This is a genomic window from Winogradskyella pacifica (assembly GCF_003386275.1).
GTDB classification, from domain to species: domain Bacteria; phylum Bacteroidota; class Bacteroidia; order Flavobacteriales; family Flavobacteriaceae; genus Winogradskyella; species Winogradskyella pacifica.
Map to the genome: position 1 here is coordinate 288,358 of NZ_QREI01000005.1, position 48,808 is coordinate 337,165.

Annotated in this window: 45 protein-coding genes (1 of these 45 cut by a window edge); 33 read left to right on the forward strand and 12 right to left on the reverse strand. The window is 34.3% G+C overall.

Translation table 11 applies throughout. The annotated features are described in order from the left end of the window. The 6 genes from DFQ09_RS12410 to DFQ09_RS12440 all read left to right on the forward strand — a co-directional run. Positions 1 to 211 carry the end of a TonB-dependent receptor plug domain-containing protein gene (locus DFQ09_RS12410; protein WP_115810788.1) on the forward strand. Its footprint begins 1,622 nt before the window's first position, so the window shows 211 of its 1,833 coding nt (coding positions 1,623–1,833); its start codon lies off the left edge, out of view; it ends in the stop codon at positions 209 to 211. A 586-nt stretch (positions 212 to 797) separates the two neighbouring features. Continuing rightward, complete coding sequence (locus DFQ09_RS12415; protein WP_115810790.1) at positions 798 to 1,418, forward strand: hypothetical protein; 621 nt, start codon at positions 798 to 800, stop codon at positions 1,416 to 1,418. Between the two features lie 49 nt (positions 1,419 to 1,467). Further along, positions 1,468 to 2,892 (forward strand): flotillin family protein, encoded by a 1,425-nt coding sequence (locus tag DFQ09_RS12420; protein ID WP_371312275.1) that lies wholly within the window; start codon positions 1,468 to 1,470, stop codon positions 2,890 to 2,892. Positions 2,893 to 2,910: 18 nt separating this feature from the next. Further along, positions 2,911 to 3,381: a hypothetical protein gene (locus DFQ09_RS12425; protein WP_115810792.1), complete on the forward strand. Its 471-nt coding sequence runs from the start codon at positions 2,911 to 2,913 to the stop codon at positions 3,379 to 3,381. Between the two features lie 504 nt (positions 3,382 to 3,885). Continuing rightward, positions 3,886 to 4,746 carry a cupin-like domain-containing protein gene (locus tag DFQ09_RS12435; protein WP_115810794.1) on the forward strand — a complete coding sequence of 287 codons (861 nt, stop codon included), beginning with the start codon at positions 3,886 to 3,888 and terminating at the stop codon, positions 4,744 to 4,746. Between the two features lie 60 nt (positions 4,747 to 4,806). Next, positions 4,807 to 5,292 (forward strand): DUF6646 family protein, encoded by a 486-nt coding sequence (locus DFQ09_RS12440; protein WP_115810796.1) that lies wholly within the window; start codon positions 4,807 to 4,809, stop codon positions 5,290 to 5,292. A gap of 245 nt (positions 5,293 to 5,537) precedes the next feature. On the opposite strand, the gene DFQ09_RS12445 is transcribed toward DFQ09_RS12440, so the two are convergent. After that, on the reverse strand, positions 5,538 to 6,011 hold the full coding sequence (locus DFQ09_RS12445) for a regulatory protein RecX (RefSeq protein WP_115810798.1): 474 nt from the start codon (positions 6,009 to 6,011) through the stop codon (positions 5,538 to 5,540). Positions 6,012 to 6,280: 269 nt separating this feature from the next. Between DFQ09_RS12445 and DFQ09_RS12450 the strand changes: the two genes are divergently transcribed. Beyond that, positions 6,281 to 12,133, forward strand: coding sequence for a GEVED domain-containing protein (locus DFQ09_RS12450; protein WP_115810800.1), 5,853 nt, complete (start codon positions 6,281 to 6,283; stop codon positions 12,131 to 12,133). A gap of 262 nt (positions 12,134 to 12,395) precedes the next feature. On the opposite strand, the gene DFQ09_RS12455 is transcribed toward DFQ09_RS12450, so the two are convergent. The 4 genes from DFQ09_RS12455 to gdhA all read right to left on the reverse strand — a co-directional run bounded on the left by DFQ09_RS12455 (position 12,396) and on the right by gdhA (position 19,431). After that, positions 12,396 to 14,831 (reverse strand): TonB-dependent receptor plug domain-containing protein, encoded by a 2,436-nt coding sequence (locus tag DFQ09_RS12455; protein WP_115810817.1) that lies wholly within the window; start codon positions 14,829 to 14,831, stop codon positions 12,396 to 12,398. Positions 14,832 to 14,857: 26 nt separating this feature from the next. Next, a complete protein-coding gene (recO, locus tag DFQ09_RS12460; protein WP_115810820.1) occupies positions 14,858 to 15,577 on the reverse strand; it encodes a DNA repair protein RecO in 720 nt (239 codons plus the stop codon). A gap of 3 nt (positions 15,578 to 15,580) precedes the next feature. After that, positions 15,581 to 17,965 carry a type IX secretion system anionic LPS delivery protein PorZ gene (porZ, locus tag DFQ09_RS12465; protein WP_115810823.1) on the reverse strand — a complete coding sequence of 795 codons (2,385 nt, stop codon included), beginning with the start codon at positions 17,963 to 17,965 and terminating at the stop codon, positions 15,581 to 15,583. Positions 17,966 to 18,087: 122 nt separating this feature from the next. Next, positions 18,088 to 19,431, reverse strand: coding sequence for an NADP-specific glutamate dehydrogenase (gene gdhA / locus DFQ09_RS12470; protein ID WP_115810827.1), 1,344 nt, complete (start codon positions 19,429 to 19,431; stop codon positions 18,088 to 18,090). A 315-nt stretch (positions 19,432 to 19,746) separates the two neighbouring features. Here gdhA and DFQ09_RS12475 point away from each other — a divergent pair, with 315 nt between their 5' ends. After that, a complete protein-coding gene (locus tag DFQ09_RS12475; RefSeq protein WP_115810830.1) occupies positions 19,747 to 20,532 on the forward strand; it encodes a THC0290_0291 family protein in 786 nt (261 codons plus the stop codon). 75 nt (positions 20,533 to 20,607) lie between these two features. On the opposite strand, the gene DFQ09_RS12480 is transcribed toward DFQ09_RS12475, so the two are convergent. Next, the gene (locus tag DFQ09_RS12480; protein ID WP_115810834.1) at positions 20,608 to 21,747 is read right to left on the reverse strand and encodes a cystathionine gamma-synthase; all 1,140 of its coding nucleotides are present in this window, start codon (positions 21,745 to 21,747) and stop codon (positions 20,608 to 20,610) included. Positions 21,748 to 21,885: 138 nt separating this feature from the next. On the opposite strand from DFQ09_RS12480, the gene DFQ09_RS12485 reads away from it, so the two are divergent. Beyond that, entirely contained in the window at positions 21,886 to 22,605 is a 720-nt protein-coding gene (locus tag DFQ09_RS12485) for a DUF3298 and DUF4163 domain-containing protein (RefSeq protein ID WP_115810837.1), read from the forward strand. Here the strand turns inward: DFQ09_RS12485 and DFQ09_RS12490 are convergent. Together DFQ09_RS12490 and DFQ09_RS12495 are read right to left on the reverse strand one after the other, a co-directional pair. Continuing rightward, the gene (locus tag DFQ09_RS12490) at positions 22,602 to 23,849 is read right to left on the reverse strand and encodes a cation:proton antiporter (protein WP_115810839.1); all 1,248 of its coding nucleotides are present in this window, start codon (positions 23,847 to 23,849) and stop codon (positions 22,602 to 22,604) included. The genes DFQ09_RS12485 and DFQ09_RS12490 overlap by 4 nt on opposite strands. A 2-nt stretch (positions 23,850 to 23,851) precedes the next feature. Beyond that, positions 23,852 to 24,307, reverse strand: coding sequence for a DinB family protein (locus DFQ09_RS12495; RefSeq protein WP_115810841.1), 456 nt, complete (start codon positions 24,305 to 24,307; stop codon positions 23,852 to 23,854). 80 nt (positions 24,308 to 24,387) lie between these two features. Between DFQ09_RS12495 and DFQ09_RS12500 the strand changes: the two genes are divergently transcribed. The 3 genes from DFQ09_RS12500 to DFQ09_RS12510 are packed head-to-tail and all read left to right on the forward strand — an operon-like array spanning position 24,388 to position 26,762. Further along, a complete protein-coding gene (locus tag DFQ09_RS12500) occupies positions 24,388 to 24,741 on the forward strand; it encodes an arsenate reductase family protein (RefSeq protein ID WP_115810843.1) in 354 nt (117 codons plus the stop codon). After that, the gene (locus tag DFQ09_RS12505; protein ID WP_115810845.1) at positions 24,734 to 25,627 is read left to right on the forward strand and encodes a DMT family transporter; all 894 of its coding nucleotides are present in this window, start codon (positions 24,734 to 24,736) and stop codon (positions 25,625 to 25,627) included. Before DFQ09_RS12500 ends, DFQ09_RS12505 begins: the two co-directional genes overlap by 8 nt. Position 25,628: 1 nt before the next feature. After that, complete coding sequence (locus tag DFQ09_RS12510; protein WP_115810914.1) at positions 25,629 to 26,762, forward strand: peptidogalycan biosysnthesis protein; 1,134 nt, start codon at positions 25,629 to 25,631, stop codon at positions 26,760 to 26,762. Positions 26,763 to 26,764: 2 nt separating this feature from the next. Here the strand turns inward: DFQ09_RS12510 and DFQ09_RS12515 are convergent, their stop codons facing one another. Beyond that, positions 26,765 to 27,244, reverse strand: coding sequence for an acyl-CoA thioesterase (locus DFQ09_RS12515; protein WP_115810847.1), 480 nt, complete (start codon positions 27,242 to 27,244; stop codon positions 26,765 to 26,767). Between the two features lie 285 nt (positions 27,245 to 27,529). On the opposite strand from DFQ09_RS12515, the gene DFQ09_RS12520 reads away from it, so the two are divergent. Genes DFQ09_RS12520 through nadD form a run of 3 tightly spaced genes read left to right on the forward strand, consistent with a single transcriptional unit; the run spans position 27,530 to position 29,610 of the window. Continuing rightward, positions 27,530 to 28,387, forward strand: a complete 858-nt coding sequence (locus tag DFQ09_RS12520; protein ID WP_179348954.1) for a YicC/YloC family endoribonuclease — start codon at positions 27,530 to 27,532, stop codon at positions 28,385 to 28,387. Positions 28,388 to 28,439: 52 nt separating this feature from the next. Further along, entirely contained in the window at positions 28,440 to 29,030 is a 591-nt protein-coding gene (gmk, locus tag DFQ09_RS12525) for a guanylate kinase (protein WP_115810849.1), read from the forward strand. Between the two features lies 1 nt (position 29,031). Continuing rightward, complete coding sequence (gene nadD, locus DFQ09_RS12530; RefSeq protein WP_115810851.1) at positions 29,032 to 29,610, forward strand: nicotinate (nicotinamide) nucleotide adenylyltransferase; 579 nt, start codon at positions 29,032 to 29,034, stop codon at positions 29,608 to 29,610. 93 nt (positions 29,611 to 29,703) lie between these two features. On the opposite strand, the gene DFQ09_RS12535 is transcribed toward nadD, so the two are convergent. Continuing rightward, positions 29,704 to 30,063, reverse strand: coding sequence for a YraN family protein (locus DFQ09_RS12535; protein WP_115810853.1), 360 nt, complete (start codon positions 30,061 to 30,063; stop codon positions 29,704 to 29,706). 197 nt (positions 30,064 to 30,260) lie between these two features. On the opposite strand from DFQ09_RS12535, the gene DFQ09_RS12540 reads away from it, so the two are divergent. Beyond that, the gene (locus DFQ09_RS12540; protein WP_115810855.1) at positions 30,261 to 30,563 is read left to right on the forward strand and encodes a hypothetical protein; all 303 of its coding nucleotides are present in this window, start codon (positions 30,261 to 30,263) and stop codon (positions 30,561 to 30,563) included. Then, positions 30,560 to 30,913 (forward strand): hypothetical protein, encoded by a 354-nt coding sequence (locus DFQ09_RS12545; RefSeq protein WP_115810857.1) that lies wholly within the window; start codon positions 30,560 to 30,562, stop codon positions 30,911 to 30,913. The genes DFQ09_RS12540 and DFQ09_RS12545 overlap by 4 nt, the downstream gene beginning before the upstream one ends. Here DFQ09_RS12545 and DFQ09_RS12550 read toward each other — a convergent pair. Further along, on the reverse strand, positions 30,905 to 31,909 hold the full coding sequence (locus DFQ09_RS12550; protein WP_115810859.1) for a S66 peptidase family protein: 1,005 nt from the start codon (positions 31,907 to 31,909) through the stop codon (positions 30,905 to 30,907). The two genes, DFQ09_RS12545 and DFQ09_RS12550, sit on opposite strands and share 9 nt — an antisense overlap. Positions 31,910 to 32,014: 105 nt before the next feature. Here DFQ09_RS12550 and metG point away from each other — a divergent pair, with 105 nt between their 5' ends. The 14 genes from metG to DFQ09_RS12610 all read left to right on the forward strand — a co-directional run bounded on the left by metG (position 32,015) and on the right by DFQ09_RS12610 (position 45,694). Next, complete coding sequence (gene metG / locus DFQ09_RS12555; RefSeq protein ID WP_245940357.1) at positions 32,015 to 34,087, forward strand: methionine--tRNA ligase; 2,073 nt, start codon at positions 32,015 to 32,017, stop codon at positions 34,085 to 34,087. Between the two features lies 1 nt (position 34,088). Beyond that, positions 34,089 to 35,522: a hypothetical protein gene (locus tag DFQ09_RS12560; RefSeq protein WP_115810863.1), complete on the forward strand. Its 1,434-nt coding sequence runs from the start codon at positions 34,089 to 34,091 to the stop codon at positions 35,520 to 35,522. Between the two features lie 94 nt (positions 35,523 to 35,616). Then, positions 35,617 to 36,087 (forward strand): lipocalin, encoded by a 471-nt coding sequence (locus DFQ09_RS12565; RefSeq protein WP_115810865.1) that lies wholly within the window; start codon positions 35,617 to 35,619, stop codon positions 36,085 to 36,087. 93 nt (positions 36,088 to 36,180) lie between these two features. Continuing rightward, positions 36,181 to 36,888 carry an OmpA family protein gene (locus tag DFQ09_RS12570; protein WP_115810867.1) on the forward strand — a complete coding sequence of 236 codons (708 nt, stop codon included), beginning with the start codon at positions 36,181 to 36,183 and terminating at the stop codon, positions 36,886 to 36,888. Between the two features lie 89 nt (positions 36,889 to 36,977). After that, positions 36,978 to 39,095 carry a Tex family protein gene (locus tag DFQ09_RS12575; protein WP_115810869.1) on the forward strand — a complete coding sequence of 706 codons (2,118 nt, stop codon included), beginning with the start codon at positions 36,978 to 36,980 and terminating at the stop codon, positions 39,093 to 39,095. Then, entirely contained in the window at positions 39,096 to 39,998 is a 903-nt protein-coding gene (locus DFQ09_RS12580) for a histone deacetylase family protein (RefSeq protein ID WP_115810871.1), read from the forward strand. A 75-nt stretch (positions 39,999 to 40,073) separates the two neighbouring features. Further along, positions 40,074 to 40,592 carry a ferritin gene (locus DFQ09_RS12585; RefSeq protein WP_115810873.1) on the forward strand — a complete coding sequence of 173 codons (519 nt, stop codon included), beginning with the start codon at positions 40,074 to 40,076 and terminating at the stop codon, positions 40,590 to 40,592. A 310-nt stretch (positions 40,593 to 40,902) separates the two neighbouring features. Continuing rightward, positions 40,903 to 41,601 carry a cupin domain-containing protein gene (locus tag DFQ09_RS12590; protein WP_115810875.1) on the forward strand — a complete coding sequence of 233 codons (699 nt, stop codon included), beginning with the start codon at positions 40,903 to 40,905 and terminating at the stop codon, positions 41,599 to 41,601. 146 nt (positions 41,602 to 41,747) lie between these two features. After that, complete coding sequence (locus DFQ09_RS18940; protein ID WP_181897177.1) at positions 41,748 to 41,924, forward strand: hypothetical protein; 177 nt, start codon at positions 41,748 to 41,750, stop codon at positions 41,922 to 41,924. 130 nt (positions 41,925 to 42,054) lie between these two features. After that, a complete protein-coding gene (locus tag DFQ09_RS12595; protein ID WP_115810877.1) occupies positions 42,055 to 43,359 on the forward strand; it encodes a T9SS type A sorting domain-containing protein in 1,305 nt (434 codons plus the stop codon). Between the two features lie 137 nt (positions 43,360 to 43,496). Continuing rightward, complete coding sequence (locus DFQ09_RS12600; RefSeq protein ID WP_115810879.1) at positions 43,497 to 44,339, forward strand: helix-turn-helix domain-containing protein; 843 nt, start codon at positions 43,497 to 43,499, stop codon at positions 44,337 to 44,339. A gap of 90 nt (positions 44,340 to 44,429) precedes the next feature. Next, the gene (locus DFQ09_RS18945) at positions 44,430 to 44,582 is read left to right on the forward strand and encodes a hypothetical protein (RefSeq protein WP_179348970.1); all 153 of its coding nucleotides are present in this window, start codon (positions 44,430 to 44,432) and stop codon (positions 44,580 to 44,582) included. A 147-nt stretch (positions 44,583 to 44,729) separates the two neighbouring features. Then, positions 44,730 to 45,278 carry a carboxymuconolactone decarboxylase family protein gene (locus DFQ09_RS12605; RefSeq protein ID WP_115810881.1) on the forward strand — a complete coding sequence of 183 codons (549 nt, stop codon included), beginning with the start codon at positions 44,730 to 44,732 and terminating at the stop codon, positions 45,276 to 45,278. Positions 45,279 to 45,310: 32 nt separating this feature from the next. After that, positions 45,311 to 45,694: a cupredoxin domain-containing protein gene (locus DFQ09_RS12610; RefSeq protein ID WP_115810883.1), complete on the forward strand. Its 384-nt coding sequence runs from the start codon at positions 45,311 to 45,313 to the stop codon at positions 45,692 to 45,694. Between the two features lie 77 nt (positions 45,695 to 45,771). On the opposite strand, the gene DFQ09_RS12615 is transcribed toward DFQ09_RS12610, so the two are convergent. Next, entirely contained in the window at positions 45,772 to 46,104 is a 333-nt protein-coding gene (locus DFQ09_RS12615; protein WP_115810885.1) for a single-stranded DNA-binding protein, read from the reverse strand. A 221-nt stretch (positions 46,105 to 46,325) separates the two neighbouring features. Here DFQ09_RS12615 and DFQ09_RS12620 point away from each other — a divergent pair, with 221 nt between their 5' ends. Both DFQ09_RS12620 and DFQ09_RS12625 read left to right on the forward strand, forming a co-directional pair. Continuing rightward, entirely contained in the window at positions 46,326 to 47,123 is a 798-nt protein-coding gene (locus tag DFQ09_RS12620) for a DUF5677 domain-containing protein (RefSeq protein WP_115810887.1), read from the forward strand. 161 nt (positions 47,124 to 47,284) lie between these two features. Further along, positions 47,285 to 48,583, forward strand: a complete 1,299-nt coding sequence (locus DFQ09_RS12625) for a WG repeat-containing protein (RefSeq protein ID WP_115810889.1) — start codon at positions 47,285 to 47,287, stop codon at positions 48,581 to 48,583. Positions 48,584 to 48,808: the final 225 nt, after the last annotated feature.

Genomic DNA, 48,808 nt, shown 5'->3' on the forward strand with positions numbered 1-48,808 from the left:
AAATGTGAGCCAAAGCATTGTTTACAAATATGCTGAACGCACCACAGGACAAACTTACAACGTTTGGGATGCATCAATTATGCTACAATTAAAACAAGTAGAATTATCCATAACAGCAAGCAACATTTTTGATGCCGACTATATCGAATCAGGTTTTACACCAATGCCACCAAGCAACATATTATTTGGTATGCGTTACAAATTCCTTTGAAAAAAGGAATCTCATAAATTGAAACTAAATGCCCATCACAACTATCCTGCAAGGTCTTTTTTCGACCTTGTAGGTATAAAATACATTGGTACTCCTTTTTTAAAATAACTTAAGAAACCAATATGCAATACCTAAAGGCTTTATAAGTAAAAAACAATCACAACGTTTTAAAAGTGCCTTTAGATACTTTATATATAACCCCGAAAATGATCCTCTTAAAAACAATGCTTTAAAACCTAAAAGGTTTATAAAATCTAGCAGCATTTAGAACACATAAAATAAAGTCAGTTAATTATTTTCCAAAATTTCTGTAACAATTCTCCCACAATAGCTACCTATATATTGAAAGTGGTCCAAATCTCAAAACTTTTTTGAGGCTCCAAATAGTATAAAAACGACCGTACTTCAATAACCATCAAAATACAATTAGTATTCCAAGCTTGAATTAGTATAATTCAAACGCGGCAAAAAACTGAGACTTCAAACGTCTGTTTGCTGGTTAAATTTGGTTCGACTAACTTTCACAAAAAATTGCATACTATTACAATGGTCGTATATTTAGTAACTCAAATTTAAACGGCATCTTATGGCAGAATGGTTTTCAAATCTAGAATTTCTATCCCAACTCTATTGGCTAGTCGCTATTATTGGTTCTCTTATTTTTTCTGTAGTCATGGTTATGGCTTTTGCAGGTGGAGAAGCTGATGATATTGATGGCGATATTGAAGCCGGATTTCAATTTATATCCTTTAAAAACCTCGTAGGCTTCTTTACCATTTTCGGCTGGAGTGGTATTGCGTGTATCGATGCCGGACTCTCTGCAGCACTGACCATATTTATATCTGTAATTTGTGGTTTGTTAATGATGGTGATTATGGCAGCACTCTATTTCTTTATTAGTAAACTTTCGGATAGTGGCACTTTAAATTACAAAAATGCGCTCGATGCTGTTGGTGAAGTCTATTTACCTATCGGAGCAGACCGTTCAAAAATGGGAAAAGTAAATGTAAGTGTGCAAGGCACAATGCGAGAACTCGATGCACTTACCGATTCATTAACACCCTTAAAAACCGGGACAATAATCAAAGTCGTCGATGTCACCTCTAACGGCATTCTCATTGTAGATCAAACACGTAAACCGATAGAACCTTCAAAATTACATATGGAAGAATTACATGAAGGAAAAGACCGATATCTCAAAAATTAAGTCACACTAATATTAAGCTTTATAACCAACCAATCAAATCTAAATGACTATGAAATTACTAACCATTCAAAACAACTTTAATTTGGAAAGCATAGGCGGTCCCATGCTACTCATTTTTGTAGCCTTATTTGTAGTACTTACCTTAATTATTTTAATAAAACGCTACAAACGTTGTCCATCAGATAGAATTTTAGTCGTCTACGGAAAAGTTGGAGGCGGACAATCGGCTAAATGTATTCATGGTGGAGCGGCTTTTATAATTCCTGTTATTCAAGATTATGAATTCTTAGAATTAACGCCAATTTCTATCGAAGTAAATTTGGTTAATGCCTTATCTAAACAAAACATTCGTGTTAATGTACCATCGCGTTTCACCATTGGTGTCTCTACAGAGCCAGGTATTATGCAAAATGCAGCAGAGCGTTTATTAGGATTAGGTCAAAATGAAATTCAAGATTTAGCACAAGAAATTATTTTCGGACAATTACGTTTAGTAGTGGCTTCAATGGATATTGAGGAAATTAACAACGATAGAGATAAATTCTTAACCAACATTTCAGAATCTGTTGAAACCGAATTAAAGAAAGTAGGTTTAAAGTTAATCAACGTAAACATTACAGATATCGTTGATGAATCGGGCTATATTGAAGCACTTGGTAAAGAAGCTGCAGCACACGCTATTAACGCAGCTCGTAAATCGGTTGCAGAAAAAACGAGAGATGGATCTATTGGTGAAGCTAATGCTGTACAAGATGAAAGAACGCAAGTAGCAGCAGCCAACGCCCAAGCTGTAGAAGGTGAAAACACAGCAAAAATTGCCGTTGCAAATTCAGATTCGTTACGTCGTCAGCGTGAAGCAGAAGCAGAACGTGTGGCAAATGCGTCTGAAAAAGTACAGTCAGCAAACGCCTTAGCAGAATCTTATGCTGCAGAGCAAATCGCAGAAACAGCAAGAGCGGAACGTGAGCGTTCGTCTCAAATGGCAGATGTTATTATACCAGCTGAAATTGATAAACGTAAAGTTGAAATTGATGCTGAAGCAGATGCAGAACGTATTAGAAGACGTGCAAAAGGGGAAGCAGATGCGATATTATTTAAAGCACAAGCCGAAGCACAAGGACAATATGAAATCTTAACCAAGCAAGCTGCGGGTATGGAGCAAATTGTAAAAGCGGCTGGCAACAATAGTAGAGATGCGGTATTATTATTAATTGCAGACAAATTACCAGAATTAGTAAGAATTCAATCGGAAGCGATTAAGAATATCAAAATCGATAAAGTAACTGTTTGGGATAATGGTAGCGGCGGAGAAGACGGAAAATCGTCAACCGCTAATTTCTTATCTGGCATGTACAAATCAGTACCACCATTACAAGAAATGTTTAATATGGCTGGTATGGATTTACCAGAATATCTAAAAGGAAAAGACAAAAAAGAAATCGCAGCAGACGACGCGACTATAGATAAGTTGTAAAAACAAAATCATCTTTTCTTGACTATAATTAGCTACAAAAGACCAATACCTAAATTAAAATTCATTTATGGTATTGGTCTTTTTTTTATCGGAATACTAAGTATCGACACCTATTTTGGTGTGCTATTCTTGGGAGCAGGTGTCTTCTTTTTCTATACCGATGGTATCGAAATTGACCTCACAACAAAAAAATACCGGAATACCATTAACCTATTTGGCTTCACTTTTGGAAAATGGAAAGACTTTCCTGAAATAGAATACGTCTCAGTGTTTAAAACCACGCAAACCACACGCGTTTGGGTCTCAACAGCTAGCACAAACGTAACGACAACTGTGGTCAAAATCAATTTGTTTTATAATACCAATCAGAAAATTGAAGCTTATGAAACAGATAATACAGATACCGCTTTTGATATCGCCAACCAAATTGCAACAGCCTTACAGATTGATGTTTTAGACGCCACATCGCGAGACACCAAATGGCTATAATTTAACACCAACTGTCATTCCTGCGCAGGCAGGAATCTATTCCATCTAAAACCTTTCAGTTCATTCAATTTTTAGAGAGTCCGAGCCTAGTTAGCGCAAAATCTCAATAATAAAAAAATGAATAATGAAGTGGATTCCTGCCTACGCAGGAATGACAAACCATAACGAAGTTTTAAAAATCATATCCAGAACCAATAAAAAAACAACCTACAATCAAACCCTAAAAGCTTAATCCGTAAATTGTCCCCTTGAGGATTAGTGAAAAACAAAATATATTTTGTTTTGAAGCTACCGAGCGAAGCTCATTAGGGGTGTTATTTATTTTTGAATCTACCGAGCAAAACCCTTAGGGGTGTTACAAAAATCAATGTCAGTTCGAGTGATTTTCAAGGCACGAGAAAATCGTATCGAGAACCATCCACCACCCCATTCATTAAACCTAAAACAGAATACATAAATTTTACTAACCTTTTCTTAACTTTGCAACCTAAACGCTACTAACATTTGAAACTCAATCTTCAAGATATTCCACGTGTTAAAACCATCACTAAGGAAGATTTTATAAAACGCTACTTCAAACCACAAAAACCTGTAGTGATAGAGCATTTTATAGAAGATTGGCCTGCCTATACCAAATGGAATTTAGACTATATTAAAGCGACTGCTGGCGACAAAACAGTTCCACTTTACGACGATAGACCTGTAGATTATAAAGATGGTTTTAATCAGGCGCATGCCAAAATGAAAATGAGCGATTATGTCGATTTACTGCAACGCGAACCCACACGATATCGCATTTTCTTATGGAACATATTAAAGGAAGTTCCGCAACTACAAAAGGATTTCAAATTCCCTGATTTCGGATTGCGTCTCATGAAAAAGCTACCGATGTTATTCTTTGGCGGACGCGACTCATACACCTTTATGCATTACGATATAGATTTCGCTAATATTTTTCATTTTCATTTTGAAGGCAAAAAGCAATGCATCTTATTCGATCAAAACCAAAACAAGTACTTATATAAAGTACCGCATGCCTTAATTACCAGAGAAGATATTGATTTTTCTAATCCAGATTTTGAAAAATGGCCAGCTCTAAAAAAAGCAAAAGGTTGGATTTGTGAATTAAACCACGGAGAAGTACTCTATATGCCCGAAGGCTATTGGCATTACATGCGTTACATTACTCCTGGGTTTTCTATGAGCTTAAGAGCCATTGCCCGAAATCCTAAAAACCTCAGCAAAGCCATTTACAATATCTTCATAATGAGAAACTACGATAATCTCATGCGACGTCTAAAAGGGCAAAAATGGATTGACTGGAAAAACAAAAAGGCTATTTCCAATACCAATCGTTATATTTAATTTTCTGACATTAATAAAATACTATTTGTATATTTGACCCCTATTTTTAAAATTAAAAACATGAAAAACATTGTATTAGTAGTCGCTTTATTAGCTTTTAGTTTTGGTAACGCCCAAGCCTTTGAAGGTAAAGGAGATCAAAAATTTCAAGTCGGAGCTAATATTCAAGATTACGCTACAGGAATTAACGTAAGTTTCGATCACGGTTTAGGAGAAAACATCTCTGTTGGTGTATCCTCTTCTTACGCTTTAGGCGGTGCAGATGGTATCGAAAATCTTGATTTTGGTGATCGTTTCGATTTAAAAGCACGTTTTAACGCTAACTTAGGTAACGTAATTAATATTGATGAAAACTTTGATTTTTATCCAGGTTTAAACCTTAGCCTTAAAAACTTTGGTGGCCATGTGGGAGCTCGTTATTTCTTTACAGAAGGTTTTGGTGTTTTTACAGAAGCCAACTTCCCTTTAGCTAAATATGACAATGATGACTTAGTAGATATACATAACCAATTTGTTTTAAATATTGGTATGACATTTAATTTGTAAACAGTTACTTACTTTATATTCTAAAGCCTTTTCATTGACGTGTAAAGGCTTTTTTTTATATGGCACTAAATACTACCAAAACCAAGACGATCATAGTTTACAATACCAATATCAAATCTTAATCCTCAAATCTTAAATCTTGACTCTTGGTTCTAAACTCTTGACTCTCTTCTCTCTTCTCTATATTCTCAACCCATCACCAATCACCAATCACCAATCACCAATCACCAATCACCAACAACCAATCACCCAAAATACGCATTCAACCTCTCATAAACCAAAGCCGATTCCCAACCCCGATACAACAAGTAATCGGCCACCTTTTTCTTTTTCTTATACACATTAGGTTCTTTAACTTGGGCGATGCGTTTTTGCACCAAATCATCTAAGGTTTTATAATAATCATCCAGATCAATTTCCTTTAAAGCCGAATCAATACTGTATTTAGAAATATCTCTAAACTTTAACTCGCGTAGCAAACGGTTTTTACCCCATTTCTTAATCCTAAATTTCCCACTAACAAACGCTTTAGCAAAACGCTCTTCGTTGAGGTAATTATCCTGAATTAAATGCACCATAATCACATCAATAGCTTCAGGAATCATACGCATATCCCGTAGCTTTTGCCGCACCTCTTTATGGCAGCGCTCTTGGTAGGCACAATAGTGTTCTAATTTTTTTTGTGCTTCGTTTACCGTGTATGTTTTATTGCTATCCATCCATTTCAAAAATACAATAGATTAAGAAAAAATAGCGATTTAAAACCTATTAATAAAGTCGTATATAAGTTTAAAAATGGCTAATAATACAAATTCATCGTTCTAACTCCAATTACACTTTATCGTCATTTTTATACACTTAATAGATAACCTGTAAGAAATCTTAACAATTTGTTAATAAATACCTACTTTACAAGGCACTGACTAGCAGTGTATTTAATATATCTTTGGTCATTGTTAATTGAATCTATTTTATCCCTATTATCCCTATGGTAAAAAATTACTTCCTCGTTTTTATAGCATTTTTATGTTTTAGCTTGTCTGGTTATGGGCAAACGTATACTAAGATTACAAATATCGGCGACCTTACCGATGGGTATTATGTAATCGCGGAAGAAAATGACGCCTACGCAATGAGCAATAGTCATACTGGTAGCGTTTTAGAAGAAACAAGTATAGCTCCAGTAGCTTCGGTTATTACAAATCCACCAGCTACAATTATTTGGAAAATAGAAACTAATGGTTCGGGTAGAACGATATACAGTGAAGACAGTTCGAAATATGTATCTTATACTGGTAGCAGTAATAACGTTCAAATTGTAAATGCCGTAAGTACTAATAACCAACGCTGGAATATCACATATAGCGGAGGAGATTTCATTTTTTCGAACCTTGCTGTAACAGCTAGAGATTTAAAATATAATCCTAGCGCACCACGTTTTGCTTGTTATACAGGTGGTCAAAGAGACATAGCCTTATATAAACTAGATGCTCCTGCTGGCCCAACCATAACAGCAGCACCAACAACACTTACAGGTTTAGATTACTTTTATAATATGCCTCCATCTTCTGAAGATACATTTACAGTAGAAGGAAGCCTTTTAACCAACAACATTGTAGTCACAGCACCAACCGATTTTGAAATTTCGTTAACCACTGGTACAGGATTCACAAACTCAATTACGCTAAACGAAAGTAGCGGTACAGTAGCTTCTACTACAATTTACGTAAGATTAATATCAGGAAAAGCTATTGGTACTTATACAGATAATGTAGAAATTACAAGCACAGGGGCAACAACTAAAACCGTTTCTGTAAGTGGAGATGTTGTAGACATATATTGTAATGCAGGTCCTACAAGCAGTTCTGACTCCGAAATTGAAAATGTAACCTTAACAGGAGTAAGTCTTAATATCAACAATGATACTAGCGGGACTTGTACAGGTGGTACAGGAGGTGTTATTAATGATTTTACAGCACAGAGTGCGGATGTTTATCCAGGAGGGAGCTATACGCTAAGTGTAGAATTCGGTGATTGCAACAATGGCACTCAATATGATGGATCTGGCGGCGTATGGATAGATTGGAATAATGATGGTGATTTTGATGATACTGATGAAGAAATAACAACATTAAACGTAGCCGTTTCTGGTGGTAATATTACAGAAAACATAACAATCAATGTTCCTGCAGCTCAAGCATTAGGGGATTACAGAATGCGAATTGTTCAAGATGAAGGAGGCACAGCAGGTACAATTTCTCCATGCGGAACATTTAGTTGGGGTTCTGTTGAAGATTATACCGTTACTGTAGTAGCAGCAACCGGAAACTTAATTACAGTTACACAAGCCACAGGAGGAGCAATTTCTCCGGGTTCAACAATTGTAGCAGATAATGCTAACCAGAGTTTTACAGCGACACCAGACACATGTTACACCTTTACCAATTGGGTTGTAGATGGTACCAATGCAGGAAGCACAAATCCGTACACCTTTACTAATGTAACAGCAAACCATACAATTACTGCCGTTTACACCCAAGACACTTATAATATTACAGCAACCGCTGGTGCAAATGGTACTATTAGCCCAACTGGTGTTACTAGTGTGGGTTGTGGTAATGATCAAACCTACACCATAACAGCAGATAGTGGTTATATAGTAGATGATGTTTTAGTTGATGGAGTCTCAGTTGGAGCTGTTACGTCTTACGATTTTCCTAATGTCACAACAACGCATACAATAAGCGTGAGTTTTGCGGTTTACGTAGCACCTCAAATTGTAATTACTGAATTTGCAGGTAAAGGATATGACGCAAATTTTAATGACGAATATATTGAAATAGCTAATTTTGGAACAACAAGTGTTGACTTAACAGGATGGTTTTTAAAATACTATGAAAGCTCTCTAGAAGAAACCGTTAATTTATCAGGTATATTAGCACCTAATACTGCCTATGTAATTGCAGCAAGAAGTTTACATACAGCCGCAATTTCACCAGACATAGTAGCATCCTTTAGCATGAATAATCAAGCTTATGCAGTTCTTTTAGAGGGAACAACCGTAAGAGATGAAGCCGGTTCTAGCTCTAATAAATTTAATGATGATTATAATTATGAATTTACAGATTGCTCTAATGACAATAAACCAACATCAAATTGGGATAATTTAGGAACAGGAAATGGAACACCAGGTGTTGTTAATTGTAACGCACCAAAACCAGAACTACAATTAGTAGATAATACAGCAACTAACCAAGACTGCGGTTTCACCTTAGATTACGGTGATGTAGCCATTGGCTCAACCTCAGACCTAACCTTTGACATTGAAAATATAGGAACTTTAGACCTTAGCATTAGTGGTTTGGCCATTACTGGAGATTATACAATTATATCTCCTGCGACAGTGCCGTTTATAATTACACCAGGAAACGCACAAACAGTGACCATACGATTAACACCACTATCAGATGATCCTATATTTGGGGAACTTACCATTACAAGTAATGATGACGATGAAGCTAGTTGTATTGTTAATCTAGCAGGTACTGGCTTTACTCCTGGTCCCAATATTAACGTTAGAGGGGTTGTGGGTAGTAACCCTACAATTGCAAATGGAAGTACAACAACAGCTGGCTTTAACAACACTTTATTTGCGGCACAAACCATTAATACAACACAACAAACAAAAAACTTTAGAATTGGTAACGAAGCAGGTTCTGCTCCCTTAACAGTATCTGATATCACGCTATCTGGAGATACGGCAGACTTCGTTGTAACCTCTAGTTTCTCTAATCCATTTGCTGTAGATACGCATCAAGATTTTACAATAACGTTTCAACCAACTACAGATTCTGGTTTAAGAAGTGCCACAGTAACCATTACAAATTCAGATTCCAATAAAAACCCTTATACATTTGTCGTAGAAGGAAATGCCAATTGTCCATTAGTAAGCGGAACAATAGCTCCTGCGGAAGGGCCTATTGGTACCATTGTTACTGTACTATCTCCTGGTAATAATCTAACAGGGGCAACAGCAACATTAAACGGAGTGGCATTGACCACCGTTTCATCAGATAACGCAGAACTTCTAGTAAGGTTACCTAACACAATTACAACCGGTGGCGCTTTAAGTGTAGAACTTACAACAGGCTGTATTTTTAGTAATCCCTTTACACTTATTAACGAAACGATTGCAGGTTGTGAAACAACGTCAAGTGGTAGCAGCTTAAGTGATTTATTTATTAGTGAAGTAACAGATTCTTCTAAAGGGAGTTTAACCTACATTGAGTTATATAACGCCACAGGTGCAACCATTAATTTTGCAACAACAAATTATACGATTAAAATATATAATAATGGAAGCGGATCAACCTCTCATAGTTTTGTAATCAATTCTGGTTCTATAGCTAATAATGGCACCTTTATTATTGCTACAGGCTTATCTACAGTTGCCTCGCAATGTACCGAAACAACAGGTGGCGACGGAAGCTTAGGAGATATGACCATCGCAAATTCTGGTGCTAGTGTTAATTTTCACAAAGATAATAACACCAGCACAGGCCATGATTTCATAGGGCTTTATAGCGGTTCTTCAACCTTAGTAGATGCATGGGGAGTGTTTGGTGACGCCACTTGGGCAACGGGATTAGGTCTTGGCGAGAGCGGCGCAAATTTTCAAAGAGACACCGCAGCAACACTACCAAATACAACATTTTCTATATCAGATTGGATAATCACAGACTGGACAGGTTCTGAATGTGATGACGTGGATTACTCAACTATAGGCTCTTACGATTTCTCAACTGGTGAAGCACCAACAATTACAATACAACCTATAGATTCAGACTTTAATTGTGAATTCGCTACTAGTTTTACTATCACAGGCACAGAAGGATCTAATGAACCTGGTGACACCCAAGAATTAACATACCAATGGTTTTATACCGCGCCAGGAGATACAGCTTGGACAGGAATTTTATCTGGTAATGCAGATTATACCGGTCAGCAATCGGCAACATTAAATATAGCTAACTCGTTTAATCTAAATGGCTATCAATATTATTGTCAATTACGAGAAGATGATGCGACATGTTACAAAGCATCTAATGCTGCAACCTTAGAAGTGTTGGTTTCTGAATGGAACGGTACAACTTGGTCAACACCACCTACTATCGATAGTGCTGTCATTCTTAACGGAGGCTACGACACAACAACAAACGGTAGTTTTAGCGCTTGTAGTTTAATCGTTAATGCTACTTATGTCTTAAATATTCAAAATGGAGATTATATTCAAATAGCAAACGACATCATTGCAGACGGTGACATTACTGTATTTTCTCAAGGTGCTGTAGTACAAATGGACGATTCTGCTACGGTAACGGCTAACGGAACTATTACCGTACAAAAAGAAACAACTATTTTAAACACTCCATACGACTACACGTATTGGAGTTCTCCTGTTGCAAGCGAAACTATTGAAAATGTATTCTCAACCGTATCTGCATCGAGACGCTTTAGCTTTAATGCGGCTAACTTTATTGATTTACTAATTGAAAACAATAATACAGGCACATTTACTGTCGGTCAAGACGATATAGACGATGATGGTGACGACTGGCAATTGGCCTCTGGAACAATGACACCAGGTATGGGTTATGCCGCGACACCTAGCACATTTGGCCCTGCTCTTCCTATTGCACAAATATTTCAATTTGTTGGTCCATTTAATAATGGCGTTATAACACCTACGATCGTTAACAATAGTTTAGGAGCTTATAAAGACTGGAACTTAATCGGCAACCCTTACCCTAGCGCTATTGATACTGATGTGTTTTTTGCCGCAAACAGTGCTACTGTTAATGCTATTCATTTATGGAACCAAGCCACAGCTGCCAATGCGAATGCTTCTGGTAGCCAAGGCATGAATTTCTCTAGCGCAGATTACGCCGTTATCTCAGCAAGTGGGGTTAATACAGCTGGTGGTGACTTAGCTTTAATTCCTAATAATTTTGTACCATCTGGTCAAGGCTTTTTTATTGAAGCACTGAGCAACACACCTATCGTATTTAATAATTCCATGAGAGTTACAGGAGATAATAATCAGTTCTTTAGAAATGCGAACACCATCAATCAAAGACATGTATTATGGTTAAATTTAACCTCCGATAATGGCGTTGCAAAACAAATGGCTGTAGCTCATTTAGAAGGAGCAACGGATACTAATGACGGATCATTTTATGATGTCAAGGAAAATCTTTCTGCAGGAACTTGGGCTACTTTATATTCTACTATTGCAGATAGTGAAGGAACTCAATTTGTTATTCAAGGTAAAGAGACTTCAAGCTTAGATATTAATGAGGTGATTACGCTCGGTTTTAAAACTAACATTACCGCTCCAACCCTTTATAACATTTCTATTGCTCAATTTGAAGGTGATTTTTATACAAGTAATATTATTTATATTAAAGATAACTTGTTAAACACAACTCACAACCTTAAAGATTCAGATTACACCTTCACCTCAGAAACAGGCGAATTTAACGACCGTTTCGAAATTGTATTTACACAATCGACGCTTTCAATAGACAATAATATAATTGATGCTAATACGGTAACGATTACTGAATTTCAAAATGGGGATGTTCAAATTAAGGTTGGAAAGACACATACCATAAAACACGTCGCTATTATAGACGTAACAGGTCGTATCATTTACAACTTACCAGGCAATGATTCTACTGAGGTTTACAACCTTTCTAAATTGAGTCAGGCCGCTTATATTGCTAAGATCACGTTGTCCAATGGACAGGTCATTAGCAAAAAAGCCATCAAAAAGCACTAAATAAACGCTCTCTATATTATGTAAAATAAGTCGCATCTCAAACATGCGGCTTATTTTGTTTTAAACCAGAGTTGGCAAGGCTTTGGCAAGAATCACAACTAAGTCTCAAATAGGGTTCACCCGTAGCTACTCCGTATCTCCTCCGTATGTACTCCGTATGTAAGCCGTATAGACCTTGAGTGACATTCAGGATAACCAAAAAACCAACGTTGATGAGGTAACACTTCCTAAACACCCTATGTTTAGGGCAAACTCACGCCTTTTAAAGCGTATATTTTAAGGCAAGAATAAAGTTCCGACCCGCTGCAGTTATTCCCGAAGAATACGGCCTATAACGCTGGTCCGTTATATTTTCTAAACTAGCCGTTAAACTAAATTGATCATTGTACTGGTATTGCGTTCTAAGATTAAAGGTATGCCAAGCGGGTGCATACGGATCTCCATTAGCATCTAAAGCATAGATATAAGCTTTCGACGCTTCCGAAGGTGATAATTGGTTAAAGGCTAATTCGTTATTATAAACCACAAAAGCATCCAATAACAATTTATTTTTCTTCCAACTCAAATGCGTACGACCAAAACTGGGCGCCACATGCCGTACGGGTTCTTCTACTCCATTATTATCCTCTGTACCACCAATAACATTGTACTGAGAACGCAGTTTTAATTGTTTGGTGAAGTTAATTTCCAGTCCTGCTTCAAAGCCATAAATCCAAGCTTTAGACGCATTCTGTATCGCCTGAATTGTACTTAATTCACCATTATAAACCATTTCGGTGTCACCATTAAGTTCATAATCGCGCCGAATTAAGGCATTGTCTAAAAACGTGTAATAGGTGGCTAAATCGATAATGACTTTGTTTTCAAAGTTCAACTTTAAGCCCAACTCACCACTATAAGCGTATTCCGCTTTTAGGTCTTTGTTGGGCACCACAACAGCACCAGGCTCGCTATCAAACACCTTACCGATATCATCTATATTTGGTGCTCTAAAGGCTGTAGAGGCATTTAGCTTCCATTGGATTAAATCGCTTGGAGACCATGTAATACCAGCCGTACCTGTTAAGGCACCAGTATTAACCTCAGCATCATCAAATGGTAAATTTAAAAATACATTATTCGCTCTAAAATCCGCTTTCGCAATCACCTGATTAAACCGAAGTCCAGACTGAAACACAAATTTAGAATTCGGTTTATACTTTAAACTGGCATAAGCCGCAATAGACTGCCACGTAGAACCATCTGGATAGCGCGTAATGCTCTCCACATTTTCACCAGTATCAATGTTTTTATCATACCCATTTGAATGTACCGTATTATGTAGATATTCTAGACCATAAAAAATACTAGTTTTAGTATTGACGCTTTTTTCTAAATCTAAATTAAACGACACGGCATCAACCGATTCTGCTCTTACAGCACGTATATCAGATTGAAAATCACGATCCTCCCGACTTTCTTTAAAGTTCTGATATGCTAACGTGGTTTGAATTTTATCATACAAATTAGAACTACTACTCAATTTAGTCAACTGAAAATTGCCCATAAACCATTGTTGTGGTCCATAGTTCCATTCCGCAGAGCGTAACTCATCTCCTCTATAGCGAATAAGCCTATCATATCTAGAAAAATCTGAGGTACTAGAATAATACAAGCCTAAATCGAAATCTAAATTATCCGATGATTTGTAACGCACCTTTTGCATTGCATTAATTTGATCATAACCTGTTGGGGTTTGTACCTTAGGGTTTGGATTGGTAACAATAACATCTTCACCATTTTGCTGCGATACATATTCTGGCCGCAAATAATCATCCGGACCATGGCTTCCCATTCTTAAATCATCAAAGTCCGTATAACTCACGCTCGTTAAAAATGCCCAGTTTTTATACCCTAAATTAAAATCCAGATGACCTGTCTTTTCTGTATTTGCAGAGGCGAATCGCGTTAACGCTGTCGCACTAAAATCTAAAGCATCAGTTTCAGAAAATTGAGGCTTCTTAGTATAAAAGCTCATCACTCCCCCAATCGCATCACTACCATAAACTACAGAGCCTGCACCAAGTGTGACCTCAGTATGCTGCACCGAGAAGGGATCTATGGCAATCACATTTTGAAGATTACCTCCTCTAAAAATAGCGTTATTCATACGCACTCCGTCTACCGAAATTAACAGCCTATTAGTAGAAAACCCTCTAATCATAGGACTTCCGCCACCTAATTGACTTTTTTGAATATAGATATTACCAGTATTCTCTAACAAATCGGCACTCGTTTGTGGATTAGACAGCGCAATGTCTTTAGCACTGATATTCACTATGGTTTGTGGAATATCGCGTTTATGTTGTTCAAACTTAGACGCCGAAATTAGAATTTGATCTAAACCTTCTACCTTAGGCGTGAGATAAACAATACCCTTATTTTTGGCTATTTGAGCTTTTGTTAAACGCCGTTCTTCATATAAGAAATCTTTAAAAAAGATGATTTCATAATCATTAAAGATCGACAAGGATACTTGCCCTTTTAAATCGGTAATAATAGTTTTGTTTTTTTTCTGATTAACTAGTGCCACGCCAGGAATAGGCATATGGCTATCTGCTTCTAAAACAGTAATCGTTTGCGCAGTGCTGAGCTGCAAAAAAAGAAATATAAAAATAATATGCGCACTAATGTGCTTCACGTATGAACTCACAATCATTATATTTTATTTTGGTAAAAAGTGATCTAACGAAACACGTCGTTAAGTACTTGTAATGATTTAGGTTTTTTAAAACTTCCCAAATGTAATTCAAAATAATACAAGAGCATATTTAAAAACTCTTGCCTTTGTTTTGCCTTAATTGTTATGGTGTTTAGTGCATCAAAACTTGTGCCTAACAAACGTTTTAGGAGTGTTAAATTTTTACCCGAAACGGAGTAAATCCCATGATTAGAAGCCTCAAAAATTCCAGACTCTAAATTAAAGAATGCGTAATCATTATCTAAGTTTTCTGGTAGAAATCCTAAATAGCGTGTCAGCTTCAACAAAAACAATAAATGAAAGTTTGAAAATTGATCTTCATTATCTAAATACTGAAGTGCTGCTGTTATAAAATGGAATAAATCTTCGTTCTTCTCTTCTTCCTTTAAGACATTTGAAAGAATTTCGGATAGAAATAACACGATGGCACTTTTATAGATATTGGTATGAAGACTTTTGTATATGTAATTAAATTTAGTCTCCTTTATAAAATGAAGCGACTGATTAGGTTTGTAGTTTTCTTCTATTTGAAGTTGCGATAACGCTTGAAAATAAACAGTTTTAGAGAGTCCTTTTTTAGATTTTAAAACACCTCTTAGCATATAACTAACCACTCCGCGTTGCTCTGTATAACATTTTACGATGAGGTCGTTATCTCTATACTTAAATTTAGATAGTACGATGCTATTATTTTTTGAAAGCATGCTTTATCGGACTATTAGTACTTTAAGAACTTTAGTTTCAAAAGAATCTAAATCGGAAATCAACACCAAATACACACCAGTTCTCACGACATTGTTGCCAAGGTTTTTTCCATTCCAAATAGCCGTTCCACCATCTATAGCAAAGTTATAATTGGCATTAGAGGATCTTAAATTAACGTTAGACTGTGCTTCTGCAACCAAATTACCTTCAATATCTGTAATTTTTATATTCACACGTTCTGTTAGCCCACTAATCTTTACCCCTTTATTAATATCGTTAAGATCGTTAAAACCGAGAATATTGTATTCTGGTCGTACAGGGTTAGGATATACAAAGGCATCTTCTAGGGTGGTTTCTGTTTTTGAACCTCCGGCTTTAAATGCTAACAATCCCTTAATTGTTGCGATATAAACAATACCATTATTACCATCTATTGAAATGTCATTAATTCGGTCTGATGGTAATGGTGAATTATCCTTAGTAAAATGATAAATAGTAGTTTGACCATCTGGAGACAGATAAAAAACACCAGAATCCACCGTACCAATCCATTTATTATTTGAGCCATCTACTGTAATATCGGTAATAGTCTGCCCTTCTAAAAGCTCTTTCGGAATACCATTTTCTAAAATAATTATAGAACTTAAAGTGGGGTTTAAATCGTCATAAAATCCCGCAGTGTTATAAAGTACCCTTAGTCCTGTAAAAGTCCCTACCCAAAGCTGATTTCTGTTATCTACTGCAAGAGCATTCACTCTCGGGAATGGCAAACCTTGTTCTTCAGTTTTAATATTCCGAAGTGGATTATCGCTTACTGTTTCATTATAAGCATAAATTCCGTTTTTATAAGCGCCAATCCATTTGGTACCAGTATCGTCAATGGCAAGGTCAAAATAACCAAACTCATCTCTAATAGCATCTTGTATAATACTCGAAAAATCATAACTTCTCCAGTTGCCAGTATTGGGATCGTACGATTTTAGAGGTTCAAATAAAAGCGATGACATAGACCATAAGAGTCCGGTTCTATCAAAAGCTGTAGCAGAAACTCTTAAACTTCTAAAGTTTGGTGAACCTGGTAATACTAATGACTCTAACCCACTATTGCTGTCATCATATAGTACAGTAGGTTCCAAATTATTTATTTCTAAAAGACCATCTTGAAAAGAACTCACAAATACTTGACTAGGATTGAAGGGATTAATCGCAATTTGCGACAGATTTCTTGCTCCTAACACATCTTCAAAAGGAATAGTCTCCCATGCTTCATTTATATAATAACTTATACCTCTACTTCGTATTGGGTCAGGAACCAAATCCTCGGTGTACCCGCCAAAACTAGACCAGACGATACCAGACTCGGCATTTAGCCTAAACGTTTCGTTTAATAACGGACCATTGGGTTTTATTTCAACGTAATCTCCTGTTGCTACAATTGAATTACGCAACACACCAAAAGCCTCTGTACCTATATAAATAGAATCATCTAAGGTAATTGCGGATGTAAAATTAGAATCATAATCAGCTGAGGGCTGAAAACTTTTTACCAATTGTATATTTTCATCATATACATATACGGTATTTCTGGTTGAATAAATAAGATTTGACGCAGACATATCAGAATCTAAAGGCAATAAAGGAAAAGTTAATAACGAACTTAAAGACGTACCGTTTATTTCGTAGAGCACTCTATTAATTCCCACAGAATACAATTTATTATTAATCGTATTCATCGTATAAAAGTTCCCTGTTGAAAGGCTTTGCCATTGCTGATAATCTATTAAGTTAGGATTGTTTAAATCCGCTTTCTTTATACCGTTATTATCCATGCAGGCCACATAGATTTCATTATTTAAAACAGACACTTGTTTCACTGTAATCTGTGCACCACCATTCCCAATAAAATAAGTATCACCAAATTCTAAGCGCTCTAAATCGTATACCGAAATTCCATAATCTGTTGAGATATAAATTTGCCCCTCATGTTCAAAGAAGTGATTAATACGCTTATTAACTGGAGTAATATTTACCTTATCTAAAATATCTACCACAGATAATACAGAATTCTCCGTTTCAGAATAGACCTCAATTAATCCAGTTTCATATCCAATAAGCAAATATTGATAAAGCTCACTGTAATATATGGTCGTAATTTCCTCACCCGAAAGTCCTTCTACCGAAGTAATTGTAGTGAGTTCATTAGTCTGTGTATCATATCTAAAAACAGCATTTTGTGCTGCTGCATAAATTTTATTCTCACCACTAACTACATCCACAATGTCGTTATAAGAATAATGACCTTGCCACAAGGATGAAAAATCTTGACTATAGCCCGACGCCGTAAGTCCAAATACTAAAATGAGGATTTTAAAAACAGTAGTATTCATTGATAAAATAAGGTTTGCTCAAATATATTTAATACTAACGATAATTATGTGCTTATCATATATAATGTCATAAAAAAAGCTCCTGTAACAAACAGAAGCTAAAATTAGTTTTATAAGCTTAATTATACGACTCCTTGCGCCAACATAGCATCTGCAATTTTCACAAAGCCTGCAATATTAGCTCCTTTAATATAATCAATAGAGCCATCTTCGTTTTTACCGTATCTAACACAAGAGTCATGAATGGCTTCCATGATATCTTTTAAACGTGTATCCACCTCTTCTCTCGACCAACTTAGACGAAGCGAATTCTGACTCATCTCTAATCCTGAAGTTGCTACACCACCTGCATTTGAAGCTTTCCCTGGCGCAAACAATAACTTTGCCTTTTGAAATTCACTTATCGCTTCTGGAGTTGAAGGCATATTTGCACCTTCGACCACACAAATACAGCCATTTTTAACTAATTGCCTTGCTTCCTCTCCATTTAGTTCATTTTGAGTAGCACAAGGTAAAGCGATATCACATTTTACTGACCAAGGTCTTTCACCCGAAAAATATTCTGCATTAGGATATTCATCTACATATTCGCTTATACGACCACGCTTTACGTTTTTAAGATGCATTATAAAATTTAACTTCTCAGTATCAATACCGTCTTCATCGATAATATACCCTCCAGAATCAGACAATGTTAATACCTTTGCTCCAAACTCTATTGCCTTTTCGGTAGCATACTGCGCAACGTTTCCGGAGCCAGAAATCACAATATGTTTCCCTTCTAATGTTTCATTTTTTAATTTCAACATATTCTGAGCAAAATATACAGTACCATAACCTGTAGACTCTGGTCTAATTAAAGAGCCACCCCAAGTAGGTCCTTTACCAGTTAGAACACCTGTAAATTCATTTTTCAACTTTTTATAAGTTCCAAACATAAAACCAACTTCTCTCGCTCCAACACCAATATCTCCTGCAGGGACATCGGTAAACTGTCCTATATGTCTAAATAATTCACTCATAAACGATTGACAGAAACGCATAATTTCATCATCCGATTTTCCTTTGGGATCAAAATCAGCCCCCCCTTTTCCTCCCCCCATCGGCAGTGTCGTTAAAGCATTTTTAAATACTTGTTCAAAAGCTAAGAACTTTAAAATACTTGCATTTACAGAAGGATGAAAACGTAAACCTCCTTTATAAGGTCCTATTGCAGAATTCATCTGAACTCTATAACCTCTATTAACTTGTATCTCTCCCGCATCATCAACCCAACTAACTCTAAATGATATTAGCCTTTCGGGCTCGACCATTCTTAATAGGATATTTTTACCGCTATACAATTTATGTTGAGCTATATAAGGTATTAATGATTCTGCGACTTCTCGGACGGCTTGTAAAAACTCTGGTTCATGACTGTTTCTTGCTTGTACTTCTGCTAAAAAAGCATCAATTTTCTCTCTCATAAGTATTTATTTATTCTCGAAATTAAATAATTCATTCACCATTTCTAAATATTAATCTATTTTTGTCAAAAAAATAGGATATTCTATTTTAAACCTGCGATTGTAAGAATATTTTGATATATTGTGGCGTCCTTATCACTTTAATAATTAGACATATATCAATTTTGTTATTATGATATTCTAAATGTTTTTATTCAATATAAAAAGGATTATATTTTATGAAGAAAATAAAAAACATGCATTTTGTCGGTTTTATTTGGTAGTTTATCGGGTTTTTATATATTTGCTGGGTAAAAGCATCAATTCTAAAATTACATGACACAAAAAATAAAAAATATCTTTGTTGCATTTCTATTGCTTTTATCGATGCAATTGAGTTTCTCGCAAGCCTTTTCTCACGAGGTTGGAATTATTGCTGGCCCTATAGTTTACCAATCTGACTTTGGTGAACGATACGACTTTGAAACAAATTCTGGTAATATAGGTTTTGGTATAGGTCTCGTTTACTATATGAACTTTGAATATCTTAGTGGTTACTATTCTTATTCGAGAAGTAATTTTTTTACAAAACATTTTAAAGTACGCGCTGAACTTTCTTGGAACAAAACAGGACTTGATCATTATGGTATATGGGTAGATGAAGATAGAACAAGTACTTCTGCGGATAAATTAAGAGCACACTCAGGAGAAGCGCAAAATTTTGATTTAGGAGCGCAATTGGAATTTTACCCTATGAGTTTAAGAAATTTTTCGCGTGGAGGTGATAAATTCGCACCATTTGTAAGCTTAGGTGCGCATTACGTGTTTTATAGTCCGAGCGTAACCACTACTTATGGTGATCAAAACATAAACAATATCAATAATTTTTATCCAAGTTGGGAACCAGGATCTATAGATGTTGAAGCTGGGTCTACTTGGTCTGTTGTTGGTAGTGTAGGTGTAAGGTATAACCTTAGTGCAATTTCAAATTTAATGGTTGATCTAAGAATACAACGTTTCTTTAATGACAAAACGGATGGTTTAGACCATCAATTAGAATCTAATAAAACAAATGATTGGTTAGCTTGGTTAAATGTGGGCTACATTTTCATGTTCGATTAAAATCAATAAAACATATTTATAAAAAAAGACCAAATCATATGATTTGGTCTTTTTTTATGCTGCATTTAAGCGATGTCATCCTATAGCTTGTTTTAAATCTGCTATTAAATCTGCTTCATCTTCAATACCAACACTCAACCTAATTAGCGAATCTACAACACCTGTTTTTTCGCGTTCTTCTTTTGGAATACTCGCATGCGTCATACTTGCCGGATGACCAGCTAATGACTCCACACCACCCAGCGATTCCGCTAATGTAAAAACCTTTAGATTTTCGACCATTTTAATAGCTTCTGCATAGTTATTACCTTTGGTAGTAAAAGACACCATACCTCCATAATCGCTCATCTGAGCTTTTGCAATAGCATGATTAGGATGGTTTTCAAAACCTGGCCAATACACATTTTCTATTTTTGGGTGACTTTCTAAATACTCAGCTACAGCTCTACCATTTTCGCAATGACGCTGCATTCTAACATGTAAGGTTTTTAAACCTCTCAAAGCTAAAAATGCATCTTGAGGACCGCAAATAGCACCACTTGCGTTTTGAATAAAATATAACCGATCTGCCAATTCTTTATCTTTTACAATTAACGCTCCCATCACCAAATCACTATGCCCACCAAGATATTTAGTTGCTGAGTGCATTACAATATCTGCCCCCAAATCTAATGGTCGTTGTAAATACGGCGTCGCAAAGGTATTATCTACTGCAAATAACACCTTCTGCTTCTTTGCAATTTTGGCTGTCTTTACAATATCGATAATATTTAACATGGGGTTGGTCGGTGTTTCTACCCAGATTAATTTTGTTTTATCATTTATATAGTCTTCAATATGCGCTGCATTTTCCATGCCTATAAAATGGAATTTTATACCAAAGTCTTCATATATCTTTGTGAATAACCGATACGTTCCACCATATAAATTGTTGGTAGAAATAACCTCATCTCCTTGCTTTAACAATTTTAGAATGGCGTCTATAGCAGCTAGTCCAGATCCGAAAGCTAAACCATGTGTTCCATTTTCGATACTTGCAAAAGCGTTCTCTAACGCATGACGTGTGGGATTCGCTGAGCGTGCATATTCATAGCCTTTATGTCCGCCTGGTGTAGATTGTGCAAAAGTAGAGGTTTGATAAATTGGGGGCATTACAGAACCATAAGCAGCATCTGGTTTTTGACCACCATGTATTGTTTTTGTATTAAATTTCATAATAAAAGGAGTTAAACGAAACCCACGAAAAAATTAACAGAATTATCGCTTTTGTACCCTAACAAATTTAACGGATAATTCGTTCTATTCAAATCTATATAATACCTTTATTGTTTATTAAACTTAATACCAAACGCTGTGAAACATATAATTCCATTTTTGATATTTGCTATTGTTTTAAATTCATGTAGCTCTGAATTTAAACCCGCAACATTTGATACTATTTCTGTCGAAGAATCTTACGAGGCCGAAATTTCAGCAGTCTATAGCAAAGCAACAGGAAGTAGTGACCTTAGTAAAAGCATAAACACAAACGTCGAAAATGCAATTATTGCAACCCTAAACACGTCTGAAAGCAAAACTAATTTAACTGAAGTTTTAAAAGCGTTTAATAAAGAATATCTAACGTTTAAAAAAGATTATTCTGAAATAGATGAACCGGCTTGGGAGCTTCATATTGAAACAGAACTCGTTTACCAGTCTGAAGCTATCATTACACTAGTTATTAGTACGTATGAGTTTAAAGGTGGTGCTCATGGTAATGACAAAATAAAACTATTAAATCTTGATGCTAAAACTGGAAAAACTTTAGAAGTCACGGATTTTATTACAGACATAGCGGGTTTTACAACCTTAGCCAAAACTCATTTCATTAAATCTTTAGAAGAGAACGAAGACCAATTAACTATTGAAAATTTCTTCTTCGGAAAACCTTTTCATTTACCTGAAAACATTGGTTTTAGTGACGAAGGGCTAGTATTACTTTATAATGTTTATGAGGTAGCTTCATACGATTTAGGTTATACCGAATTCATGATTCCTTTTGATGACGTAGAGCCATATTTAAAGATGAACTAAACTATACTTTTTGTCAAGCGTTTTATAATTGGGCCAACCGTTAATCCTTGTCCAACAATAGAAACCACCACGACGACGTAGGTTATTACTAAGAATAATTCTCGATGCATATCTTTTGTTAGGCTTAAGGCTAAAGCAATAGAGATGCCCCCTCGTAAGCCACCCCAAGTCATTATTAAATTTGTTTTTGGTACAAAATCCAATCGCATTTCAAAGAATTTAATGGGCAACCAAAGAGAAATATAGCGACAAACTAAGATTAAAGGAATCGCTAATAAACCGGCATAAATGTATTTTCCATCTAATGTTAGTACTAACATTTCCATACCAATCATTACAAACAAAATAGTGTTTAATAAGACATCTACGAGCTCCCAAAATTTATCGACATAAAGCTCTGTAGTTTCAGACATAGCAGAATTTCTAACCGTATCATTTCCAACAATAAGTCCGGCAGTTACCATAGCCAAAGGAGCCGACAAGTGAAATTTATGTGCTAACATCGTACCTCCCATAACGCTTGCTAGGGTTAATATCACTTCAATTTCGTAGCTATCAATCGATCGCATTAAACGGTAGGTAATCCACCCTAGAAAAAGCCCTAAAACAATACCACCAATAACCTCTTGTCCAAATAAGGTGGCGATATCAGCCAACTCAATAGCAGCATTAGGTTTCGCTGCTATTGCAAAAATGGTTAAGAAGACGACAACGCCTACTCCATCATTAAACAATGATTCTCCAACAATTTTAGTTTCTAATTTTTTTGGCGCCCCTGCTTTTTTCAAAATCCCTAAAACAGCAATAGGATCTGTTGGAGAAATTAGCGCACCAAACAGTAAACAGTAGATAAAATCTACATTTAAATCCATCAACATCAAGACATAAAACATCGCAATACCAACTAAAAATGTTGATACCAAAACACCCACTGTCGCAAAAGCCAATATTGGCCAGCGCTGTACTTTAAGTTGATTAAAATTGGTATGCAAAGCACCTGCAAACAACAAGAAACTCAGCATGATGTCTAAGAGAACAGTTTCAAAATCTATCAATGCTATAAATTCTCGTTCTTGCACTAATAAGGTATCATCAAATTGAGCAATTCCGACTAAAACAACCGTAAACACTATGGTAATTACCATTAAACCAATAGTGATTGGCAACTTTAAAAACTTCTCGTTTATATAACCAAAGCCAGCAGAAAGAACGATTAAAATAGTAGCAATTGAATAGTAATCCATAATTATAGTGATTTTCGGAGTGCTAAAATATACCCTAAATGAATACCTTCATGAAAATTATTAAAATCAATGGCTTCTTCAACATTACTCAGCGTACTTTTTGTAGTCACGGTATATTGATTATAGGTCTGAAAAACTTTAGTATCGTAATCTTCCTTAGTCTTTTCAATAGTAGAAAATAACAAGCCTTTTATGGTATCTACTTCAGACTGCGACAAATCGCGTTCCGTTTTTGTTCCTTTTTTAAAAGCTTCTACCATCTCATCAGAAACAACCATTGGCAATCCCGATAATTTGTATACCAATAATTGTTGCGTAACAATAGTATGTGCAATATTCCAAATGATATTATTACGAAACCCTTTTGGCACTTTATTCAACTCTTCTAAAGTGTGGTTTTCAATAAAACTTTTTAATAATTTTCTATTCTTAAGTGCGACGTCGAAAACAAAATCCATAAAATCATATTTTTATTAAAAGTAATAAAATTCATTAGAAATACGGTTTCTTTGCATATTGAAATTAAACCGTTTTGATTATGAACAAAATATACTTTTTAAGTAGCTGTAATACTTGTACCCGTATCATAAATGAGCTTAATCTTCCTGAAGGTTTTCAACTTCAAGATATAAAGACAGAACCAATTACTACACAACAGATTGAAGAAATGCGAGCACTAACAGATAGTTACGAAAGTCTGTTTAGTAAGCGCGCGCGACTTTATAAAGAATTGGGTTTAAAAGAGAAATCACTGACTGAAGACGATTACAAAAATTATATTTTAGAACATTATACGTTTTTAAAACGTCCTGTAATTTTATATACCGATTCTATTTTTATTGGCAATTCTAAGAAAACAGTAGAAGCTGCCAAACTCGCGATACATGAATAGTAGAAAATTTGCCATTTTCGCATTGATCATGGTGCAAGTATTATATGGTCTCAATTTCACTATTGCAAAAACAGTAATGAATGAAAATTTCATTAAACCCTTTGGATTTGTTCTAATAAGAGTTGCCGGTGCTACGGTGTTGTTTTGGATTATGAGTCTCTTTTTACCAAAGCAAAAAATTGACAAAAAAGACTATCTAAAACTCTTTGTAGCCGCTATTTTTGGAGTCATGATTAATATGCTTTTCTTTTTTAAAGGCCTAGAATACACCTCTCCAATCCATGCTTCAGCCATTACCATTACAGTACCTATTATCATTTTAATTTTGTCTGCTATAATTTTAAAGGAAAACGTTTCTAAGCTAAAAATAGTTGGAGTTACTTTGGGCTTAATAGGCGCATTGGTTTTAACTATATATGGTAAATCTGCAAGAGCTGGCGATAATGTGCCATTAGGTAATTTACTCGTGTTTTTAAATGCTATTTCATACAGCATCTATGTGATAATGATTAAAAAACTCACATTAAAATACCATCCATTTACATTTATTAAATGGTTGTTTTTGTTTGGTCTCATTATGTTAATTCCATTTGGTTATAATGATTTAAAAGCTGTAGAGTGGCACACATTTACACCTAACGCCATTTGGTCTGTTGTATTTGTTGTTGTCGGCGCGACTTTCGGAACGTATTTATTTAACCCATTAGCATTAAACAAATTAAAAGCATCTACTGTAGGTATATTTATTTATCTTCAACCTGTAGTTGCTGGACTTTTTGCTATTTCAATAGGTGCAGATTTTATAGACTCCGTAAAAATCGGAGCCATGTTACTCATATTTTTAGGAGTATTTCTTGTATCTAAAAAACCTAAAAACGCCATTTAATTTGCCTCTAACATCTAAAGTTTTTAAAAGCATTGATACTATTCCTCAACCTTATTGGGATAGTGTTAATTGCTGTACAAATATTTATTATTCACCCGAATTCTTAAAAGCTTTTGAACTTGCCAATACAGACATAGAATTCAATTATATTTTCATCCTTAAAGACCAGGAAGCTGTTGCTTTTGCCAATACACAGATTGTAACCATTGGTGTTGAAACCATTACAAAAAACATTAAAATGTCTAACAAAATAAGACATTGGGTTAACAACATGTTCTGCAACAATCATATTTGTGTGTTGTTCTGTGGAAATGTATTTTTAAGTGGAGAATATGGTACCTTCCTGAAAGATGGTGAAGATAAAGTCGACACGTTTAAAGCCATTGCAGAAGGTGTAAAACAATTATCAAAATCTACAAAAAAACTAAGTGCTATTTTTATAAAAGATTTTAAAAACGAATCGCTTCCTATTACCAATCATTTAGAATCTTACGATTACGCAGCCATGCAAGTTGAGCCTAATATGATTATTACGCTAAAACCAGAATGGCATTCCTTCGAAGACTATACAACGGCTTTAAAATCTAAATATCGTGTAAAAGCGAATAGAGCAGATGCTAAAAGTGTTGCTTTAAATGCTAAATTATTTTCTGAAGACGATATAGAAATTCATAAAGATGCACTTCAAGAATTATATCAAAATACGATTGATAATGCTGATTTTAATGCCCAAATATTAAACCTCGATACTTATATTCATCTTAAAAGAACCTTTAAAGATTTATTTATAGTAAAGGGCTATTTTCTCGAAGATAAATTAGTCGGTTTTTTATCTGCCATGCAAAACGACACACATCTCGATGCGCATTTCATTGGTATCGATTATTCTCAAAACAAAGAATTTGGCATCTATCCGAGAATACTAAATGATTACGTAAGACTCGGAATTGAAACACAATCAACTCAGATTAACTTAGGTAGAACTGCTTCTGAAATAAAAAGTACATTAGGTGCAAAACCAGAAGCACTAACTTGTTATTGCAAGCACAAACGGTATTTACCAAATCAGGTTTTAAAGCCATTCATAAAAAATGTGCAGATAAAATCTTTTAAGCAACACTCGGTTTTTAAGTAAAATTATAGCTTCATTGGTTTTGGTCGTACTCCATGCTTACGCGTATCCTCTTTTGTCAAAACCTTAAAACTTTCAGACTTCGGAAATTTATGAGCCAATTCTAATAATGGTTCTGGTAAACCTGTTAGTTTTCTTGCTTTAAGATCTATCCAACCTCCTTGCATTTCGCAATATGCTAAATTTTCACCTTTATGGTTGTAAAAATTATGTTCAAACATAAACAACATACCATCTTCACTTAAGCCAGACACTTCAATAGTTACCGTAATTGGAGTTCCTAAAAATGATTCCTTAAAATAGTACATATGTTCATAAAACACAACAGGCCCTACATTGAATTTCATAATTTCTGGCATTGTAAATCCCTTCTCAGTAAAGAATGCCATACGTGCATGACTCATAAAATTGGTATACGCAGAATTAGCTAAATGACCATTAGCATCCACATCACTCCAACGAATTTCAAATTGTTTTTTGTACATAAGTTTACCTTCAATTTAGGTTTGCAAAGTTATAAAAGTCTAATGAGAGAATTGGGCGCTTTCTAAACTATTTAAAAACCATTGATTTTTGTACCTTTGCGCAACCATACTAGATAAATTTTAAAAGGATTGATAATAAATTTGAATTATAATTCCTTTAGGTGAAAATAGAAAATAAAAGCATAGCATCGTTACGGTTTTATTTTATATTGAAATATAAAGGAAATAGAAACGAATTTAGTCGATCTTTTTGAAGTTTCTGTAGTATTAAATCGCAATGTTTTAATGATACAATCCATGACAGGCTATGGGAAATCTGTACTACAGCTCCCAACTAAAAAAATATCTATAGAATTAAAATCTCTAAATAGCAAAAGCTTAGACCTCAACGCTCGTATGCCTTCTATGTATAGAGCAAAGGAATTAGACATAAGAAAACTTATTGCTAAAAACCTTGTTAGAGGAAAAGTGGATTTCTCATTATATGTAGAAATTACAGGTGAAGATACCAGCACTAAGATTAACAAAACAGTAGTTAACGAATACATTAAACAACTTAAGGAGGTTGTAGATGGTGATGCTATTGAGTTATTAAAAATGGCGATTCGTATGCCAGATGCTATAACTACAGAACGCGATGATATCGATGAAGAAGAATGGTCTTTAATTAGTGAAGAAATAGATAAAGCCATAGCAAACATTGTTATTTATAGAGAAGATGAAGGAGCGACACTAAAGCAAGATTTTGAAGATAGAATTAGCACTTTAAGACGTCTATTAAACGAAGTTATTACGATGGATCCTGAACGTATTGATGGCGTAAGAGCGCGTTTAGAAAAAGGCATTTCTGATATTAAAGAAAAAGTAGATGAAAACCGTTTTGAACAAGAATTGGTTTATTACATCGAGAAATTTGATATTACAGAAGAAAAAGTACGATTAGAAAATCATTTAGATTATTTTACTAAAGCTTTAGATTCTGAAGATTCTAACGGAAAGAAATTAGGTTTTATTTCTCAGGAAATCGGAAGAGAGATCAATACTATTGGCTCAAAATCTAATTATGCACCAATGCAAAAATTAGTAGTTCAGATGAAGGATGAACTTGAAAAAATTAAGGAACAATTATTAAACGTGCTCTAAATTAGTTGACGTTCTCGGTCGCGGTATACAGTAAAAAGTAAAACAAGTTATTTTGTCAGAAATTAAAAACGAAGTACAAGGCAAGCTCATTGTCTTTTCAGCACCATCTGGTTCTGGAAAAACAACCATAGTTCGCCACCTATTAAAACAGCAAGAACTCAATCTAGAATTTTCTATCTCTGCGACATCGCGCGACAAACGTGGTAATGAGGTTAATGGGCGAGATTACTATTACCTATCGCTTAAAGAATTTAAAAACCGAATTAAAAACGATGAGTTTTTAGAGTGGGAAGAAGTCTATAGAGACAATTTTTATGGGACGCTAAAAACTGAAATTGAACGTATTTGGGCAAAAGGCAAGCATGTTATTTTTGATATTGATGTATCAGGTGGCTTACGTATTAAAAGAAAGTTCCCAGAACAGACTATCGCTATTTTTGTAAAACCACCAGATTTGAATGAGTTGGTAAGACGACTAAAAGATCGCGGTGAAGAAAGTCCAGAAAAAATAAGCATGCGTGTGGCAAAAGCACCAGCAGAATTAGCTACGGCTCCACTTTTTGATGAAATTGTTGTTAATTCTGATTTAGACAAAGCTTTAAAGGATGCTTACAAATTGGTTTCTGAATTTATAGCGAAGTAATATGAAGATCGGTCTATATTTTGGTACGTTTAACCCCATTCACGTTGGTCATTTAACCATTGCCAATCATTTAGCTGAGCATAGTGATTTAGACCAAGTTTGGTTTGTAGTTACCCCATTAAGTCCTTTTAAAAAGAAAAGCAGCTTACTAGACAATTACCACCGTTTAGAAATGGTTCATTTGGCGACAAAGGATTACGACAAACTGAGACCAAGCGATATTGAATTTGGACTAAAACAACCCAATTACACTATTGATACGCTCACGTATCTTTTTGAAAAATATCCGAATTATGAGTTTGCCTTAATTATGGGAGAGGACAATTTAAAAAGTCTCCATAAATGGAAAAACTATGAACTCATTCTCGAAAATCATAGTATTTATGTTTACCCTAGAATATCTGAAGGCAAAATAGACACGCAATTTAATAATCATTCTAAAATCACTAAAGTTGACGCCCCCATTATGGAGCTCTCTTCAACCTTTATTAGAAATGAAATTAAAGATGGAAAAAATGTGCGTCCGATCTTGCCTGAACATGTGTGGCAATTTATTGATGAGATGAATTTTTATAGGTAACACATTCCTGCGAACGCAGGAACCTCTTTTGTAATCACTTGACACTTTGAATGTATAGTTTTTAAGCTGATGAGATATCCACTTTCGTGAGTATTAAAAATGATAAAAAGCATTTTCATAATGAGTGAGTTGCTCTGTTGTTTTATTCTTTAAAACAGCAACAATATCAAAACGGGTTTCTAAATCGATATCATTTTCAATTACAAAAGCATCCATAGCTTTCACTAGTAATTTAATTTTACTAGGTGTGACGAACTCTTGTGGATCACCGAAAAAATCAGAATTTCGCGTTTTCACTTCCACACAAATCATAAAATCATTGTGCTTGGCGATAATATCAATTTCGGCTTTTTGAAACACATAATTACGAACGATGATTTCATAGCCTTTTTTTATAAGCAATTCTGCTGCGAGTTGCTCACCTAATTTACCGAGTTCGTTGTGTTGTGCCATTTTTCAGTCTTCAGTTCTCTGTTTTCTGTTTTCTGTTTTCTGTCAAAAAAATTAGACATACTTTAGAGTTCGCTTCAATATACAAAAATTGCAGTATCATAAAGGATGTTTAGTCAATCTGAGTCAAAGCATCTTTGTTTGAAGCACATAAAATCTTACAATTAGCCATATCTTTGTAACGCTTTAAAACACGCGAAATGGCTAGTCATATTAAATGCCCAAATTGTGGTCTCTACAATACAAATCAAGACTATTGCACCAATTGCAACACGCTTCTATCTTATAAAAAAAGGCGCGAATTAGTATTTGCTCAAGAAGATAAAGAGCGTCGTGAGCGTCAGCGAATTCAAGATGAAAAGTCACCTTCATTCTACGAAAAATATAAGGATCATCGGTTTTTAGTAGTGCGCATTTTTGTAAAAATCATTCATTCCATTTGGATGGGATTTATGGCAATTGGTATGTTTATCGCTTGGTTAATAACTGCAATTGCAGCATGAAAATTTTAAAACATCCTCTATTTCTAGTTGCTATTGTAATAGTGACAGTATTGTATAGCGCTAATCGTTTTGAAGTACCACTTCCTAATTGGATGTATTTTTATGTCAACGACTTTTTATGTATGCCTATTGTTTTAAGTGCGTGTTTAGCCATTTTAAGAATCCTAAAGAAAACCAAAACACTTTACGTACCTATTAGTGTGGTTTTAGCACTAACTCTATATTTTTCAATTTATTTTGAATGGCTAATGCCACAAATAAACACACGTTATACTAGTGATATAATTGACGTTGGACTTTACTTTTTAGGAGCCATTTTGTTTTTCAAGTTTCAAAAACAATTATTCTGAGAATTTTAAAGTCGATTGTTCTTTACCAACTTTCAACTCTAGAGTTCGTCCCAAAACCAAAGCTCGATTGTCTTTTTCGTGTCCTGCAGGCATATTGAATGTAATTGGAAAATCGTAGTCTTCTAAAGCATCAAGAATCAATTGCTCTACCGAAGTTCCCCAAAGTGTCGTATTCTTTCGCATTCTAGACATATCACCAACCACAAGTCCATTCAAATCATCAAAATAACCAGCGCGCTTCATACTTTGTAACATACGGTCAATGTGGTATTTGTACTCACCAATTTCCTCAATAAACAGAATTTTTCCAGAGGTATCTATACTCTCTTTAGAACCCAACATGGTATGTAACATCGTTAGATTTCCTCCAACTAATTCTCCTGAAGTTTCTCCGACTCTATTATAGTTTGAGCCTTTTAAAGTATAGTTTTCAGGATTCCCGAAAATAGCCGATTTAAACGTTTCAACGGATTCCTTTATAGCATTCAAATCTTTGGTTAAACTCACACACATTATAGCGTGTAAGGACTGAAATCCTTCATTATGAACCTGATTGTGCAATGCTGTGATATCACTATAACCAATAATCCATTTCGGATTTTTCTTAAATTTAGAATAATTCAATTTATCCAAAATCCTAACCGTTCCGTAACCACCTCTCGCACACCAAATCGCGCTAATTTTAGGATCGTCCATAGCGTTTTGCAAATCTTCGCAACGCTCGGCATCTGTACCAGCAAAATGATTGAATTGGTTAAAAACATGTTTACCAACAATGGCATGCAAACCCCAACTTTCTAGAAGTTTTACCGCGTCTTGCACTTCTCCTACTCTACTTTTTAAAATCCCAGAAGGTGCAACAATAGCCACAGTATCACCTGCTTTTAAATAGGGTGGTTGTATTAATTTTGAAGCCATTTTGGTAGGTTTATTAGTTTCTAATTGTGCTTGTATTTCGGATTGCGAAATAAAAACCAAAGCGAAAACAAGGTACATAAAGTGATGTCTAAAAGTCATAAATAGTGCTTTTGGTAAAAGTACATTTTTTTTCTAAATCCCTTATATATTGCGTACTTTTGTAGCTTCAAAAAAATGAAAACCATGTCGAAAAGATATACCATAACAGCAGCATTACCATATACAAACGGCCCAATTCATATTGGACATTTAGCTGGTGTTTATGTGCCTGCAGATATTTATTCTAGATACTTAAGATTAACAGGTAATGACGTTGCTTTTATTTGCGGAAGTGATGAGCACGGTGTGCCGATTACCATCAAAGCAAAAAAAGAAGGAGTCACTCCCCAAGATATTGTGAATAAATATCATGCGATTATCAAGCAATCTTTTATTGACTTTGGTATTACTTTCGATAATTATTCACGTACAACAGCTCAAATTCATCACGATACGGCTCAAGAGTTTTTTAAAACCCTTTATGACAAAAATGAATTTGTAGAAGAAGTGACTGAGCAATTGTACGATGCTGAAGCGAATCAGTTTTTAGCAGATCGTTTTGTAACAGGAACCTGTCCTAAATGTGGCAATGAAGAAGCTTATGGAGATCAGTGTGAAAGCTGTGGATCGAGTTTAAATGCCACAGATTTAATTAATCCTAAATCAGCAATCACAGGCAATGTCCCTTCTTTAAAAGAAACCAAACACTGGTTTTTACCTTTAAATAAACACGAAGATTTTCTACGTGAATGGATTTTAAAAGGTCATAAAAAAGATTGGAAACCTAATGTTTACGGTCAAGTAAAATCTTGGATTGACGATGGCTTACGTCCACGTGCTGTAACTAGAGATTTAGATTGGGGAATTCCTGTACCTGTTGAAGGTGGCGAAGGCAAAGTGCTTTACGTTTGGTTTGATGCTCCTATTGGTTACATATCTGCAACCAAAGAATGGGCAGCACGCGAAGGTAAAAACTGGGAAGATTATTGGAAAGACGAAGACACCAAATTGGTACACTTTATAGGAAAGGATAATATTGTATTTCACTGTATTATTTTCCCTGCCATGCTAAAAGCTGAAGGCTCTTATATTTTACCAGACAATGTACCGGCTAACGAATTTTTAAATTTAGAAGGTCAGAAATTATCAACCTCTAAAAACTGGGCGGTTTGGTTACCAGATTATTTAATCGATTTCCCTAATCAACAAGATGTGTTGCGTTACGCTTTAACGGCAAATGCCCCAGAATCTAAGGATAACGATTTTACGTGGAAAGATTTTCAAGCTAGAAACAATAATGAATTGGTGGCTATCTTCGGAAACTTTATCAATCGTGTGGTGGTTTTAACGAATAAATATTACGACGGCATTATTCCGGCACCATCAGACTATTCAACTATTGACGAAGAAACTTTGGCGGCTGTAAAAGCCTATCCTGCTGTGATTTCGAGTTCTATTGAACGTTATCGTTTTAGAGAAGCGAGTCAAGAATTGATGAACTTAGCACGACTAGGAAATAAGTATTTAGCAGACGAAGAACCATGGAAAACGTTTAAAACAGATGAAGCACGCACCAAAACCGTAATGTTTGTGGCTTTACAAATTGCGTCTGCCTTAGCTGTTTTATCTGAACCGTTCTTACCATTTACCTCAACCAAGTTAAAAGGTATTTTAAATTCGAATGACAACGGATGGGAAGACGTTTCAACAAAAGATATTTTAATTCCCGCATCACATCAAATTGGAAAAGGAGAGTTATTATTCTCTAAAATTGAAGATTCTGAAATTCAAATACAACTCGATAAATTAGAAGCAAGCAAAAAAGCTAATGAAGCTGAAAAGAAGGTAACTGAACCTCAAAAGGATGAAATTACGTTTGATGATTTTACCAAATTAGATTTGCGTGTTGGTACTATTATCGAAGCAGAAAAAATGCCAAAAACCAAAAAACTTTTAGTCTTAAAAGTAGATACTGGCATTGACACAAGAACCATTGTTTCTGGTATTGCCGAAAGCTTTTCACCAGAAGACGTCATAGGTAAACGTGTTACTGTTTTAGTAAATTTAGCACCCAGAGCTTTACGAGGAGTTGAGAGTCAAGGTATGATTTTAATGACGGAAGACGAAACTGGAAAATTGGTTTTTGTGAATCCTGATACTTCAACTACACCTAACGCAGAATCTGATGGTGTAAATAATGGGCTTCAAATAAGCTAACATGATAAAAAGATACATACAAATTCTTGTCTTACTATTGTCTTTCAATTTACCAAGTCAAGAACTTGTATTGTCTTTTAAAAACGAAGATTTATCTAGGCGAACTAGTAAAGATTCATACACATTAACAAATACCAAGAGTAACGACTTAGCGCTTATTATAGTGGAGCGCAAAATTATTGCTGCATACCTATTTAATTCTGAATTTAAAGAAGTTCAAAAGTTTGAAACTTCAAATATTAAATCTAAATACAACGAAGTTCTGGGTTATAGAGTAGGTAGCAATACCTACCATGTTCTTTATACAAACAATAACTATAGCAAATTCGCTATCCTACATTTAGACTTCAATTCTAAAACAAGTTATTCCACCGAAATAGATTTAAATCTTAATAAAGGTGAAGTATTTTTAGATGCTATAAATTATCACAACGAGTTGTATGTTTTAAGCGGAGACAATGCATCTACATTAACTTTAAGACAACTAAACCCTAATAATACGTTTGGCGTTATTAAAACTTTTGTTTTAGAAGAAATAAGTGAAGACACTTCACTAATTAGCAGTAAATATGCCATAGGTGCTTTTATTTTATCCGGATATGAGTCTCGTAATATTACCAAGATTGATCCTAGAACACCAAGTTCTATAGAACGCGCTTCTCGCACCAACAAATTGTATCAAGATAAAGAAACCCTCTATCTCACTTTTGATATAAATGAAGACGCTACTATTTTTTACACCTTAAATTTAGAGGAGTTAGACTTAAAAGTCAAAACATACCCTTACCCTAAACCAAGAATTAACGATAGTTTTAAAAAGTTTAATTCCTTCATTTTTGAAAAAAACATATATCAAATAGCAAGTTCTAAAGACGAAATGGCTTTTGAAATTAAAGACTTTGACGGTCATCCTATCAACAACTATTATCTTAATAGAGATATGACTATCAATTTTAAAAACTCACCAATAATTCAAGAAGGAGCCACCGCAATACCTTTTATAAATACAAGAAAATTTGAACAGACATCTAAATATTTAAGAAAAATATCTGCAGGAAACCTTGGTATTAATGTTCACTTTTCAAATGAATTATTCTATATTACTTTAGGAGGCTATCAAGAAATAAATACAGGCGGAATTAGCCCAATTGTAAGCACTCCCGCAATGACCAGCGGTGGCTTTATTTCTTTCAACCCTACATTCCATAATTATAATTACTATACCGCAACAAAGTCGACGTTTTTCAATACTATATTAGATTCAAATTTTAAACACGTTAAAGGTGAAATCAAAGAAAATAGTTTTGATAAGATAACAGAATACAAAAAAGACAAGCCATATCTTACGGCAGAAGACATTTTCTACTATAATAATGAACTCTATTTTAGCGCTTTCAATCTTAAAGAGAGCGAATACAACCTTATAAAATTCTAATTGAGGTTTTCAATTGCATCAATAATTTTTTCTTTACAAGCAAGCCACGCGCTATACTTTAAGTAATTTTGAATTCACACATTACTTAAAGACAATGAAAAAACTAGCACTATTATGTTTAACCGTTTGCTTTTTAGCTTGTGGAGCGTCAAAGACCGTTCGACAATCTAAAAAAACGATTAAAGGAGATTGGACCTTAGCTTCTGTAAAATCTTCGGCCATTGGCGATTTAAAAATCACACTTTTTAATGATGCCGAAAAAGTGTGCTTCGAGAATAGCTCATGGCAATTTATACCCAATAACAATACAGGTGTTTATACCCTGTCTGGATTGAATTGTTCCTCAGATAAGCGATTTTTCGCATTCACCATAGATGAAGTTAATGAAGATACTGGTTTATATAATTTCCTATTGAAACCTACCAACGAAAAGGGCAAATCGGAAACTAATGCAGGATTTCGGTTAGAATTAACAGCACTTTCTGATACGGCTATGCAATGGCAACAAACCGTGAATTTAGACGGAAAGCCCATCACTATTACTATGAATTTTACAAAATTTTAAACTATGAAACGAGCATGTTCAAAATTTTATCACCTAAAGGAATGATTAAAAGCGAACAGCATCTGACCATTAAAAAACAATAAATAAAAACATATGAAACTATTAAATTATAAATCGAATTTAGCCATAACATTATCACTACTTTTAGTACTGATGACAAGTTGTAAGGCTGTAGATAACGCTAATAACAAACAAAAAGGAGCTGCCATTGGAGCTGCAGGTGGAGCCATCCTTGGTGCTATCATTGGAAACAACGTTGGTAAAGGCGGCAAAGGAGAATTAGGAGCTGTTATTGGAGGAGTTGTTGGTGGTGGAGCTGGTGTGCTCATTGGAAACAAAATGGACAAACAAGCTCAACAAATTGAAACTGAAATCCCTGGAGCAACCGTAGAACGTGTAGATGACGGAATTGTAGTCACCTTTGATGAACAAAGTGGTGTTTATTTTGATACAGAAAAGTATAACATCAATGCTAAATCGCAAGAAACACTAAATAAATTAGCAAGTGTATTTACAGAATATCCAGACACAAACATTCTAGTCGTAGGCCATACAGACAGTTCTGGTAATGATGCTTACAACATGACGTTGTCTAAAAACAGAGCTGAAGCTGTAACTAATTACTTAACCGGAAAAGGTTTAGCTTACGGACGATTTACAACACACTGGTTTGGAGAAGAACAACCGATGTACGATAATACAACAGCAGAAGGCCGTTCTAAGAACAGACGTGTCAATATTGCTATTGTGCCGAACGAAACAATGGTTAATGATGCGAAAAAAGAAGCCGGATCTAATTAATAACTTTTGCTAAAACTATTCGGCAATTACAATAGAGTTAAATATATTACAGACCTTATAATTTTAAATTTATAAGGTCTTTTTTTATGATGATAAAGTATATAGTTCAACACACGCAATTAGCCGAAAAAAATATAAAAAGTACCGTTCAATTACTGAATGAAGATTGTACCATTCCATTCATTTCGCGATACAGAAAAGAAGCCACAGGAAATCTAGATGAAGTACAAATTGGAGATATTGTTAAATACAAAGAGTTATTTGAAGCTTTAGAAAAACGAAAAATCGCCATTTTAAAAGCTTTGGACGAACAAGACGTTTTAACCGAAGACTTAAAACAAAAAATTGAAAACACTCAAGATGTAACAACGCTTGAAGATCTGTATTTACCATTCAAGAAAAAACGAAAAACCAAAGCCGAAACGGCTCGTAAAAATGGTTTAGAGCCTTTGGCTAAAATCATCATGAGTCAAAAAGCAAACGATATCGAATCTATCGCGTTTAAATATGTTAAAGGAGATGTTACATCTGTTGAAGATGCTTTAGAAGGAGCCAGACATATCATTGCCGAATGGATTAATGAACGCACTGATATTAGGAATAGTTTACGGAACGAATTAGAACGACATGCTCAAATTACGACCAAAGTAATTAAGTCTAAATCTGCAGACGAAAAAGCGCAAAAATTCCGAGACTATTTTGATTGGTCTGAATCCCTATCACGAATTCCTTCACATAGATTATTAGCCATTTTAAGAGCAGAAAGCGAAGGCTTTATTAGGGTGAAAATTGAAGTTGATGCTGTAAGAGTTTTAGAACGTATTGATAATAGAATCATACAAAGCCAAAATGCTTGTGCAGATCAAATAGAATTGGCCATTTCAGATGCCTATAAACGTTTATTATTTCCATCATTAAGTAATGAAGCCCTTCAAAAGGCAAAGGAAAAAGCCGATGAATCTGCGATTACTGTTTTTGCTAAAAATTTAAAGCAATTATTATTAGGCTCACCTATTGGCGAAAAACGAGTTTTAGCCATCGATCCTGGTTTTAGAAGTGGTTGTAAAGTCGTTTGTTTAGATGCTCAAGGTGCTTTAAAACACAATGAAAACATCTATCCACATGCCCCAAAAAATGATAGTATTGGTGCCATAAAAAAGATTTCTTCTTTAGTCGAAGCTTATCAAATTGAAGCGATTGCCATTGGAAACGGAACCGCATCACGAGAAACCGAAGCTTTAATTCGAAAGATTCAATTTAAAAATGATATCCAGGTATTCGTCGTTAGTGAAGCTGGTGCGAGTATTTATTCGGCATCAAAAATTGCTCGAGACGAATTTCCTAATTACGATGTTACGGTTCGTGGTTCGGTTTCTATTGGAAGACGTTTACAAGATCCCTTAGCCGAGTTGGTAAAAATTGACGCTAAATCTATTGGAGTTGGGCAATACCAGCATGATGTGGATCAAACAAAGCTTCAAAAACAACTCGATGTTGTGGTTGAAAATTGTGTGAATGCCGTCGGTGTTAACATTAACACTGCAAGTACACCGCTACTCAGTTCGGTTTCTGGAATTGGACCAAAATTAGCAGAAAACATTTTTAATTACCGAAACGAAAACGGAGCCTTTACATCGAGAAACGAGATTAAAAAAGTGCCACGTTTAGGTGGAAAAGCATACGAACAAGCGGCTGGTTTCTTAAGGATTCGCGATGCCAAAAATCCATTAGACAATTCATCTGTACATCCTGAAACTTATAAAATAGTCGAAAAAATGGCTAAAGACGAAGGGGTTTCGCTTCAAGACTTAATTGGAAATAAAACTATCCTTCAAAAAATAGATCTAAAAAAATATTTTACAAAAACAGTTGGTTTGCCCACGCTTCAAGATATTATTAAAGAATTAGAAAAACCTGGATTAGACATTAGAGAAACAGCCAAGGTGTTTACATTCAACCAAAATATAAAAACCATTACAGATTTACACGAAGGGCAATTGTTGCCTGGCATTGTTAATAACATTACCAATTTTGGGTGCTTTGTAGATGTTGGGATTAAAGAAAGTGGACTGATTCATGTGTCAAATTTATCGGATAATTTTGTGAAAGACGTTAATGAACATGTGCATCTGCATCAGCAAATTATTGTAAAGGTTTTGGAGGTTGATGTAGCAAGGAAACGGATTCAATTAAAGCTTCACAACTAGATGCTAAAAATAGCTTTTCATCCCATATATAAACATCCACTTCCTGTAGGACACCGGTTTCCTATGGAAAAACACGAATTATTACCACAGCAACTTTTACACGAAGGCACCTGTACTCAAGCTAATTTCTTTCAACCAGAACAACCTAATGACAAACATATTGTTGCAGTACATGACCCTGAATATTATTATGATTTAGTAAATTTAACTCTAGATCAACGCGCTGCTCGTAAAATAGGATTTCCGTTAAGTAGGGCTTTAGTGCAACGTGAACTATTGATTGCAGATGGCACCATTAAAGCTAGTGAATTTGCTTTACAACATGGCATTGCTATGAATATTGCAGGTGGTACGCATCATGCCTTTTCAAATCGTGGAGAAGCATTTTGTATGCTAAATGACCAAGCAATTGGCGCAAAGTACCTTCAACAAAATGGTTTAGCACAAAACATTTTAATTGTAGACTTAGACGTGCATCAAGGCAATGGAACGGCAGAGATTTTTCAGAATGACCCGTCCGTTTTTACATTTTCTATGCATGGAGAAAGCAATTATCCATTTAAAAAAGAAATTAGTGATTTAGATATCGCTTTAGAAAATGATACTGATGATTCTGCTTATTTAAAATTATTAGAAAAGACGCTACCAAAACTCATTGCACAACAACAACCAGATTTTATTTACTATTTATGCGGTGTAGATGTTATTGAAACTGATAAATTAGGAAAACTAAATCTCACCGTTGATGGTTGTAAAGCTAGAGACCGTTTCGTTTTAGAGCAATGCAAAGTCAATCAAATTCCTGTTATGTGTAGTATGGGAGGTGGTTATTCCCCAAAAATCAAAACGATTGTAGACGCGCACGCTAACACATTCCGATTAGCACAAGAAATATACTTTTAATCTGAAAAGCAATTGTTCACAAATATTTTACCAACGGATTAACTATTCCTATCTTTGTTTAAAACACAATCAATTATGTTATCAAAATCTATAGAAGCCGCATTAAACAAACAAATTAGAATTGAAGCTGAATCGTCTCAAGCGTATTTAGCTATGGCTATTTGGGCAGAAGTAAAAGGTTTAGAAGGTATTTCTAGCTTTATGTACAGCCAATCTGATGAAGAGCGCGAACACATGCTAAAACTCGTTAAATTCATAAACGAACGTGGTGGACATGCACATGTTTCAGAACTGAATGCGCCAAACGTAACGTTTACATCTTATAAGGCCATGTTTGAAAAACTTTTAGAACATGAAATTTTTGTATCTGAAAGCATTAACGAACTTGTTCATATCTCTTTACAAGAAAAAGATTACGCCACTCACAACTTTTTACAATGGTATGTTTCTGAACAAATTGAAGAAGAAGCCATGGCGAGAACAATCTTAGACAAAGTAAAAATGATTGGTGACGACAAAGGTGGTTTATATTTATTTGATAGAGATATCCAACAACTAACGGTTAACTCAGCAGCAGATACCCCTGGAGCCTAAGTGCTAATGAGCTGAGATTACCATACACGTCACTTCTATTATAGTAAAACATAATATCAACTGAATTCATATCTCTATATTTTATAGGGATTATAGTCGTTTATTGTAGTTAATTAAAACTCGAATCATCAATTATCGATAAAATCATTTTTAACTTAATATTTTCAGAGATTAAAAATAAATTACCCTAAATAATGTCGACTCTCAAAATCGCATTATAAAATGAAACAAGTGTAATTTATTCCTATTTGGTTATACTATCTTTAAAGTTATTACAACGAACTTTAAATTTAAAAACTATTTTTTTTTTATGAAAAAACTTTGTCTCTTAAGCGTTTTGTTAATTACCATTCTATTTAATAGCTGCGCTAATAACAGCGAAAAAAACAAAACTACAGATACCACAGAAGAAGTTAATGAAAGCATAAAAAAAGAATTGAATTTCACTAATGAACAATTTTATGATGCCGATGGGCAGTTTTTAAAAGAAAAAGCAAAAGACGCATTAATGGAAATGCTTGAATATCATAATTATCCTGTTTTCGAAGGATTACGTGAAAAAATTTGGCTTACCGATTACAATCAAGGTAATTATGCTGAATTAGGATTAGCATCTATAATGTTTGTTAATAACGAAGAAGACCAATACATGTTAATGGATATCTTTCTATTACCTGGTCAAATGCTAGGAGAGCATATGCATTTCGCAGCAGAAGGTAATCCTGTAAAGATGGAAGGTTGGTTAGTAAGACATGGAAAAAGTTACATCGTTGGCGTAGGAGAAAACAATCGCGATCAATTTCCGCAAGTGGTAATCCCTCAAAGCCATTGGGAAGGAAAAACGACTACTAATTATATTATTGAAGCAAATGAAGGAGATTTTGCTTCGTTGGCAGAAGCCGAATCACCACATTGGCAAATGGCAGGCCCAGAAGGAGTGGTAATTACTGAGGTTGGAAATGTACACACAAACTCTGGTGTGCTGAGATCTGACCCTAAAATGAATTAAGTTAAAATTAATAGTTCCATAATTCTAAGAAAAACACCTAACCGATTAATTCTTAGAGCCTAAATGTTAAATATTATTTAGATTAAATATAAATAACTACTTTTGTCTTGAAAACTTAAAGATTTCCTTTTGCAGGAAAACTAAAGATGGGCAAAAAGAAGAAAAATAAAAAACTAAAAAAGGAACGTATTAAAGTTCTTGAGGCTTTTGGTATTGAAACACTTGGCAATGTAAAAACTAAGTGCTGTAAAAAATATAAAAAAGCCGAAAATAAGCGTTGTAAAAAATGCCCTTGTTTTGACTTATTAAAGAAGGTCGCTTAATCTCTACTCATCATACTTTTTAGACGTTTTATAATTTAAATTGTAAAATAAACATGATTGTGTTTAAGGAATGATAAATTTTATAGACTAAGTCAATTATATTTACAAATTTTAATATAATTCTTGGACCATGAGATCAATTTATTTTCTTAAGCTTATCAGTATTTCTTTTAGTATCTCATTGGTTTTTTCCATATCTATTTACGGACAGGCACAAGATATAAGCAGGACAATTATCCCCGTAGATTGGGATGTTTGTAAATATCACCCAGTTATAAATTCTAAGTCCTCATCTATAAAACCGCCAGCTAACGTATTTCAAAAAATGGCTAGAGGTGGCGAAAATTGTTCAACGTTTATAGTTGACTATAATGGTTTTACTCCAGAAGCACAGGCCGCTTTTCAGTTTGCAGTAGATATTTGGTCAAATTCTATTGAATCACCAATACCCATTAGAGTTTCCGCTAATTTTTCTGAACTAGATGAAGGAGTACTTGGAGGAGCCGGCCCGACAAACTTTAGCACTATTTCAGTAGATGGACTCCCACCCAATATTGCTTTTCCTTTGGCTTTAGCCGAAAAACTAGTAGGTGAAGAACTCCCTGATTCAGGAGAAGAAACCTCTACAGACATCCAAGCGACATTCAGCAGTACTGCAAATTTTTATTTTGGTTTAGACGGTAATACACCTAGCAACCAAGTAGACTTTGTTTCTGTCGTTTTACACGAGCTTGGCCACGGCTTGGGAATAATAGGGTTTGGAGGTGTTGATGATGATGACGCCCCAACACAAGGCGTACTTAGAATACAAGGCTTTATTGGTGTTTGGGATAATTTTATTGAGAATGGTATACCTACAGCTATTACAAGTTTTGAAGATCCGTCGGCTGAGTTACTATTAGAAATCACAGGAAATAATTTATTTAGCAATGGTCCAATAACTACAGCACAAAATGGTGGCATAAAACCATCGACGTATGCACCTGCAATTTATAGGCGTGGCTCAAGTTATAGTCATTGGGACGAGGGCACGTACCCACCTGGACATCCTAATTCATTAATGACACCCTCTATTGGACTTGGAGAAGCTATTCATAATCCTGGATTAGTTACACTCGGATTTATGGAAGATATGGGTTGGAGTATTTGTGGAGGAACACTTTCCGTTCCTAGTTTCAATTTAACCACAATTGAAGTAAGCCCTAATCCGTTTAATTCTACTATAAATATTCTAACAGAAGCAAACAGCGCCGATACATTTAATATTAGTATTACAGATATAAACGGTAGACAAATACTAAAATTAACTCAAAAAATTAGTAACGGAAAGCTTACTATTTCTAATTTAGATCAATTAGAGGATGCGCTCTATTTTATTAAAATTCAAAATGAAAATACAGGTGCAAGAGTTATAAAAAAGATTATTAAAAATTAAAGGTATTTGGGTTTATAGGATTTAAAACCTCAATGATTACAGTACTCATTATTTACCCTATTTATATTCTGCCAAGAATGTGTTATAAATAACCTTATGATTTGTAATTTTTGTTCTACTTATTAGACTTAGTAGCTATGACTCACACTTTTAAAGAATTTTCTACCAACGCTATTTTCAATATTGGAAATGAAACTGATTTACTTTCCTTAAAAAAAGCGAAACAATGTGAGTTATATACTTTTATTTGGGCAAAATCTGAAGCTATCGATCTCACGATTGACAGCGTCCCATTTACAGTACCACCCCATAGCATATTAGCATTAACGCCTATTCAATATCTTCAATACAATGGCGGTAAGGACGTCATCGTTTATCAATTTAACAGTGAATTTTATTGTATCAAAGATCACGACCAAGAAGTAAGCTGTGTTGGTATTCTCTTTTTTGGAAATACTAATATCCCAATTATTCATTTAAATCAAAACGAGCAACAAAAGTACAACACCCTTCACGAGGTTTTTATAGACGAATTAGAAACCGAAGACAACATACAAGCCGAAATGCTTAGAATGTTAATGGCTCGGTTTATTATAAAGAGTACGCGTTTATTAAAAGCCAAAGAAGGTATTACAGAATCTCCGAAGAGCTCTAAAGTAGATTTACTACGTGAATTCAATTTCTTAGTAGAACAACATTTTAAAACAGAACACAGCGTCGCGTTTTATGCTGAAAAACTATTTAAATCTCCGAAAACCTTATCTAATAATTTTGCAAAACTAAACAGAAGTCCATTACAAATTATACATAACCGTATTGTATTAGAAACACAACGTCAATTAGTTTATACCGATAAAACAGCAAAAGAAATTGCTTACGATATCGGGTTTGAAGACGCCTCTCACTTAAGTCGTTTGTTCAAAAAAAATACGTCAATATCACCTTCAGACTACAAAAAGCGCTTAAATACCTCTAGTTAGGAAAAATTGACATGCCGTTGGGCAAATTCTTCATTTTAAAGTAGCCACTTCTCTCGCATCTTTGCATTGTAATATTAAAACAATAACAAGATGACACTAAAAATCAAATCCATATTTAATCTCATAGAGATATTTACAAACAGTCCAAAAAAAATAGTAAACACCATTAACACAGAATCGTATTGTGAGGAAAAACATATTCATGATTATTACTGTGATGCCGAAAAGCCATTTATAAGCTAAATCAAGAACAAGGGAAAAAATGACATGCCAAAGGGAATAACAAACATTCTTTAGCACTGTGATATATCGCAACTTTGTACCAACAAAAAAATCAAAACAATTACTAATAATAATTCTGTATTAAATCAGAATAAAAAAATTAAAAACATGAGCACATTTAATATTTTAAAAAGAGAAGACGTTAGCGCTAATAACCAAGCGATATTCGATAACCTAAATAAGGCATTAGGTTTTGTACCTAACTTATATGCAACCTATGCAAATAGTGACACTGCTTTAGAAAACTACTTAACGTTTGCCAATGCAAAAACCTCATTATCTGCTAAAGAAAAAGAAGTTGTAAACCTTGCTGTTAGTCAGGTAAACGATTGTATTTATTGTCTTTCTGCACATACTGCCATTGGAAAGATGAACGGCTTTACAGACGCCCAAATCTTAGAATTAAGAGCTGGATTTTCTAGTGTAAACGAAAAATTTGATGCTTTAGCAAAACTAGCGAAAAACATTACAGAGAACAGAGGAAAAACAGACCAAGACGTCTTAGAAAACTACTTTAATGCTGGTTATACACAAGGAAATTTAATAGATACCATTTCATTAGTTGGCGATAAAACCATCTCTAACTATGTTCACAGCACCACGCAAGTACCTGTAGATTTTCCTGTTGCGCAACCTTTAGAATTAGAAACTATTTAATTAATAATTATAACCCATAAAATTTAAAAAAGATGAAAAAAATTATAGCCGTTATCGCAATCGCATTAACCTTTACATTAACAGGAAATGCACAAGACACAATGACCTCTAAAGCAACAACAGTTTCTTTAGAACAAACAAAAGGAGTCTTTACACAAACTGAATTGACCTTAACAGAAGGCGATTACATTTTTGAAATTGCCAATAATAATGTTGGTCACCAAGTCGGATTTGTATTAGTTCCTAAGGGAGCTGACGCCTCTAAGCCAGAAAATCATATTCAAACGGCTTATGTTACTAAAGCTGTAGAAAATAACACCAAAGAAACGTCGAAAGTCACAAAATTGACAAAAGGAGAATACGTCTATTTTTGCCCTCTAAACCCGACACCACAGTACACTTTAACTGTAAAGTAAGTAATTACATTATAGCGTTAAATAAAAAAAGAGCAACCAATTGGTTGCTCTTTTTGTGTTATCAATGAAACTATTATTTATTTCCCTAACATTAACAGCTCATTACAAACCACTTCTGTAGTGTAGCGCTTTATGCCATCTTTATCCTCCCAAGACCGTGATGTTAGCTTCCCTTCTATGGCCACTTCTTTGCCTTTAGTAATATACTTCTCAATAATCTGTGCTGTTTTCCCCCAGGCAACCACATTATGCCACTGTGTATCTGTGATCTTTTCGCCTTGTGCGTTTTTATAACTATCGTTGGTAGCGACAGAGAATTTTGCTAAAATTTTTCCGGATTCAAAATTGGTGATTTCTGGGTCTTGTCCTAAGTTACCAATCAACTGTACTTTGTTTTTAAGTGTGTTCATAATTTCTAAATTTTAATGGTTAACAGTTAATACTATCGAGTTCTAATGTTTCGACACTACAAAGATCTGATAGCATCCAAATATTATTCGGTAGTTACCTACTTACATACGTTTGTAATTATTTGTTTTCGTTTGTAAATGGGTAATTGTTGATGAAACGGGGTTTTATTGTATTTTTATAGTGCTTATATACGTGAGTTACCTGCAAGCCGAAAAACAGAATGGAAATAGAAAACATTAGAGATTTAGACGATGAAATTTTTGAAGAGTTTCAAAACTATTTTCCGAAATCAACAACTTCAGTTTTTTCAAAAAAATTTACAAATACAAATATCTCAATTCAATTTATTGACCTTAGTGCTAATTTTATAAAAAACTCAATTTATGATAATTGTGAAACTGATGATTATTATGGAATGAAAATTTTATATAGATGTCTAATTGAACATTTTATTCGTTTTAAATATCTTTATATAAACTGGTTATTAGACAAAAATGACGACTTTGCTAAAGAATATTTAGAATATGGTGACGCAAGAGAAGTATTAGATTTAATTAGAGCTAAGGTTTCCGAACAGCAACTTTACGATCCAAACTACAAATTAAAGGATTGGGACATTTTCTTAAAAGATCATCCAAATTTTAAAAACAAAACACGTAAAGAAGTTGAGGAAAAAACAAGGAAATACTCTTTTAAAAATATTATTAGATTTTTAAATAAAGAGTTGAAAAATGATGACACATTTAGTTCTGATTTTTTCGGGAAATTAATAGTTGAATATTCGGACTTGTCTTCTTTTGTGCACGGAGGAATGAAATCCTATCAAGAAATGATGTCTATGAATACTTTAGAAAAAAGATTAACTGAATATGAAAGAATTTGCGGATTAGCTTTTCAAATGAGTAACTCTATTAAATTATTTACTCTCTTGATGTACGTGCAAACTGATAGAGAAGATTTTAGTTTACATTATTTAAAAATAGATGAAATATTAAAAAAAATAAATAACGAAAAATAAAGCCTGCAGGTAACACCGTATATAATTTATTGCTAGTTCTAGCCTACTTACGAAAATCCTCGCGGATTTTCTATTCGGTTTTTATTTGCTAAATTAGGTGCTTAAACCACGCAACAAACCATATACAAACACGTTACCCAACATTTGAAAAAAAGCTACTTATGAAAAAAACACTCTTTTTGATTTTAATAATATCCACTAATGTTTTCGGACAAAAAAAAGTCGGAAACGATATTTTTAAAATGGAGTTTTTAAGAATAATGGTAAATCTTGAAGGAAGTTCGAATGATTATTATTCTGATATAGTAGAAAGGTCAATGTTTTCAAAAAAAGATTCATTAAACTATGGATTTATAAACTCAAAAGGTAAAGAAGTTATAAATTCTAAATACACTTATGCATCTGACTTTTTTAATGGAAAATCAAATATTATAAAAGATTCAATACCGGGAATTATACTTGAAAATGGTAATGAAAAAATATTTCCCGAATATAGTGCAACATATTGGTATAAAGATAATTTAGGGATTGCTATAAAAGACAAAAAATATGGTTTCATTGATGAAAATGGTAAAATTATTATTGCTTTAAATTATGAAGATGCGTTTCCATTTTATGAAGGATATGCCTCTGTAAAAACAAACGACAAATGGAATTATGTCGATAAAAATGGAAAGAAAATATTTCCAGATAGTCTAACTTTTAGTTATAGACCAATAATTGATAATAATGCCATTTTTATGATAGAAAGTAAAGCTGTTGAAAAGAACAAATCAATGATTACTGAAAATGGTAGTAGAACTTTTGTAGAGTTTTTAAATAAAACAGGTCATATTCAACTTAAAGAAGGCTTAATTAATATTAATGGAAATGTTATTATAAATCCTATTTATGATGAAATTTCAGGTTACTTTCAAAATGGATTTATGAGAGTAAGAAATAATGGAAAAACAGGTGTAATTGATGAGCAAGGGAAAATTATAATTCCAATTGAATACGATGATATTAGTGATTTAAAAGACGGATTGTTTTTAGCAAAAAAATCTAATAAATGGGGAATGATTGATATTAAGGAGCAAGTCGTTATTCCATTTGAGTATAATAAAATCCGTTATTTTAATGAAGGTCTAGCTTTGGTTATATTAGATGAAAAAGCAGGATATATTAATAAAGAAAACGAAATAATAATTGAACCTCAATATAAATTCAATTTTTTGGGAGACTTCAATAATGGTTTAGCTTGTGTTCGAAAAAACAATAAATATGGCTACATCAATAATAAAAATGAAATCATAATTCCAATTATATACGATAGTGCATTACCATTTAAAGAAAAAAAAGCAATTGTAAAAAAAGATGGAATGTCATTTATAATCAACAATAAAGGAAAAGAAATTAAAAACATTTCTAAACCATATTTATGGCTTGAAAGAAATAAATTAATAAGATTTGCGGAATAAAAACGTTGGGTAACACCGTGTATAATTCATTGCTAGTTATAGCCTACTTACGAAAGTCCTTGCAGACTTTCTATTTGTGATTCATTTGCTAACTTTAGTACCTAAACACGCAACAAAATCATACACGTATTCCAAGATCAAATCCTAGTAATATTTAGTTTTATTTTTTATGCTGCATATTGCTGAAGAACCACATATGGCGTTCCTCTTTTTACTACGGCAAAT

Bases quoted from the DNA above. Each gene is read 5' to 3' on its own strand.
- DFQ09_RS12415 (WP_115810790.1), top strand. From the start codon at position 798: ATGGCAGAATGGTTTTCAAATCTAGAATTTCTATCCCAACTCTATTGG.
- DFQ09_RS12420 (WP_371312275.1), top strand. From the start codon at position 1,468: ATGAAATTACTAACCATTCAAAACAACTTTAATTTGGAAAGCATAGGC.
- DFQ09_RS12440 (WP_115810796.1), top strand. From the start codon at position 4,807: ATGAAAAACATTGTATTAGTAGTCGCTTTATTAGCTTTTAGTTTTGGT.
- DFQ09_RS12445 (WP_115810798.1), bottom strand. From the start codon at position 6,011: ATGGATAGCAATAAAACATACACGGTAAACGAAGCACAAAAAAAATTA.
- DFQ09_RS12450 (WP_115810800.1), top strand. From the start codon at position 6,281: ATGGTAAAAAATTACTTCCTCGTTTTTATAGCATTTTTATGTTTTAGC.
- DFQ09_RS12455 (WP_115810817.1), bottom strand. From the start codon at position 14,831: ATGATTGTGAGTTCATACGTGAAGCACATTAGTGCGCATATTATTTTT.
- recO (WP_115810820.1), bottom strand. From the start codon at position 15,577: ATGCTTTCAAAAAATAATAGCATCGTACTATCTAAATTTAAGTATAGA.
- porZ (WP_115810823.1), bottom strand. From the start codon at position 17,965: ATGAATACTACTGTTTTTAAAATCCTCATTTTAGTATTTGGACTTACG.
- gdhA (WP_115810827.1), bottom strand. From the start codon at position 19,431: ATGAGAGAGAAAATTGATGCTTTTTTAGCAGAAGTACAAGCAAGAAAC.
- DFQ09_RS12475 (WP_115810830.1), top strand. From the start codon at position 19,747: ATGACACAAAAAATAAAAAATATCTTTGTTGCATTTCTATTGCTTTTA.
- DFQ09_RS12480 (WP_115810834.1), bottom strand. From the start codon at position 21,747: ATGAAATTTAATACAAAAACAATACATGGTGGTCAAAAACCAGATGCT.
- DFQ09_RS12490 (WP_115810839.1), bottom strand. From the start codon at position 23,849: ATGGATTACTATTCAATTGCTACTATTTTAATCGTTCTTTCTGCTGGC.
- DFQ09_RS12495 (WP_115810841.1), bottom strand. From the start codon at position 24,307: ATGGATTTTGTTTTCGACGTCGCACTTAAGAATAGAAAATTATTAAAA.
- DFQ09_RS12500 (WP_115810843.1), top strand. From the start codon at position 24,388: ATGAACAAAATATACTTTTTAAGTAGCTGTAATACTTGTACCCGTATC.
- DFQ09_RS12505 (WP_115810845.1), top strand. From the start codon at position 24,734: ATGAATAGTAGAAAATTTGCCATTTTCGCATTGATCATGGTGCAAGTA.
- DFQ09_RS12515 (WP_115810847.1), bottom strand. From the start codon at position 27,244: ATGTACAAAAAACAATTTGAAATTCGTTGGAGTGATGTGGATGCTAAT.
- DFQ09_RS12520 (WP_179348954.1), top strand. From the start codon at position 27,530: ATGATACAATCCATGACAGGCTATGGGAAATCTGTACTACAGCTCCCA.
- nadD (WP_115810851.1), top strand. From the start codon at position 29,032: ATGAAGATCGGTCTATATTTTGGTACGTTTAACCCCATTCACGTTGGT.
- DFQ09_RS12535 (WP_115810853.1), bottom strand. From the start codon at position 30,063: ATGGCACAACACAACGAACTCGGTAAATTAGGTGAGCAACTCGCAGCA.
- DFQ09_RS12540 (WP_115810855.1), top strand. From the start codon at position 30,261: ATGGCTAGTCATATTAAATGCCCAAATTGTGGTCTCTACAATACAAAT.
- DFQ09_RS12545 (WP_115810857.1), top strand. From the start codon at position 30,560: ATGAAAATTTTAAAACATCCTCTATTTCTAGTTGCTATTGTAATAGTG.
- DFQ09_RS12550 (WP_115810859.1), bottom strand. From the start codon at position 31,909: ATGTACCTTGTTTTCGCTTTGGTTTTTATTTCGCAATCCGAAATACAA.
- metG (WP_245940357.1), top strand. From the start codon at position 32,015: ATGTCGAAAAGATATACCATAACAGCAGCATTACCATATACAAACGGC.
- DFQ09_RS12560 (WP_115810863.1), top strand. From the start codon at position 34,089: ATGATAAAAAGATACATACAAATTCTTGTCTTACTATTGTCTTTCAAT.
- DFQ09_RS12565 (WP_115810865.1), top strand. From the start codon at position 35,617: ATGAAAAAACTAGCACTATTATGTTTAACCGTTTGCTTTTTAGCTTGT.
- DFQ09_RS12570 (WP_115810867.1), top strand. From the start codon at position 36,181: ATGAAACTATTAAATTATAAATCGAATTTAGCCATAACATTATCACTA.
- DFQ09_RS12575 (WP_115810869.1), top strand. From the start codon at position 36,978: ATGATAAAGTATATAGTTCAACACACGCAATTAGCCGAAAAAAATATA.
- DFQ09_RS12580 (WP_115810871.1), top strand. From the start codon at position 39,096: ATGCTAAAAATAGCTTTTCATCCCATATATAAACATCCACTTCCTGTA.
- DFQ09_RS12585 (WP_115810873.1), top strand. From the start codon at position 40,074: ATGTTATCAAAATCTATAGAAGCCGCATTAAACAAACAAATTAGAATT.
- DFQ09_RS12590 (WP_115810875.1), top strand. From the start codon at position 40,903: ATGAAAAAACTTTGTCTCTTAAGCGTTTTGTTAATTACCATTCTATTT.
- DFQ09_RS18940 (WP_181897177.1), top strand. From the start codon at position 41,748: ATGGGCAAAAAGAAGAAAAATAAAAAACTAAAAAAGGAACGTATTAAA.
- DFQ09_RS12595 (WP_115810877.1), top strand. From the start codon at position 42,055: ATGAGATCAATTTATTTTCTTAAGCTTATCAGTATTTCTTTTAGTATC.
- DFQ09_RS12600 (WP_115810879.1), top strand. From the start codon at position 43,497: ATGACTCACACTTTTAAAGAATTTTCTACCAACGCTATTTTCAATATT.
- DFQ09_RS18945 (WP_179348970.1), top strand. From the start codon at position 44,430: ATGACACTAAAAATCAAATCCATATTTAATCTCATAGAGATATTTACA.
- DFQ09_RS12605 (WP_115810881.1), top strand. From the start codon at position 44,730: ATGAGCACATTTAATATTTTAAAAAGAGAAGACGTTAGCGCTAATAAC.
- DFQ09_RS12610 (WP_115810883.1), top strand. From the start codon at position 45,311: ATGAAAAAAATTATAGCCGTTATCGCAATCGCATTAACCTTTACATTA.
- DFQ09_RS12615 (WP_115810885.1), bottom strand. From the start codon at position 46,104: ATGAACACACTTAAAAACAAAGTACAGTTGATTGGTAACTTAGGACAA.
- DFQ09_RS12620 (WP_115810887.1), top strand. From the start codon at position 46,326: ATGGAAATAGAAAACATTAGAGATTTAGACGATGAAATTTTTGAAGAG.
- DFQ09_RS12625 (WP_115810889.1), top strand. From the start codon at position 47,285: ATGAAAAAAACACTCTTTTTGATTTTAATAATATCCACTAATGTTTTC.